59 protein-coding genes (2 of these 59 running past the window's edge) are annotated in these 54,260 nt (G+C 72.7%); 29 read left to right on the forward strand and 30 right to left on the reverse strand.

Features of this window, described 5'->3' with window-relative positions; all coding sequences use genetic code 11:
- The 7 genes from ACUY4T_RS06930 to ACUY4T_RS06960 form a co-directional block, all read right to left on the reverse strand.
- Positions 1-127, reverse strand: the beginning of a protein-coding gene (locus ACUY4T_RS06930) for an HAD-IIA family hydrolase (RefSeq protein ID WP_446018191.1). Its footprint begins 671 nt before the window's first position; the window shows 127 of its 798 coding nt (coding positions 1-127); it begins with the start codon at positions 125-127; its stop codon lies off the left edge, out of view.
- Between the two features lie 62 nt (positions 128-189).
- Positions 190-540: a UBP-type zinc finger domain-containing protein gene (locus ACUY4T_RS06935; protein ID WP_446018192.1), complete on the reverse strand. Its 351-nt coding sequence runs from the start codon at positions 538-540 to the stop codon at positions 190-192.
- Positions 537-2,183, reverse strand: coding sequence for an FAD-dependent oxidoreductase (locus ACUY4T_RS06940; RefSeq protein WP_446018193.1), 1,647 nt, complete (start codon positions 2,181-2,183; stop codon positions 537-539). The genes ACUY4T_RS06935 and ACUY4T_RS06940 overlap by 4 nt, the downstream gene beginning before the upstream one ends.
- 49 nt (positions 2,184-2,232) lie before the next feature.
- Positions 2,233-2,892, reverse strand: coding sequence for a metal-dependent transcriptional regulator (locus ACUY4T_RS06945; RefSeq protein WP_446018194.1), 660 nt, complete (start codon positions 2,890-2,892; stop codon positions 2,233-2,235).
- Between the two features lie 5 nt (positions 2,893-2,897).
- Positions 2,898-3,794: a metal ABC transporter permease gene (locus tag ACUY4T_RS06950; protein ID WP_446018195.1), complete on the reverse strand. Its 897-nt coding sequence runs from the start codon at positions 3,792-3,794 to the stop codon at positions 2,898-2,900.
- Position 3,795: 1 nt separating this feature from the next.
- Positions 3,796-4,575, reverse strand: a complete 780-nt coding sequence (locus tag ACUY4T_RS06955) for a metal ABC transporter ATP-binding protein (protein WP_446018196.1) — start codon at positions 4,573-4,575, stop codon at positions 3,796-3,798.
- Complete coding sequence (locus ACUY4T_RS06960; RefSeq protein ID WP_446018197.1) at positions 4,575-5,489, reverse strand: metal ABC transporter substrate-binding protein; 915 nt, start codon at positions 5,487-5,489, stop codon at positions 4,575-4,577. Before ACUY4T_RS06960 ends, ACUY4T_RS06955 begins: the two co-directional genes overlap by 1 nt.
- A gap of 77 nt (positions 5,490-5,566) precedes the next feature.
- Here ACUY4T_RS06960 and ACUY4T_RS06965 point away from each other — a divergent pair, with 77 nt between their 5' ends.
- Together ACUY4T_RS06965 and ACUY4T_RS06970 are read left to right on the forward strand one after the other, a co-directional pair.
- A complete protein-coding gene (locus tag ACUY4T_RS06965; RefSeq protein ID WP_446018198.1) occupies positions 5,567-6,247 on the forward strand; it encodes a TrmH family RNA methyltransferase in 681 nt (226 codons plus the stop codon).
- Positions 6,248-6,325: 78 nt separating this feature from the next.
- Entirely contained in the window at positions 6,326-6,988 is a 663-nt protein-coding gene (locus tag ACUY4T_RS06970; RefSeq protein WP_446018199.1) for a TetR/AcrR family transcriptional regulator, read from the forward strand.
- Positions 6,989-6,994: 6 nt separating this feature from the next.
- Here the strand turns inward: ACUY4T_RS06970 and ACUY4T_RS06975 are convergent, their stop codons facing one another.
- Positions 6,995-7,402 carry a DUF3253 domain-containing protein gene (locus ACUY4T_RS06975; RefSeq protein WP_446018200.1) on the reverse strand — a complete coding sequence of 136 codons (408 nt, stop codon included), beginning with the start codon at positions 7,400-7,402 and terminating at the stop codon, positions 6,995-6,997.
- Positions 7,403-7,629: 227 nt separating this feature from the next.
- Between ACUY4T_RS06975 and ACUY4T_RS06980 the strand changes: the two genes are divergently transcribed.
- The 7 genes from ACUY4T_RS06980 (at position 7,630) to ACUY4T_RS07010 (ending at position 12,770) form a co-directional block, all read left to right on the forward strand.
- The gene (locus ACUY4T_RS06980) at positions 7,630-8,733 is read left to right on the forward strand and encodes a substrate-binding domain-containing protein (RefSeq protein WP_446018201.1); all 1,104 of its coding nucleotides are present in this window, start codon (positions 7,630-7,632) and stop codon (positions 8,731-8,733) included.
- Between the two features lie 105 nt (positions 8,734-8,838).
- The gene (locus tag ACUY4T_RS06985; RefSeq protein WP_446018202.1) at positions 8,839-9,882 is read left to right on the forward strand and encodes an ABC transporter permease; all 1,044 of its coding nucleotides are present in this window, start codon (positions 8,839-8,841) and stop codon (positions 9,880-9,882) included.
- Positions 9,879-10,655, forward strand: coding sequence for an ATP-binding cassette domain-containing protein (locus ACUY4T_RS06990; RefSeq protein WP_446018203.1), 777 nt, complete (start codon positions 9,879-9,881; stop codon positions 10,653-10,655). Before ACUY4T_RS06985 ends, ACUY4T_RS06990 begins: the two co-directional genes overlap by 4 nt.
- A complete protein-coding gene (locus ACUY4T_RS06995; protein ID WP_446018204.1) occupies positions 10,652-11,200 on the forward strand; it encodes a nucleoside/nucleotide kinase family protein in 549 nt (182 codons plus the stop codon). Before ACUY4T_RS06990 ends, ACUY4T_RS06995 begins: the two co-directional genes overlap by 4 nt.
- Positions 11,201-11,218: 18 nt before the next feature.
- Complete coding sequence (locus ACUY4T_RS07000) at positions 11,219-11,389, forward strand: nucleoside/nucleotide kinase family protein (RefSeq protein ID WP_446018205.1); 171 nt, start codon at positions 11,219-11,221, stop codon at positions 11,387-11,389.
- A 13-nt stretch (positions 11,390-11,402) separates the two neighbouring features.
- Positions 11,403-12,392, forward strand: a complete 990-nt coding sequence (locus tag ACUY4T_RS07005) for a LacI family DNA-binding transcriptional regulator (RefSeq protein ID WP_446018414.1) — start codon at positions 11,403-11,405, stop codon at positions 12,390-12,392.
- A gap of 9 nt (positions 12,393-12,401) precedes the next feature.
- On the forward strand, positions 12,402-12,770 hold the full coding sequence (locus ACUY4T_RS07010; protein ID WP_446018206.1) for a nuclear transport factor 2 family protein: 369 nt from the start codon (positions 12,402-12,404) through the stop codon (positions 12,768-12,770).
- A 25-nt stretch (positions 12,771-12,795) separates the two neighbouring features.
- Here the strand turns inward: ACUY4T_RS07010 and ACUY4T_RS07015 are convergent, their stop codons facing one another.
- The 4 genes from ACUY4T_RS07015 to argG form a co-directional block, all read right to left on the reverse strand.
- The gene (locus ACUY4T_RS07015; protein ID WP_446018207.1) at positions 12,796-14,655 is read right to left on the reverse strand and encodes a YhgE/Pip family protein; all 1,860 of its coding nucleotides are present in this window, start codon (positions 14,653-14,655) and stop codon (positions 12,796-12,798) included.
- The gene (locus ACUY4T_RS07020) at positions 14,652-15,323 is read right to left on the reverse strand and encodes a hypothetical protein (RefSeq protein WP_446018208.1); all 672 of its coding nucleotides are present in this window, start codon (positions 15,321-15,323) and stop codon (positions 14,652-14,654) included. Before ACUY4T_RS07020 ends, ACUY4T_RS07015 begins: the two co-directional genes overlap by 4 nt.
- Complete coding sequence (locus ACUY4T_RS07025; protein WP_446018209.1) at positions 15,320-15,958, reverse strand: TetR/AcrR family transcriptional regulator; 639 nt, start codon at positions 15,956-15,958, stop codon at positions 15,320-15,322. The genes ACUY4T_RS07020 and ACUY4T_RS07025 overlap by 4 nt, the downstream gene beginning before the upstream one ends.
- A 160-nt stretch (positions 15,959-16,118) precedes the next feature.
- Positions 16,119-17,546 (reverse strand): argininosuccinate synthase, encoded by a 1,428-nt coding sequence (gene argG / locus ACUY4T_RS07030; protein ID WP_446018210.1) that lies wholly within the window; start codon positions 17,544-17,546, stop codon positions 16,119-16,121.
- Positions 17,547-17,772: 226 nt separating this feature from the next.
- Here argG and ACUY4T_RS07035 point away from each other — a divergent pair, with 226 nt between their 5' ends.
- From ACUY4T_RS07035 to ACUY4T_RS07055, 5 genes are all read left to right on the forward strand, one after another.
- Complete coding sequence (locus ACUY4T_RS07035) at positions 17,773-19,230, forward strand: S8 family peptidase (RefSeq protein ID WP_446018211.1); 1,458 nt, start codon at positions 17,773-17,775, stop codon at positions 19,228-19,230.
- Between the two features lie 187 nt (positions 19,231-19,417).
- On the forward strand, positions 19,418-20,188 hold the full coding sequence (locus tag ACUY4T_RS07040; RefSeq protein ID WP_446018212.1) for an NAD(P)H-hydrate epimerase: 771 nt from the start codon (positions 19,418-19,420) through the stop codon (positions 20,186-20,188).
- Positions 20,189-20,254: 66 nt separating this feature from the next.
- Positions 20,255-20,803, forward strand: a complete 549-nt coding sequence (locus tag ACUY4T_RS07045) for a DUF3151 family protein (RefSeq protein WP_446018213.1) — start codon at positions 20,255-20,257, stop codon at positions 20,801-20,803.
- Between the two features lies 1 nt (position 20,804).
- Complete coding sequence (locus ACUY4T_RS07050; RefSeq protein ID WP_446018214.1) at positions 20,805-22,091, forward strand: adenylosuccinate synthase; 1,287 nt, start codon at positions 20,805-20,807, stop codon at positions 22,089-22,091.
- Between the two features lie 86 nt (positions 22,092-22,177).
- Positions 22,178-22,834 (forward strand): GNAT family N-acetyltransferase, encoded by a 657-nt coding sequence (locus ACUY4T_RS07055; protein ID WP_446018215.1) that lies wholly within the window; start codon positions 22,178-22,180, stop codon positions 22,832-22,834.
- Between the two features lie 17 nt (positions 22,835-22,851).
- Here ACUY4T_RS07055 and ACUY4T_RS07060 read toward each other — a convergent pair whose 3' ends face one another.
- The 4 genes from ACUY4T_RS07060 to ACUY4T_RS07075 are packed head-to-tail and all read right to left on the reverse strand — an operon-like array spanning position 22,852 to position 26,664.
- Positions 22,852-24,321 carry a sodium/solute symporter gene (locus ACUY4T_RS07060; protein ID WP_446018216.1) on the reverse strand — a complete coding sequence of 490 codons (1,470 nt, stop codon included), beginning with the start codon at positions 24,319-24,321 and terminating at the stop codon, positions 22,852-22,854.
- Entirely contained in the window at positions 24,318-24,725 is a 408-nt protein-coding gene (locus tag ACUY4T_RS07065; RefSeq protein ID WP_446018217.1) for a hypothetical protein, read from the reverse strand. Before ACUY4T_RS07065 ends, ACUY4T_RS07060 begins: the two co-directional genes overlap by 4 nt.
- Positions 24,722-25,459, reverse strand: a complete 738-nt coding sequence (locus ACUY4T_RS07070) for a LytR/AlgR family response regulator transcription factor (protein WP_446018218.1) — start codon at positions 25,457-25,459, stop codon at positions 24,722-24,724. Before ACUY4T_RS07070 ends, ACUY4T_RS07065 begins: the two co-directional genes overlap by 4 nt.
- Entirely contained in the window at positions 25,456-26,664 is a 1,209-nt protein-coding gene (locus ACUY4T_RS07075; protein WP_446018219.1) for a sensor histidine kinase, read from the reverse strand. Before ACUY4T_RS07075 ends, ACUY4T_RS07070 begins: the two co-directional genes overlap by 4 nt.
- Positions 26,665-26,844: 180 nt before the next feature.
- On the opposite strand from ACUY4T_RS07075, the gene ACUY4T_RS07080 reads away from it, so the two are divergent.
- Together ACUY4T_RS07080 and ACUY4T_RS07085 are read left to right on the forward strand one after the other, a co-directional pair.
- The gene (locus tag ACUY4T_RS07080; protein ID WP_446018220.1) at positions 26,845-27,219 is read left to right on the forward strand and encodes a DUF485 domain-containing protein; all 375 of its coding nucleotides are present in this window, start codon (positions 26,845-26,847) and stop codon (positions 27,217-27,219) included.
- Entirely contained in the window at positions 27,216-28,832 is a 1,617-nt protein-coding gene (locus ACUY4T_RS07085; RefSeq protein ID WP_446018221.1) for a monocarboxylic acid transporter, read from the forward strand. Before ACUY4T_RS07080 ends, ACUY4T_RS07085 begins: the two co-directional genes overlap by 4 nt.
- Before the next feature lie 191 nt (positions 28,833-29,023).
- Here the strand turns inward: ACUY4T_RS07085 and ACUY4T_RS07090 are convergent, their stop codons facing one another.
- The gene (locus ACUY4T_RS07090; RefSeq protein ID WP_446018222.1) at positions 29,024-29,275 is read right to left on the reverse strand and encodes a hypothetical protein; all 252 of its coding nucleotides are present in this window, start codon (positions 29,273-29,275) and stop codon (positions 29,024-29,026) included.
- Between the two features lie 112 nt (positions 29,276-29,387).
- Between ACUY4T_RS07090 and ACUY4T_RS07095 the strand changes: the two genes are divergently transcribed.
- Genes ACUY4T_RS07095 through ACUY4T_RS07130 form a run of 8 tightly spaced genes read left to right on the forward strand, consistent with a single transcriptional unit; the run spans position 29,388 to position 35,475 of the window.
- Positions 29,388-29,597 carry a heavy-metal-associated domain-containing protein gene (locus ACUY4T_RS07095; protein WP_446018223.1) on the forward strand — a complete coding sequence of 70 codons (210 nt, stop codon included), beginning with the start codon at positions 29,388-29,390 and terminating at the stop codon, positions 29,595-29,597.
- Between the two features lie 14 nt (positions 29,598-29,611).
- Positions 29,612-30,580: a DUF8832 domain-containing protein gene (locus ACUY4T_RS07100; protein ID WP_446018224.1), complete on the forward strand. Its 969-nt coding sequence runs from the start codon at positions 29,612-29,614 to the stop codon at positions 30,578-30,580.
- A complete protein-coding gene (locus ACUY4T_RS07105; protein ID WP_446018225.1) occupies positions 30,580-32,868 on the forward strand; it encodes a heavy metal translocating P-type ATPase in 2,289 nt (762 codons plus the stop codon). Before ACUY4T_RS07100 ends, ACUY4T_RS07105 begins: the two co-directional genes overlap by 1 nt.
- A gap of 19 nt (positions 32,869-32,887) precedes the next feature.
- A complete protein-coding gene (locus ACUY4T_RS07110) occupies positions 32,888-33,268 on the forward strand; it encodes a chorismate mutase (RefSeq protein ID WP_446018226.1) in 381 nt (126 codons plus the stop codon).
- Positions 33,265-34,233, forward strand: coding sequence for an SDR family NAD(P)-dependent oxidoreductase (locus ACUY4T_RS07115; RefSeq protein WP_446018227.1), 969 nt, complete (start codon positions 33,265-33,267; stop codon positions 34,231-34,233). Before ACUY4T_RS07110 ends, ACUY4T_RS07115 begins: the two co-directional genes overlap by 4 nt.
- Positions 34,230-34,460, forward strand: a complete 231-nt coding sequence (locus tag ACUY4T_RS07120) for a hypothetical protein (RefSeq protein ID WP_446018228.1) — start codon at positions 34,230-34,232, stop codon at positions 34,458-34,460. Before ACUY4T_RS07115 ends, ACUY4T_RS07120 begins: the two co-directional genes overlap by 4 nt.
- Positions 34,457-34,876 (forward strand): pilus assembly protein CpaE, encoded by a 420-nt coding sequence (locus ACUY4T_RS07125; RefSeq protein WP_446018229.1) that lies wholly within the window; start codon positions 34,457-34,459, stop codon positions 34,874-34,876. Before ACUY4T_RS07120 ends, ACUY4T_RS07125 begins: the two co-directional genes overlap by 4 nt.
- 35 nt (positions 34,877-34,911) lie before the next feature.
- Complete coding sequence (locus ACUY4T_RS07130; RefSeq protein ID WP_446018230.1) at positions 34,912-35,475, forward strand: hypothetical protein; 564 nt, start codon at positions 34,912-34,914, stop codon at positions 35,473-35,475.
- A gap of 7 nt (positions 35,476-35,482) precedes the next feature.
- Here ACUY4T_RS07130 and ACUY4T_RS07135 read toward each other — a convergent pair whose 3' ends face one another.
- The 4 genes from ACUY4T_RS07135 to ACUY4T_RS07150 form a co-directional block, all read right to left on the reverse strand.
- Positions 35,483-36,031, reverse strand: coding sequence for an OsmC family protein (locus ACUY4T_RS07135; RefSeq protein WP_446018231.1), 549 nt, complete (start codon positions 36,029-36,031; stop codon positions 35,483-35,485).
- 149 nt (positions 36,032-36,180) lie between these two features.
- Positions 36,181-36,681, reverse strand: a complete 501-nt coding sequence (locus ACUY4T_RS07140; RefSeq protein WP_446018232.1) for an NUDIX hydrolase — start codon at positions 36,679-36,681, stop codon at positions 36,181-36,183.
- Positions 36,682-36,730: 49 nt separating this feature from the next.
- A complete protein-coding gene (gene purL / locus ACUY4T_RS07145) occupies positions 36,731-39,049 on the reverse strand; it encodes a phosphoribosylformylglycinamidine synthase subunit PurL (RefSeq protein WP_446018415.1) in 2,319 nt (772 codons plus the stop codon).
- 298 nt (positions 39,050-39,347) lie between these two features.
- Positions 39,348-40,163 carry a shikimate 5-dehydrogenase gene (locus ACUY4T_RS07150; RefSeq protein ID WP_446018233.1) on the reverse strand — a complete coding sequence of 272 codons (816 nt, stop codon included), beginning with the start codon at positions 40,161-40,163 and terminating at the stop codon, positions 39,348-39,350.
- A 213-nt stretch (positions 40,164-40,376) separates the two neighbouring features.
- Here ACUY4T_RS07150 and ACUY4T_RS07155 point away from each other — a divergent pair, with 213 nt between their 5' ends.
- Positions 40,377-43,520, forward strand: a complete 3,144-nt coding sequence (locus ACUY4T_RS07155; protein ID WP_446018234.1) for a carbohydrate binding domain-containing protein — start codon at positions 40,377-40,379, stop codon at positions 43,518-43,520.
- A gap of 82 nt (positions 43,521-43,602) precedes the next feature.
- Here the strand turns inward: ACUY4T_RS07155 and ACUY4T_RS07160 are convergent, their stop codons facing one another.
- The 5 genes from ACUY4T_RS07160 to ACUY4T_RS07180 form a co-directional block, all read right to left on the reverse strand.
- Positions 43,603-44,472 (reverse strand): hypothetical protein, encoded by an 870-nt coding sequence (locus ACUY4T_RS07160; protein ID WP_446018235.1) that lies wholly within the window; start codon positions 44,470-44,472, stop codon positions 43,603-43,605.
- Positions 44,462-45,040 carry an RNA polymerase sigma factor gene (locus ACUY4T_RS07165; protein ID WP_446018236.1) on the reverse strand — a complete coding sequence of 193 codons (579 nt, stop codon included), beginning with the start codon at positions 45,038-45,040 and terminating at the stop codon, positions 44,462-44,464. The genes ACUY4T_RS07160 and ACUY4T_RS07165 overlap by 11 nt, the downstream gene beginning before the upstream one ends.
- 247 nt (positions 45,041-45,287) lie before the next feature.
- Positions 45,288-46,154 (reverse strand): hypothetical protein, encoded by an 867-nt coding sequence (locus ACUY4T_RS07170; RefSeq protein ID WP_446018237.1) that lies wholly within the window; start codon positions 46,152-46,154, stop codon positions 45,288-45,290.
- Complete coding sequence (locus tag ACUY4T_RS07175; protein ID WP_446018238.1) at positions 46,144-46,722, reverse strand: RNA polymerase sigma factor; 579 nt, start codon at positions 46,720-46,722, stop codon at positions 46,144-46,146. The genes ACUY4T_RS07170 and ACUY4T_RS07175 overlap by 11 nt, the downstream gene beginning before the upstream one ends.
- 150 nt (positions 46,723-46,872) lie before the next feature.
- Positions 46,873-47,403, reverse strand: a complete 531-nt coding sequence (locus ACUY4T_RS07180; protein WP_446018239.1) for a DUF3817 domain-containing protein — start codon at positions 47,401-47,403, stop codon at positions 46,873-46,875.
- A gap of 84 nt (positions 47,404-47,487) precedes the next feature.
- Here ACUY4T_RS07180 and ACUY4T_RS07185 point away from each other — a divergent pair, with 84 nt between their 5' ends.
- Both ACUY4T_RS07185 and ACUY4T_RS07190 read left to right on the forward strand, forming a co-directional pair.
- Positions 47,488-48,027 carry an adenine phosphoribosyltransferase gene (locus ACUY4T_RS07185; RefSeq protein WP_446018240.1) on the forward strand — a complete coding sequence of 180 codons (540 nt, stop codon included), beginning with the start codon at positions 47,488-47,490 and terminating at the stop codon, positions 48,025-48,027.
- Between the two features lie 82 nt (positions 48,028-48,109).
- Complete coding sequence (locus ACUY4T_RS07190) at positions 48,110-48,844, forward strand: flavodoxin family protein (RefSeq protein ID WP_446018241.1); 735 nt, start codon at positions 48,110-48,112, stop codon at positions 48,842-48,844.
- A 49-nt stretch (positions 48,845-48,893) separates the two neighbouring features.
- Here ACUY4T_RS07190 and ACUY4T_RS07195 read toward each other — a convergent pair whose 3' ends face one another.
- Entirely contained in the window at positions 48,894-49,259 is a 366-nt protein-coding gene (locus tag ACUY4T_RS07195) for a hypothetical protein (protein WP_446018242.1), read from the reverse strand.
- A 107-nt stretch (positions 49,260-49,366) separates the two neighbouring features.
- Positions 49,367-50,743 (reverse strand): DUF2254 domain-containing protein, encoded by a 1,377-nt coding sequence (locus ACUY4T_RS07200; RefSeq protein ID WP_446018243.1) that lies wholly within the window; start codon positions 50,741-50,743, stop codon positions 49,367-49,369.
- A 51-nt stretch (positions 50,744-50,794) separates the two neighbouring features.
- On the opposite strand from ACUY4T_RS07200, the gene ACUY4T_RS07205 reads away from it, so the two are divergent.
- On the forward strand, positions 50,795-52,063 hold the full coding sequence (locus ACUY4T_RS07205; RefSeq protein WP_446018244.1) for a mechanosensitive ion channel family protein: 1,269 nt from the start codon (positions 50,795-50,797) through the stop codon (positions 52,061-52,063).
- Between the two features lie 57 nt (positions 52,064-52,120).
- Here the strand turns inward: ACUY4T_RS07205 and purQ are convergent, their stop codons facing one another.
- Entirely contained in the window at positions 52,121-52,819 is a 699-nt protein-coding gene (gene purQ, locus ACUY4T_RS07210) for a phosphoribosylformylglycinamidine synthase subunit PurQ (RefSeq protein ID WP_446018245.1), read from the reverse strand.
- 26 nt (positions 52,820-52,845) lie between these two features.
- Positions 52,846-53,181, reverse strand: coding sequence for a phosphoribosylformylglycinamidine synthase subunit PurS (gene purS / locus ACUY4T_RS07215; protein ID WP_446018246.1), 336 nt, complete (start codon positions 53,179-53,181; stop codon positions 52,846-52,848).
- A gap of 89 nt (positions 53,182-53,270) precedes the next feature.
- Here purS and ACUY4T_RS07220 point away from each other — a divergent pair, with 89 nt between their 5' ends.
- Positions 53,271-54,260 carry the 5' portion of a wax ester/triacylglycerol synthase domain-containing protein gene (locus ACUY4T_RS07220; RefSeq protein ID WP_446018247.1) on the forward strand. Its footprint extends 294 nt past the window's final position, so the window shows 990 of its 1,284 coding nt (coding positions 1-990); its start codon is at positions 53,271-53,273; the stop codon falls past the right edge of the window.

Below are 54,260 nucleotides of genomic sequence, written 5' to 3' on the forward strand. Positions count from 1 at the left end.
GGTACGGGGTCCCCGAGTCCTCCCACAGCTGCAGCAGCTCGGCCGCCCCCGGGAGGGCGTGGTTCTCGTGCACGAGCACGCCGTCCATGTCGGTCAGCCAGGCCTCGACCTCTTCACGCTTGCCCATGGGGCCACTCTAGGCCGCCCGGATCACGGCACGATGAACGGCGGATGCCGGGGGCGTCTCGATCACGCGCGGTGCAGGCGCTGCTTCCAGTCCGCCGGCACCCTGCCCGCGGGGCCGGGGGAGGGCTGGTCCTCCGGACGCGACGTCGGCGGCGACAGGGGCACGGGCCGGGCGGGGGTGCCGGCGAGGTAGTCCCAGAACCAGTCCTCGCCGGGCTCGAACGAGGTCGCCACCGCGTGCTCGGTCTCATGGGCGTGCCGGCTCGCGTGCTGCTCGGGCGAGGAGTCGCAGCATCCGACGTGCCCGCACTCGACGCAGCGACGCAGGTGCCACCACCATCCGCCGCCCTCGAGGCATTCCACGCAGCCGGCCCCCGACGGGGGAGGCGCGAGCCGCTGCCCCTCGCCGCTCATGCGTACACCTCCGTCGCCGAGAGCGCGAGGTGGACGGATGCCACGGCGCTGGACCCCTCGCCGACCGCGGCGGCCACCCGCTTCATCGATCCGCCGCGCACGTCGCCGGCCGCGAACACCCGCGGCACCGACGTCTCGAACGGCAGGGGCATGCGCCCCAGCGCGCGCCAGGCGTCGCCGAGTCCGACGACGTCGGCGCCGGTGCGCACGAAGCCGCCCGGGTCGCGTTCGAGGTCGTCGAGCCAGTCGGTGGCGGGTACCGCGCCGATGAAGCAGAACAGGCCCGCGCAGTCGACGGTCTCGTCGGTGGCGCCGCGCAGCGAGACACGGTCGAGGCGTTCGTCGCCGTGGAGCGCCGAGACCTCGGTGCCGGTCAGCACCTCGATGCGGGGATCCTCCCGGACGCGGTCGACGAGGTAGCTCGACATCCGGTCGGCGAGGTCGTCGGACCGGACCACGAGACGGACCCGGCAGCCATTGGCGGCGAGGGCGAGTGCAGCCTGGCCCGCCGAGTTGGCGCCGCCGACGACGACGACGTCGGACCCGGCGACCTGCCTGAGCTCGAGCGCGGATGCCGCGTGGTGGATGCCGTTGCCCTCGAACTCGTCCCAGCGGTCGAGCGGGAGGCCGCGGTAGGAGACCCCCGTGGTGACCACCACCGCCCGGGCGCGGACGATCGCGCCGTCGGCGAGGAGCAGGCGGTGCACGCCGTCCTCGGCGGCCAGTCGCACGACCGGGCACGGGGCGGCGATGCGCACGCCGAACTTGAACGCCTGCAGCGACGCCTGCGACGTGAGCGCGTCGCCGCTCACGCCGAAGGGGAACCCGAGGTAGTTCTCGATGCGGGACGTGGTCGCCGACTGCCCGCCGGGCGCCACGGCGTCGAGCAGCACGGTCCGCAGCCCCTCGGAGGCGCCGTAGATGGCGGCCGCGAGGCCCGCCGGTCCCGCGCCGACGACGGCCAGGTCGAACTCCGTGTCGTCCTCCGAGCTGTAGGCGAGCCCGAGCATCTCGGCGATGCCGCCCGGCGTCGCGTTGCGCACCGGCTCGCCCTGCACGAAGGCCACGGGGAGGTCGTCGCGCGTGAAGCCGTGCGACCACACGTCGTGGTCGAGGTCCGGGTCGTCGACGTCGACCCAGGTGTGGGCGAGCTCGAGGCGTTCCGCGTAGCGTCGCAGCGCGAGCGAGGCGGCGTCGCGCGACGAGCCCACGATCTTCAGGGTCCAGGCCGCCGGCCCGTGACGGAGGAGCTCGCGCCGCGCCCAGAGCGTGCGCAGCAGCAGGTCGCACAGTTCTTCGTCCTCGGCCATGAGGCGCTGGAGCGCATCGTGGTCGACGCGCAGCACCCGGCCCGCCGTGGTGACCCGCGCCGTGAGGAAGGCGCGCTGCCCGTTCAGGAGGCCGAGTTCGCCGACGAACGTGCGGGGGCCGAGCAGTGCCAGCCGGGTCTCGTCGGTCCACGACAGGGCCTCGCGCACCACCTCGACCTCGCCCTCCTCGACGAGGATGAGGTCGTACCAGCGCTCGCCGGTCCGGAAGAGGACGTCGCCGACCGCGGTCTCCTGCGGCGAGCCGTAGCGCCGCAGCCGGTCCCACTGGGCGTCGGTGAGCTCGGGCCTGATCTTCTGCTTGGTGCGACCCATCTGGCCATCCTCGCTCACCACCCGCCCGAACGGGAGGGGGCGGGGCGAATCAGGCGGAGATCCAGATGCCGGCGGCCGCCTCGCGCGCGAACGTACGGCTCGCCCCGGCGACGGCGACCGTGACGGTCGCCTCGTGCTCGGCATCCGTCACCCGCAGCTCGCTGCCCGGGCCGATGCCGGCGCCGTCGAGCTCGCGCAGGACCGCGGAATCGCGGTCGCTGATGCGGATGACCCGCCCGACGTGCCCCGTCGCGGCTTCGTCGAGCCGGACCGACGGCTCGGAGACGAGCGTGCCATCGGCGCGCGGGATGGCGTCGCCGTGCGGGTCGCGCTCGGGGCGGCCGAGCCGCTCGTCGATCGCCTCGAGGAGCCGGTCGGAGAGCGCGTGCTCGAGCACCTCGGCCTCGTCGTGCACCTCGTCCCACGCGTAGCCCATCTCGCGGACGAGCCAGGTCTCGATGAGGCGGTGGCGGCGCACGACCGCGAGGGCGCGGGCGCGGCCGTCGTCGGTGAGCCGGATGGCGCCGTACGGCACGTGCTGCACGAGCCCCTGCGCGGCCATCTTCTTCACCATCTCGGTGACCGAGGAGGGGGCGACGCCGAGCGCCGCCGCGAGCCCGGACGGGGTGATCGCCTCGGGCTGCCACTCGGTGTGGCCGTGGATCGTCTTGAGGTAGTCCTCGACGGCGGGGCTGCTGCTGGCGGGCATCGGTGTCACCCTACCCGGCCGTCGACGCGGTGCGCCGGTGCGGCGCCCGACCTGCGCCGGCCCGCGGCGACGCGGCGCGCCACGACGCCGTGGCGCGGCGCGAACAGGTACGCGAGCGAGAACGCGAGGCCCATGGTGAGCACGACCATCCCGCCCGAGGCGGCGTCGAGGTAGTAGCTCGCGTAGATCCCGACGACGGCGCAGGTCGCCGCGACGGCGGGCGCGATCACGAGCATCCGCGCGAACCGGTCGGTCAGGAGGTAGGCCGTGGCGCCGGGGATGATGACCATCGCGACGACCAGGACGACGCCCACGGCCTGCAGTGCGACCACCACGGTCAGGGCGAGCAGGCCGAGCAGCAGTGCGCCGAGCGCCTTCGCGTTGAGCCCGATCGCATGGGCGTGCGTGGGGTCGAACGCGTAGAGGGTGAGGTCGCGGCGCTTCAGCACGAGGATCGCGAGGGTGACCGCGCCGAGCGCGAGCACCTGGACGAGGTCGGCCGCGCTCACGCCCAGCAGGTTGCCGAAGAGGATGTGGCCGAGGTCGGTCTGGCTCGGCACGACCGAGATCAGCACCAGCCCGAGTGCGAAGAGGGTGGTGAACACCACGCCGATGGCGGCGTCCTCCTTCACGCGGCTCGTCGCGCGCACGAGGAAGATGAGGGCCACTGCGCCGATGCCGAACACGAGCGCGCCGACCGCGAAGGGGGTGCCGAGCAGGTAGGCGATCACGACCCCCGGCAGCACCGCGTGCGAGACGGCGTCGCCCATGAGCGACCAGCCGATGAGCACGAGCCAGCAGCTGAGCACGCCGCAGACGATCGCGGCGGTGACGGTCACGAGCAGGGCGCGCTGCATGAAGTCGTAGCCGAGCGGGTCGAGGAGGAAGTCGAGCACCGGCATATCAGTCCTCGCCCTCCTCGTCGGCGCGGGCGGCGAGGTCGAGGCCGAACGCACGGGCGAGCTGCTCGGGTCGCAGCGCGGCCTCCGGGGTGTCGTGCAGCAGCACCCGGCGGAGCAGCAGGATCGCCTCGTCGGCGAGCCGCGGGAGCGCTTCGAGGTCGTGCGAGGACACGAGCACCGTCGCCCCGCCCGCGGCGAGCTCGCGGAGGAGCGCGCTGATCGTGCGCTCGCTGGGTCGGTCGACGCCCGCGAACGGCTCGTCGAGCAGGAGGACGTCGGCGCGCTGGGCGAGGCATCGGGCGACGAACGCGCGCTTGCGCTGCCCGCCGGAGAGCGCGCCGATGCGCCGGTCGGCGAGGTGCGACAGCTCGACCCGTTCGAGGGCCTCGGCCACGGCCGCGCGGTCGGCGGGGCGAGGGCGCCGGGTGAAGCCCTGGTACCCGTAGCGGCCCATCATGACGACGTCGTGCACGCTGAGCGGGAACGCCCAGTCGACCTCCTCGCTCTGGGGCACGTACCCGACGAGCCCGCCCTTCCGCGCCTGCTTCGGCGTGAGTCCGGCGACTGCGACCGTGCCGTGGTCGGGGCGAACGGTGCCCATGATCGACTTGAAGAGCGTCGACTTGCCCGAGCCGTTCATGCCGATGAGCCCGCAGACCGTGCCACGGCGGAGCGTGAGGCTCACGTCGTCGAGCGCGAGCACGTCGCCGTAGTGCACGGTCAGTCCGCGCACGTCGATGGCCGGGGCCGCTGGGCGGGCGGATGCGACGGGGCCGGTCATCACCGGCCTCCCGCGAGCCCGTCGGTGATGACCTCGACGTCGTGCCGGAGCAGGTCGAGGTAGGTCGGGACCGGGCCGTCCGGCTCGGAGAGGGAGTCGACGTAGAGGACCCCGCCGAACGCGGCATCCGTGGCCTCGACGACCTGCTGCATCGACTCGTCGGAGACGGTCGACTCGCAGAAGACGGCGGGCACGCGCTGGTCGTCGACGAACTCGATGGTGCCGGCGATCGACCGGGGGGTCGCCTGCTGCTCGGCGTTGACGGCCCAGAGGTACTGCTCGGCGAGTCCCGCGTCGCGAGCGAGGTACGAGAACGCGCCTTCGCACGTGACGAGCGCGCGTTCGTTCTCGGGCAGGTCGGCGAGGTCGGCGACGAGCTCGTCGTGCACGGCCTGGAGCTCGGCGCGGTAGGCGGCGCCGTTGGCCGCGTAGTCCTCGGCGTGCTCGGGGTCGAGCTCGCCGAAGGCGACGACCATGTTGTCGACGTAGCGCTGCACGTTCAGGGCCGACATCCAGGCGTGCGGGTTCGGCAGGCCCTCGGCCTCGCCGTCGGCGATCTCCATCACCTCGACGCCGTCGCTCACCACGACGTGGGGAACGTCGAGGCCGTCGACGAACTGCTCGAACCAGGCTTCGAGGTTGAGCCCGTTGTCGAGGATCAGGTCGGCCTCCGCGGCGCGGCGCAGGTCGCCGGGCGTCGGCTCGTACCCGTGGATCTCGGCGCCGACCTTGGTGATCGATTCGACGCGGAGGTGCTCGCCGGCCACCTCGCCGGCGATGTCGGCGAGCACGGTGAACGTGGTGAGCACGACCGGTCGGTCGTCGTCGCGGTCGCCGGTGGACGGGCCGGCGCACCCGCTCAGCGCGAGTGCGGCGGAGACGAGCATCGTGGCGACGGCGGCACCTTTCGGCATACCGAAATCGTAGCGCGGTTTCGGGTCGCCGAAATGCATTCGGCGTCACGGGCGGAGTCGGCGACTAGCGTGGCACCGTGGTCGATGAGCGAACGGATGCCGCGGCGGACGCCGGAGCACGCGACGGCGACGCCCCGGCCGAGCCGCACCTGCCGTACGGCGTGGGTCCCTGGCCGGGCGGGCGCGAGGCGTGGCCCGACGATGCGCGGTACGACCCCGAGCTGCTGGAGCACGGCGACCGCCGCAACGTCGTCGACGGGTACCGCTACTGGCGGCTCGACGCCATCGTCGCCGACCTCGACACCCGGCGCCATCCGTTCCACGTCGCCATCGAGAACTGGCAGCACGACCTGAACATCGGCTCGATCGTCCGGACCGCCAACGCCTTCGCCGCGCAGGCCGTGCACATCGTCGGGCGTCGCAGGTGGAACCGGCGCGGCGCGATGGTCACCGATCGCTACCAGCACCTCGTGCACCATCCGGATGTCGCCGAGCTCGTCGCCTGGGCGCGCCGCGAGCGGCTGCCGATCGTCGCGGTCGACAACGTCGAGGGCTCGATCCCGGTCGACGCGGCCGACCTGCCCGCGCGGTGCGTGCTGCTGTTCGGCCAGGAGGGGCCCGGACTCAGCCCGGAGGCACTCGCCGCCGCCGACCTGGTCGTCGAGATCACGCAGTACGGGTCGACGCGCTCCATCAACGCCGCTGCCGCCGCGGCGATCGTCATGCACGAGTGGGCGCGGCGCCACGCCGGGCACTGAAGCCTGCACGGGCGGAGGCTGGAGGAGGGGCGACGACGCGGGCGTTGTCCGCTCGGACAAGACGGCTACGATGAGCGGGTGGCCACCCGTCTCGACCCCGCCGAGCGACGCGAGCAGATCCTCGCGGCGACGCTGCGGCTCGTCGCCCGCGACGGCTTCGCCCGCGTGACGCTGCGCGACGTCGCCGCGGAGGTCGGCGTCGTCCACGGCCTCATCCGCCACTACTTCGCGACGCGCGAGCAGCTGGTCGCCGCGGCCTTCGACACGGCCGTCCTCGCCGAGCTCCGCGAGGACGAGGGTATCGAGGGGCAGCTGGAGCCCGTCGCCGCGCTCGCCGACTGGCTGTCCACGACGCCCCGCGGCCACTACCTCGTCTGGATCGACGCCTGGAGCGAGGCGCCCCGCAACCCCGAGCTGCATGCGGCCCTCACCCGCCACCACCGGGACTCCGACCGGCACCTCGCCGCCGTGATCCAGCGGGTCGTCGAGGCCGGCGAGGCGACGAGCGACGACCCAGCCGCCGACGCCCGCATGCTCACCGCGCTCGTCGACGGCGTCGCGGTGCAGCACCACGCGATCGGCCTCATCGACGAGGCGGAGGCCGACCGGATCGTGTTCCGCGCCGCCGAGGAGCACCTGCGCATGCAGCCCGGCGCGCTCTCGCGCACCCGCCCCACGCCGACCCGCGGGCAGTGGGCCACGCCCCCGGCTTCGGGATCGACGCCGCCCGCGGCCGACTGACGCCCCTCAGCCGCGCGCGCGACGGATGCGGATCGGTCCCTTCGCGGTCGACGGGTCCACCACGCGGCCCGACTGGGTGATCTCGACCTCGCCGGATGCCACGAGCCGGCGCGCGGCGCGGCGCGCGGGTTCCATCAGCTCGCGCCATCCGTCGTCGCCGCCCACCAGGCGGGCCGCCTCTGAGGGGCAGATCGTCGCCGTCGCGGCGCGGCGGTCGAGCAGCGTGCGGATGCCCGCCTCGAGCTCGCGGTCGACCGGTCGGATGCCGCGCGCCCGGCACGCGTCGCTGCAGTAGCGGACCGCCGCCCAGTCCCGCGACCACTTCGCACGCCACTCGATACGCCGCCCGCACGACGCGCACGCCTTCTCGTCGACGGATGCCGCGGCATCCGTGGCATCGCGCCGACGGCCCATCACGGCAGGATGCCGCGCCCACCCGCGTATTCGCTGGGATCCGTGGACGCCGAGCCGTCGCTCCGCCCGGGCTACGGGCGCCGCGCCCGGCTCTCGCCGGCCGAGGAAACCTCAGCCCTCGGCCGGGCTATGCGCATACGATTTCGCGATGCGATTGCGCAATCGTATGCGCAATTGCACCATGGGGGCTGAGCGAGGACGCTCGACACCGCAGAGGAGATTCGACGATGAATCAGACCACGTCCGGCCGGCTCCGACGCCGGCTCATCACTTCCGTTTCCATCGCCGCCGCCGCCGTGCTGGCGCTCGCCGGATGCTCGGGCGGCTCCGGGTCCGGGTCCGGCGGCTCGGGCGGCGACGGCGAGACCATCGGCGTCTCGCTGATCGTCAAGACCACCAGCAACCCGTTCTTCATCGCCATGCAGGAGGGCGCCGAGGCGGCCGCCGCCGAGCAGGGCGTCGAGCTCACGCTCGCGGCCGGTCGCGAGGACGGCGATGAGGACTCGCAGATCCAGGCGATCGAGAACGCCATCTCGAGGGGCGACGCCGGCATCCTCATCACCCCGAGCGGACCGAGCGTCGAGGACGCGCTCGTCAAGGCGCGCGACGCCGGGCTCTACGTGATCGCCCTCGACACGCCGCCCGAGAACGAGGAGGCCGCCGACATCACGTTCGCGACCGACAACTTCCTCGCCGGCCAGGAGATCGGCCGCTGGACCGCCGCGAAGCTCGGCGGGGAGAAGGCGACGATCGCGCTCATCAACGCGTTCGACGACCGGGTCGTGTCGGTCGACTACAACCGCAACCAGGGCTTCCTCGACGGCATGGGCATCGAGCTCGGCGACCCCAAGGTCAACGGCGACGAGGAGAAGACCGGCAGCTACTCCGGCGGCGAGTACGAGATCGTCGGCAACGAGGCGTCGCAGGGCGCCGAGGACGGCGGCCGCACCGCCGCCGAGACGCTTCTCGCGAAGAACCCCGACATCAACGTCGTCTACACGATCAACGAGCCCGCCGCCTACGGCGCGTACGAGGCCTTCCGCGCCGCCGGCGCGACCGACGACCTCATCGTCGTCTCCGTGGACGGCGGGTGCGCCGGAGTCGGCTACGTCGCGGACGGCGTGATCGGGGCGACCAGCCAGCAGTACCCCGTGAAGATGGCCGAGGAGGGCGTCGACGCGATCGTCGAGCTCGTCGAGACCGGAGAGGCCCCGACCGTCTCCGAGGGCCTCGACTTCTTCGACACGGGCGTGGCGCTCGTCACCGACGAACCGCAGGACGGCGTCGAATCCATCACCACCGAAGAGGCCGGCGAGATCTGCTGGGGCTGAGAACCCCACCCTCGACGTGGGGCGATGCGGCTCGGCGACGAGCACCGCGTGGAGCCAGGCGCCCGGCGCCGGCCGCATCGCCCCACCTTCCATAGGAGACCTGACATGAACGAGACCCAGTCCGGACCGCCGACGACATCCTCACTCGACCTGGCCGAGGAGTTCCTCGACCGATCGACCCCGCTCAGCCGCATCCGAAACGTGCTCCACCGCTACCCGGCGATCAGCCCGGCGGTGGTGCTCGTCCTCGCGGCGATCGTCTTCGGCCTGCTGAACGATCGATTCCTGAATCCCGCGAACCTGTCGCTGATCACGCAGCAGGTCGCCGTCGTCGGCACCCTCGCCGTCGCCCAGACCCTGATCATCCTGACGGCCGGCATCGACCTCTCCGTCGGCGCGATCATGGTGCTGAGTTCGATGGTGATGGCGCAGACGTCGGCCCAGCTCGGCGTGCCCGCCGTGCTCGCCCTCCTCCTCGGACTCGGGGTCGGCCTCGGTGCGGGAGCCCTGAACGGCTTCCTGGTCACGCGACTGGGACTGCCGCCGTTCATCGTGACCCTGGGCACGCTGAGCATCTTCACGGCGCTCACCCTGCTGTACTCCGGCGGCGCGACGATCCGGGGCGGCGAGATGCCCGAGCTGCTGACCGCGATGGGCACCACCTTCTCGATCGGAGGCGTCAACTTCACGATCGGCGTGGTCATGATGCTCCTCCTCTACGTCGTCGTCGCGCTGATCCTCCACAAGACCGCGTGGGGGCGGCACGTGTACGCCGTGGGCGACGACCCCGAGTCCGCGCGACTCGCGGGCATCCGGGTCAACCGGCTGCTCATGAGCGTCTACATCGCGGCCGGAGGCATCCTGGCGCTCGGCGCGTGGATCCAGATCGGGCGCACGAACGCCGCCTCCCCGAATGCGGGGTTCGAGCTCAACCTCGACTCGATCACGGCGGTCGTCATCGGCGGGACCAGCCTCTTCGGCGGTCGCGGCACCGTCTGGGGCACCCTGCTCGGCGCCCTGATCGTGGGCATGTTCCGTAACGGCCTCGCCCTCGCCGGCCTCGACGTGCTCTGGCAGACCTTCGCGGTCGGCGTCCTGATCATCGTGGCCGTCTCCGTCGACCAGTGGATCCGAAAGGTACGATCGTGAACACCCCAACCGAAGAGCGCACGCCGATCCTCCGCGCCCGCCGCCTCGTGAAGACCTTCGGCCGGGTCGTCGGCCTCGACGGCGTGAGCCTCGAGCTGTACCCCGGCGAGGTCCTCGCCGTGATCGGCGACAACGGCGCCGGCAAGTCGACGCTGATCAAGTGCCTCACCGGCGCGTACGTCCCCGACGAGGGGCAACTGTTCCTCGACGGCAAGGAGGTGCACTTCAAGCGCCCCCAGGACGCGCGCGCGGCGGGCATCGAGACGGTCTACCAGAACCTGGCCGTCTCGCCCGCCCTCGACGTGGCATCGAACCTGTTCCTCGGACGCGAACTGCGCAAGAAGGGCGTGCTCGGATCGGTCTTCCGCGTCGTGGACGCGAAGGGCATGCGCGAGCAGGCGAAGCAGCACCTCTCGACGCTGGGCATCTCGACGTTGCAGGATGTCACCGTGGCGGTCGAGAACCTCTCCGGCGGCCAGCGCCAGGCGGTGGCGGTCGCACGGGCCGCGGCCTTCGGATCGAAGGTCGTGGTGCTGGACGAGCCGACCGCGGCACTCGGCGTGCGCGAGTCGGCCCAGGTGCTCGAGCTCGTGCACCGGCTGCGCGACCAGGGGATCCCGGTGATCCTCATCTCGCACAACATGCCGCACGTCTTCGAGGTGGCCGACCGCATCCACATCCAGCGCCTCGGCAAGCGCGCGGCGACCATCACGCCGGAGTCGCACTCGATGACCGACGCCGTCGCGATCATGACGGGCGCATCGACGTCATGAACGCGAGCACCACCCCCGACGCACCGGACCCTCCGGACGGCCCGAGCCGTCCGGAGGGTCCGGGCGGCTCGGCCGGTCGGCCGTCGGAGGCGGCCGATGCGGCGGTGATCGCGGACCTGGCCGCGCACCTCGACGCCCTCGCGGACGCCCGGGGGCGCGTGATGGTCGGCATCTGCGGCCCGCCCGGCGTCGGCAAGTCCACGCTGGCGAGGCGCGTGCAGGCGGCGGTCACGGGCGCCGTGGTCCTGCCGATGGACGGCTTCCACCTCGCCTCGGACGTGATCGCGGGCACCGACCTGGCCCGGCGGAGGGGAGCGCCCGACACCTTCGACGTCGACGGGTTCGTCGTCATGCTCGAGCGACTCCGCCGCCAGGCCGATCGGACCGTCTTCGCGCCCGACTACCGCCGGGGGCTCGAGGATCCGGTCGCGGCCGCCATCCCGATCGAGCCGTCGCACCGCGCCATCCTCGTCGAGGGCAACTACCTGCTGTCGGATCGCCCGGGATGGCGCTCGGTCGCCGACCTGCTCGACGAGGTCTGGTAGCTGACGATCCCGGACGACGTGCGCCTCCGCCGCCTCATCGCCCGGCACCGCGAGCACGGCATGTCCGCCGCGGAGGCCGAGCGCTTCGCGCACGAGAGCGACGAGGCGAACGCGCGCGAGATCGAGCGCGTGCGCGACCGTGCCGACCGAGTCGTGGAGCTGCCGTCATCGGACTTCATGGCAGGGTGAACACGTGGTGACGATGAGCGAGGTGGCGCGGCTCGCCGGCGTCTCGCAGAGCACGGTCTCGCACGTCCTCAACAAGACGCGGCGGATCGCGCCGGAGACGGAGCGCGCGGTGCTCGACGCCCTCGAGCAGACGGGGTACGTCAGCGACCGGGTCGCGCGATCGCTGCGCACCGGCCGGACCGGCACCATCGGGCTCGCGATCTCGGCGATCTCGAATCCCTACTTCGCGGAGGTCGTGCACGCGATCGAGCGCGAGGTGACCGAGTCGGGGTTCACCCTGCTCCTCAGCGACACCCACGACGAGACCGACCGGGAGCTGAAGGTGACGCGGGACCTGCTCGCGCATCGGCCCGACGGCGTGATCCTGGCCCCGAGCGCCCACCCCGAGCGCACGCTCCACCTGCTCCAGCGCCAGCGTGTGCCGGTCGTGCTCGTCGACCGGACGACGGAGGAGGTCGATGGCATCGACTCGGTCGCGGTCGAGAACGTCGAGTCCATGGCCGAGCTCGTCGGGCACGTCGCCGGGCTCGGGCACCGCCGGATCGCGTACGTCTCCCCGCTCGCGGGACTGACGACGAGCACGCGCCGGCTCGAGGGGTACCGCCTCGGCCTCGAACGGGCCGGCATCGAGCACGACCCGCGGCTCGAGGGCTCCTTCGACGGCGTTCCGCCGGAGGTCGCGCTCGGGGAGCTCCTCGCGGTCGAGCCCGCGCCGACGGCCCTGATCGCCGGGAACAACCAGACCCTCATCGAGACGATGGGCGCGTTGCAGCGCCTGGGCGTGACGGTGCCCGACGACCTCAGCCTGGGGTGCTTCGACGACTTCCCGTGGGCGGAGTTCTTCTCGCCCCGGCTCACCGCCGTGCGGCAGCCCGTCGACCTCATCGGCCGGACCGCGGCAGAGCTCCTCCTGTCGCGGCTGGCCGACGTGACGATGGCGCCGCGGTCGGTCACCCTGCGTCCGACCCTCGTCGTGCGTGATTCCGTGCGACGGCTCCGCTAGCGTGGCCGCATGACCGAGATCACCGACGATCTGCCCGCCCGCCTGCTGCACGAGGAGCACGCCGGATGGCGCGCCATCATCGCCGGGCACGGCGGCGCGCACTACGCCCGCGCGATGACCCGCGACGGGGTGATGATCGTCGAGGGCGCCGTGCTCGGCCGCGACGACGTGATGCGGGCCTTCGCCGGCACGCCGCCGTGGGAGTCGTACGAGATCCACGAGCCCGCGGTCGTGCGACTCGGCGACCACGCCGGCATCCTCGCCTACCGCGCCGTCACCCGGCGCGGCGACGAGGTCGCGAACCTGCGGATGTCGACGACCTACCTCTACGACGACGGCGCCTGGCACGTCGCCGCCCACCAGCAGACCCCGGCGTAGCCGGAGCCGACGCCCGCCGCCGGGCTCAGCCGATGAGGCTGGGCTGCAGGTCGCGAAGGGTCCGGAAGTGCGTCATCCGCGTGACCCCGATCGCCGCGGCGGTGAGCGCCATCGCGAGCCACGCCACGAGCACGAGGGCGTCGGCGCCGGTGCGGGCGATTCCGCCGCCGTACATCACCTGGCGCATGGCATCGACCGCGTAGCCCATCGGGAGCACCTGGTGCAGGGCGGCCAGCGGTGCGGGCAGCGTCTGCCACGGGAAGGTCCCGCCCGCGGTGACCAGCTGGAGCACCATCAGCACCAGGCCGACGAACTGGCCCACCGAACCGAGCCAGACGTTCAGCGCGAGGATGATCGCCGCGAACGTCGCCGACGCGAGCACCATCACGCCGACGGTGGCGAGCGGATGGCTCATCGGGAAGCCGAGCGTCACCGAGAGCACGGTGAACAGCGCGGTCATCTGCACCGCGCCGAGCAGGCCGGGCGTGAGCCATCCGGCCAGCGTGACCCGGAGGGGCGAGTGCAGCGCGGTCACCGCGCGACGCGACACCGGGCGGACCACGAGGAACAGGGCGTAGATGCCGATCCAGCCGGCGAGGGCCGCGAAGAAGGGGGCGAGGCCGGCGCCGTAGCTGCCGGCGTGCGCGAGCGACTCGGAGTCGAGCGCGATCGGATCGGCGATCGCGTCGGCCTGGGCCTCGCGCGTGGCGCGGTCCGAATCGGGGATCTCGGCGGCGCCGTCGGCGAGGCCGTCGCGGAGTTCGCCGGCGCCGGCCTCCAGTCGGCCGAGGCCCGCGCCGAGTTCGCCCGACCCGTCGCGAAGCAACGCGGCGCCGTCGGCCACGCGTGCCGCGCCGTCGGCGGCCGATGCCGCCCCGACGGCGAGGTCGGCGCTGCCGTCGGCGACCCGACGGCTGCCGTCGGCGAGCCGGTCGATCTGGCCGACCACCTCCTGCACCCGGGCGTTCTCGGCGTCGACCCGCGTGCCGAGCGGATCGAGGCGTGCGAGGGCGGCGTCGATGACGGCCGGTTCCACGCCGGCGGCGGCGAGCTCGTCGGCGATCGCCTGCCGCGCTTCGGGGAGGGCGGAGGCGGCATCGTCGGCCGCCGCGCCCACGCGGTCGGCGGAGGCGGCGAGGGCGGCGTTCCCGTCGGCGACCTGTGCGGCGCCGCCGGCGAGCTCGGCCGAGCCGTCGGCGAGGCGTACGGCGCCGTCCGCCAGGCGCGACGAGCCGTCGGCCAGGTCGCGGGCGCCGTCCTCGAGCCGGGCCGCTCCGTCGCCGGCCTCCCCGGCGCCGTCGGCGAGTCGTCCCGCCCCGTCGGCGGCCTCGACGATGCCCGCTCGGATCTCGCTGATCGACTCGAGGAGGAGGGCCGCGGCCTCGCGGTCGACCTCCTCGGCGACGGCGGCGCGGATCCGTTCGACGGCCTGCGCCCCGATGGTGCCCGCGAGGTAGCTGTTGGCGTCGTTGGTCGAGAGCGTGATGCGCGCCTGGCGCGGCGAGTCGGTGCCGACCGACTCGAGCGCGTCGGAGAAATCGGCGGGGAGCGTGATGGCGAAGTCGTAGGTCCCGTCGTCGAGGCCGTCCTCGGCGTCGGCGGCGGGGACGCGGTGCCAGTCGAACGCCCCGTCGGCGACGAGGCGGTCGGCGAGCTCGTCGCCGATGTTGCGCGCCTCGTGGTCGCCGTCGGACGGCGTGCCCTCGTCCTGCACCACCAGGGCGACCGGCACGTCGGGGAACCGGGCGTACGGGTCTTGGTTCGCCCAGAGGTAGAGACCTCCGTAGAGCACGGGCACGGCGAGCAGGGCGAGCAGCGCCAGCGCGGACATGCGGGTCGAGGTGAGTCGCCGGAGCTCGGCGGCGATCATGCTGGGGATCTTCATGCGAGTCCTCCTCCCGCCAGGGCGAGCGGGTGGTCGTGGTCCGCGGCGTCGTCGTCGCCCCGGAGACGGTCGAGCAGGTGGGCGGCGGCGATCGCCGCGGCGGATGCATCGCCCGCGATGACGAGCACGGCGAAGCCGCGCTCGGCGAGGCGCCGCGCCGCGTGCCACCACTCGTCGGGAACCCCGCCGTGCCGGTCGGGCGAGACGATCACGACCCCCTCGACCCCGTCGCGAAGGATCGCGAGCTCGGTCAGCAGCCGCAGGCGCGGCTCGGGGTCGAGCGTGCCGATGGGCGTCCGGGCGAGCGCGGCGAGGCCGAGGCCCTCGAGTCGGCGGCCGACGGCGCGGGGATGGGACGGGGCGCCGGCGAACATGAGCTCCTCGGCGACCACGCCCGCCACGGTCACGTCGGGTGCCGGTTCCGAGACGCCGGGCGCATCGACGAGGGCGACCCGCCGGCGGATGGCGGCGGCATCCGCTCGCCCGTCGATGCGCACCGAGCCGGTGTCGGGTCGCATCCGTCCGGACGCGAGCAGCCCGAGCACGGTGGGCCGCTGCGCGGTCTCGACGGTGGCGAGCGCGACTCGGCCGGTCTGGAACGACAGGTCGGTGGCGGGCAGGGCCCGGCCCCGGCGGCCCTTCGAGACGCCGTCGAGCTCGATCCTCATCGCGGCTCGGCGAGTTCGGGCTCGGATGCGACGAGCGCGCCCGCCTCGCTCCACGAGAGTCCCGCCGCGCCGAGCACGGCCAGGATGACGAGGCGCCGGCCCTCGCTGTCGGACAGGTCGCGCCGGGTGGCCTCGCCGAGCACGGCGATGGCGGCGTCCTCGATCAGCCGCGCGAGCACGTCGGGGCGGATGTCGCGCCGGACCGTCCCGTCCGCGGCGCCGCGCTCGACCAGGTCGCGCAGGCGCGCCCGCACCGGGGCGAGGGCCGCGGCGGCCCGGTCGACGTACGGCGCCCGGAGGGCGATGCCGGCGAGCAGGCGGACCTGCTCGACGGCGGCCCAGAGCCGGGCTCCGAGGAGGGCGATCGCGGTGGGCGGGTGGGGGTGATCGGTGCTGCCCGCGACCGCGACCAGGCGCTGGGCGCCGCGCTCGAGCAGGGCGGCGATCAGCTCGTCGCGGTTCGCGAAGTGGCCGTAGACGGCACGGCGGCTGAGGCCGGCCGCTGCGGCGATGGCCTCGAGCGTCGTGTCGGGCGAGTCGGCGAGGGCGAGCGCGGCGGCGGCGAGGAGGGATTCGCGGTTCTCGACCGCGTCCCTGCGCGGGCCGCGGCGTTCGGCGTCGGCGGTGTGGGGCATGGGGACATCGTACGCATAAGGTGCACACGCGTGTGCAAGATCGAGCGGGATGCACAGCCGGCGTCCAGCATCGCGACAGCGGCGCCAGCGCTCGCGCGCACGGACGACGTCGGCCCCCGCACCGTGCGGTGCAGGGGCCGATCGAGGTACCGGAGTCCGGTCAGTCGGTGCCGAGGTCGAACGCGGCGGCCTCGTTCGCGGCATCCGTCGCGGCATCGAGGTCGGTCTCGGCCTCGCCCGCGAGGATCTGCGCGGCCTGGCCGGAGGCGATCTCGCCGACGAGCTCGGCCGTCGCGCCGCCCACGATGCCGAGCTCGGCGTACTGCTCGAGGCGGGCGCGAGAGTCGGCGATGTCGAGGTTGCGCATGGTGAGCTGGCCGATGCGATCCTCGGGGCCGAACGCCTGGTCGCCGACGCGCTCCATGGAGAGCTTGTCGGGGTGGTAGCTGAGGGCCGGGCCCGCGGTGTTCAGGATGGTGTAGTCGTCGCCGCGGCGCAGGCGCAGCGTCACCTCCCCGGTCACGGCGGAGGCCACCCACTTCACGATCGACTCGCGAAGCATGAGCGACTGCGGGTCGAGCCAGCGGCCCTCGTACATGAGGCGGCCGAGGCGGCGCCCCTCGTTGTGGTAGCTCGCGACGGTGTCCTCGTTGTGGATCGCGTTCAGCAGGCGCTCGTAGGCGATGTGCAGCAGCGCCATCCCGGGCGCCTCGTAGATGCCGCGGGACTTCGCCTCGATGATCCGGTTCTCGATCTGGTCGCTCATGCCGAGGCCGTGGCGACCGCCGATGCGGTTCGCCTCGAGCACCAGCTCGACCGGGTCGTCGAACTCGACGCCGTTCAGCGCGACCGGGCGGCCCTCGACGAAGCGGACCGTGACGTCCTCGGCCTCGATCGCGACCGACTCGTCCCAGAAGCGCACGCCCATGATGGGCTCCACGAGCGTCATGCCGGCGTCGAGGTCCTCGAGCTTCTTCGCCTCGTGCGTGGCGCCCCAGATGTTGGCATCCGTGCTGTAGGCCTTCTCGACCGAGGCCCGGTAGGGCAGGTCGCGCGCCTGCATCCACTGGCTCATCTCGGTGCGGCCGCCGAGCTCGGTCACGAACGCGCTGTCGAGCCACGGCTTGTAGATGCGCAGGCGCGGGTTCGCGAGCAGGCCGTAGCGGTAGAACCGCTCGATGTCGTTGCCCTTGTAGGTGGAGCCGTCGCCCCAGATGTCGACGTCGTCCTCCATCATGGCGCGCACGAGCAGCGTGCCCGTCACCGCGCGGCCGAGGGGCGTCGTGTTGAAGTAGGTCTTGCCGCCGGAGCGGATGTGGAACGCGCCGCACTGCAGCGCGACCAGCCCCTCCTCGACGAGTGCGGTCTTCACGTCGACCAGCCGGCTGATCTCGGCGCCGTACTCGAGCGCGCGGCCCGGGACGGCCTCGACGTCGGGCTCGTCGGGCTGGCCGAGGTCGGCGGTGTAGGTGCAGGGGACGGCGCCCTTCTCACGCATCCACGCGACCGCCACGGAGGTGTCGAGACCTCCCGAGAAGGCGATGCCGACGCGCTCGCCGGCGGGCAGGGAGGTGAGGACCTTCGACATGGCCTCCAGCCTACGGGAGCCGTGGATCCCTCGCGTTCGCATGACGACTCGCCGACCCGCCGCGCGCCCGCCGCGGAAGGTCCCCCGAATGGGGGAGGACGTGGGTAGGCTCGCCCTCACCGGTCGCGTGGCGCCATCGTCGCCGCCGCGTCGCAACCACTGGACGAGCCGGGTCCGCCGGCCGACCCGATCGGCGGAACTCCACCCTCTCGAAAACGGAGACAGGATGAGGAACCACAAGGTGATCGGCGCGGCATCCGCCGTCGCCCTGGCCGTGGGACTGGTCGGGACGGCAGCCGCCGTGCCCGCCGTCGCGGCCGGCCCCGAGAGCACCTACCTCGTGCTCGCGCCCCAGGGCGCGAACACGAAGGCCGCGGCGGCACGCGTCGCGGCGGCCGGCGGCACCGTCGTCGCCAGCTACGACCAGATCGGCGTGCTCGTCGCGTCGTCGACGAACACCGCGTTCGAGACCGCGGTCCGGGGCGCCGGCGTGCAGTCGGTCGCCTCGACCGACGGACTCGGCACCGAGCTGATCGAGGACGAGACCGTCGCCGCGCTCGACGAGTCCGACCTCGACGCGGCGGGCGACCCGACCGGCGAGCCCTACTGGAACTCCCAGTGGGACATGGAGCAGATCGACGTGCCCGAAGCGCACGCCGTGACGACCGGTGACTCCTCCGTCGTGGTCGGCGTGCTCGACTCGGGCATCTCGTCGACTCACCCCGACCTCGCGTCGCAGATCGCGTTCGACCAGAGCGCGTCGTGCATCGGCGGGGTCGCCGACACGAGCGTGGCGGCCTGGAACCCGACGACCTCCGACCACGGCACGCACGTCGCCGGCACCATCGCGGCGGCGATCAACGGCGTCGGCATCGCCGGCGTCGCGCCGGGCGTGAAGGTCGCCTCGGTCAAGGTCGTGAACGACGACGGCTACATCTACCCCGAGGCCGCGATCTGCGGGTTCCTGTGGGCCGCCGACCACGGCATGCCGATCACGAACAACAGCTATTACATCGACCCGTGGGAGTTCAACTGCGTGAACGACGAGCGGCAGCGCCCGGTCTGGCTGGCCGTGCAGCGCGCGATCAGCTACTCGCAGTCGAAGGGCACGCTGACGGTCGCGTCGGCGGGCAACAGCAACGTCGACCTGCAGCACAAGTTCATCGACGACGGCAGCCCCAACGACGGCAGCTTCCCCGTCGAGGACCGCACCATCAACGGCGCATGCCGCGACCTCCCCGCTGAGGCGCCTGGCGTGGTGACCGTCTCGGCCGTCGGCCCCACCGAGCAGAAGAGCTACTACTCGTCGTACGGCCAGGGCGTCGTCGACGTCACCGCCCCCGGCGGCGACACGCGCTTCCGCACCGGCGGCGCGTCGTCGACCATCACCGACGCGATCCTGTCCACCACCTGGAGCGCGAAGAACGGCGACGGCTGGGGCTGGAAGCAGGGCACCTCGATGGCCGGCCCGCACGCGGCCGGCGTCGCGGCGCTCGCGCTCTCGGCGCACCCCGACCTGAAGGTCGGCCAGCTCGCTTCCTACCTCGAGCGCACCGCGACCGCGCTCGAGTGCCCGGACGGCGTCTACGAGCCGCGTCCCGGCTGGCCCGCGACGTGCACGGGCGGCGACCGCAACGGCTTCTACGGAGCCGGCAACGTCAACGCCTTCAACGTCGTCAAGTGACGCGCTGAACCATCGACCGTGAGGGGTCGGGCCTTCGGGCCCGGCCCCTCACGCATTTCCCTTCTCAGGAGGATTTCGGCGAGTCGCCGCATTCGTGGGCGTGTCTTCCTTAGAACGGGCGCGTTCCGGCCCTCGGCTCCTGAGAAAAGCAACGGGGCGAGCGGTTGCCGCGGCGTAGGGTCGAGACGTGAGCGCCGAGGTATCGGGACGGGACGCGCCGTCTCCGCAGGAGGGGTACACGTCCGAGCAGGTCCGCGCGGCCGAGCGCCCGCTGCTCGAGGCGGGGGAGCCGCTCATGCAGCGCGCGTCCGCCGCGCTCGGCGAGGAGATCGCCCGGATCCTCAACCTCCCCGAGGCGTCGCAGGCACCGGATGCCGCAGCCGGGCCGACCGTCGTGGTCCTCGCCGGGTCGGGCGACAACGGCGGCGATGCGCTGTTCGCGGCGGCCCGCCTCGCCGAGCGCGGCGCCGACGTGCGGATCGTCGCGACCGGCTCGAGCCTGCACGAGGAGGGCGCCGAAGCCGCCCGGGCGGCCGGCGCGACCGCCCTCGACCCCCACGCCGACCCGGAGGAGTTCGACCGGGTCGTGCGCCTCGCCGACGTCATCGTCGACGGCATCCTCGGTATCGGCGCCGCCGCGAACCCTGCGCTGCGCGGTCGGAGCCGCGACGTGGTCTCCCGCGTCCTCGGTCTGTTCGGGCCGAAGTGGGTCGAAGGCGACGACGGCGCCCCGCGGCATCCGCTCGTGGTCGCCGTCGACGTGCCGAGCGGCATCTCGCCCGATGACGGCAGCGTGCCCGACCCGACCGTGCTGCGCGCCGACGTCACCGTGACCATGGGCGCGGTGAAGGCGGGGCTGCTGCAGCCCCCGGGTGCCGCGTACGCCGGACGGATCGTGCTCGTCGACCTCGGGCTCGGTCCGGCGCTCGCCGCCGTCGAGCCGGTCGTCGCACGCTGACGTGCCGTCCCGCGGTCGCACCATCGCGCTCCCGTGCCGCGGAAACCCCATGCGTTACGGTTGAGTGTGACTCAGGAACAGACCCCACCGGAGGCCGAGGCGGTGCTCGCCGACGAACCCGAGGTCAGGCAGGCGCTGACCGGAGCCGACCGCGCGGATGTCGCGGGAGTCGTGACCGAGCACCCTGGCTCGCCGCTCGCCTGGGCCGAACTGGCGGACCTCGCCGACTCGGAGGGTCGCGCGCTCGACGCGTTCGCGTACGCCGTCGTCGCGGTCGACCTCGCCCGTGCGCAGCTGCAGGCGAGCGGATGGCGCGCCGGCGACCCCGTCCGCTGGTCGGAGGAGCCCAACCGCGCCTACCACCGCGCGCTCGACGCCGAGCGTCGCGCGGCCGCGCGACTCGGGCTCGCCGACCGCGCCGACCGCGCCGCGTCCGACCTCGAAGCCGCCGACGCCGAGGCGCCCGCGCGCATCGCGTCGGAGTTCACCCCCACCCAGGTCATCACCGTCGTCGGTGCCTCGGCCGCGCTGTTCGCGCCGGCCGTCGACACCGAGGCCCGCACCGGCGACCCCGTCGCCGAACCGACCGCCGCCGACGCGGCAGGAGAGGACTGACATGCCCGCAGTCGTACTGATCGGCGCGCAGTGGGGTGACGAGGGCAAGGGCAAGGCGACCGACCTGCTCGCCTCGCGCCTCGACTACGTCGTCAAGTTCAACGGCGGCAACAACGCCGGGCATACGGTCGTCGTCGGCGACGAGAAGTACGCGCTCCACCTGCTCCCGAGCGGCATCCTCACCCCGGGCGTCACCCCCGTCATCTCGAACGGCGTCGTCGTCGACATCGAGGTGCTCTTCGAGGAGATCGAGGGGCTGGAGACCCGCGGCGTCGACACGTCGAAGCTGCGCATCTCGGCGAACGCCCACGTCATCACCCAGTACCACCGCACGCTCGACAAGGTCACCGAGCGGTTCCTCGGCAAGCGTCAGATCGGCACGACCGGGCGCGGCATCGGCCCGAGCTACGCCGACAAGATCAACCGGGTCGGCATCCGCATGCAGGACCTCTTCGACGAGAACATCCTCCGCCAGAAGGTCGAGGGTGCGCTCGACCAGAAGAACCACCTGCTCGTCAAGGTCTACAACCGGCGCGCGATCGGGGTCGACGAGGTCGTGGACGACCTGCTCGGCTACACCGAGCGGCTGCGGCCGATGGTGACCGACACGTCGCTGCTCCTGCACCGCGCGCTCGAGGCGGGCGAGACCGTGCTGTTCGAGGGCGGCCAGGCGACCATGCTCGACGTCGACCACGGCACGTACCCGTTCGTCACGTCGTCGAACGCGACCTCGGGCGGCGCGGTCACGGGTTCGGGCGTCGCGCCGAACCGCATCGACCGCGTCATCGGCATCGTCAAGGCGTACACGACCCGCGTCGGCTCCGGACCGTTCCCGACCGAGCTGTTCGACGAGTCGGGCGAGTTCCTCGCCGACAAGGGCCACGAGTTCGGCACGACCACCGGCCGTCGCCGCCGCACCGGATGGTACGACGCGCCGATCGCCCGGTACACCGCCCGCATCAACGGCGTGACCGACTTCGTGCTCACGAAGCTCGACGTGCTCACGGGCCTCGACCGCATCCCGGTCGCCGTCGCGTACGACGTCGACGGCGTGATCATGGAGGAGGTGCCGGTCTCGCAGTCCGACTTCCACCACGCCAAGCCCGTGTACGAGGAGTTCCCGGGGTGGACCGAGGACATCTCGGGTGCCCGCGAGTTCTCCGACCTGCCCGCCAACGCGCAGAGCTACGTCCGCGAGCTCGAGGCGATGTCGGGGGCCCGGTTCTCGGCGATCGGCGTCGGCCCCGGCCGCGACGAGATCGTGCAGCTGCACGACCTGCTCGACTGAGCGCTCCGGCCCGCCCGTCCGGCGGCGACGCCGCGGGCAGGGCGGTCGCGTCCTCGCGGGACCGGACCGCATGGGAGACTCGCCGTATGCCCGCCGAGCGTCCCCCCTACGAGCCGCTCGCCGGCCGGTTCGTCGTCCTCGCCCCGATCGTCGAGGCCGACGTGCCCGAGCTCGAGGTCGCCATCCGTCGCCCGGAGGTCTTCGCGGGCGGGTTCTCGGGCGGCCCGTCGGGCCTGCCCGCCGACGCGGCCGCGTTCGCCGCGTTCGTGCGGCGCTCGTACACGCCCGCCGAGGACGGCCTGCCGTTCGTGGTGCGCCTGCGGGGCGGGCCGGATGACGGCGCGGTCGTCGGCGTGTCGAAGCTCGGGGCACTCGACCTCGCGAACGAGTCCGCCGAGATCGGGTGGACGGGGTTCGATCCGCGCGTGTGGGGCACGGCGGTGAACCCCGAGGCCAAGCTGCTGATGCTCGGGCTCGCGTTCGACCACGGCTTCGGCAGGGTCGTCCTCAAGGCCGATGCCGTGAACGCCCGTTCGCGCGCGGCGATCGCGAAGCTCGGGGCGACGTTCGAGGGCGTGCACCGTCGCGCCGTCCGCCGACCCGACGGCACGTGGCGCGATACGGCGCTGTACTCGATCCTCGTCGACGAGTGGCCCGGGGTGCGCGCCGGGCTCCTCGCGCGGCTCGCCGCGTGGGGCGACCGGCCGGTCGAGCGGTCGGCTCGGGGCGTCGCCGCCGGCTGACGGCATCCCGGCCGCGCTCACGCTCCGGGATGCTGCTCCGGGAGGTGGAGGCGGGCGAGGAACGCGTCCGCCCCCCGCGGCGCCCTCCGACGATCGGCGCGCGAGACGACGACGGTCACGAGCACGGCGACCGGGACGGTCCACGCCGCCGGCTGCTCGACGAGCGCACGGACCGCGGGGGAGGGCGCGGTGCCGGCCGCGCCCGCCAGGATCGCGGCCCCCGAGAGGACCGCGCCGGTGGCCATGCCCGCGATCGCGCCGCGCGCCGTCAGCCCGCGCCACCAGATGCCGAGCAGCAGCACCGGGCAGAGCGTGGCGGCGGTGAACGCGAAGACGAGCCCCACGCTGCCCGCGAGGCCGACGGGCTCCGTGAGGAACGCCACGAGCAGCGGCACCGCCGTCGAGGCGAACGCCGCGATCCGGAAACCGCGCACGCTGCCGCCGAGGAGGTCCTGCGAGATCACGCCGGCCACCGAGACCACGAGCCCCGACGACGTGGACAGGAACGCCGCGAACGCGCCGCCGATCACGAGCGCCGTGAGCAGGTCGCCCCATGGCCCGGGCACGAGCCGGTCGGGGAGCACGAGCACGAGGGCGTCGGCGTCGCCGGCGGTGGCGAGGTCGGGGGCGAAGGCGCGCCCGAACAGCCCGAACAGCGTGGGGAACGCGTAGAAGACCGACAGCAGCACGAGCACGATGACGGTCGTGCGCCGGGCGGCCGGGCCGTCGGGGTTCGTGTAGAACCGCACGAGCACGTGCGGCAGGCCGAGCGTGCCGAGCAGCAGCGCCACCATGAGCGACCCGGTGCGGTAGAGGTCGAGGCCGCCGGGACCGTCGGCGGCCGGGAACGCCTGCGCCGGAGGCAGCTCCGGCTCGACTGCGCCGGTGACCAGGAGGAGCGCGATCACGGGGATCGCGATCGCCGCGAGCTTCAGCCAGAACTGGAACGCCTGCACGAACGTGATGGCGCGCATGCCGCCGGCGGCGACCACGGCGGCGACCAGCACGGCGACCGCGAGCGAGCCGACCCAGCTCGGCAGCCCGGTGGTGATCCGCACCGTGAGCGCCGCACCCTGGAGCTGCGGCACGATGTACAGCCAGCCGATCACGACGACCAGCACGCTCGTGACGCGTCGCACCGCCGCCGACTCCAGTCGCGCCTCGGTGAAGTCGGGGATCGTGTACGCGCCGGAGCGGCGCAGTGGCGCTGCGACGAACAGCAGCAGCATCAGGTAGCCGGCCGTGTAGCCGATCGGGAACCACATGGCGCTGGTCCCCGTGAGCAGGATGAGGCCGGCGATGCCGAGGAACGACGCCGCCGACAGGTACTCGCCGCCGATCGCCGAGGCGTTCCACCACGGCGGCACGGTCCGGCTGGCGACGTAGAAGTCGCTCGTCGTGCGCGAGATGCGCAGCCCGTAGAACCCGATCAGCACCGAGACGAGCGCGACCGCGACGATCGCCGCGTAGCCGATCGCGGGATTCACGTCTCCTCCGCGAGCGAGCGGTACCGCGCCTCGTTGCGCGAGGCCGTGCGCACGTACAGGACGCCGATGGTGATCGCCAGCGGGTACACGCCGAAGCCGAGGAGCAGCCACGAGACCGGCACGCCGGCGACGAACGACTCGTCGAGCCCGGGCACCAGGGCGACGGCGGTCGCGAACACGGCGGTGGCGATCGCGAATCCCGCGGCGCAGATCAGTGCGAGACGAAGCTGCGATCGGATGAGGGAGCGCACGTACACCGCCCGCACGTCTCCCGGGTCGTCGCGAGCGGACGTCGCGCCGCGAGCGGTCGCCCGTCCCGCGCCCGGGGCGCGTCCGGCCGCGCCGGTCCGGGGCGCCGTGACGCGCACCCGGGGCGGCGGGACGTCGGATCCGTCACCGCTCACGGCCGGGCCCGCGGGGTCGCCTGGTCGAGCCGGTCCCGCAGTCCGGGCAGCAGGCGCCGGCTCACCGGCAGCTCCGCCTGGCCCACGGCGATCGTCGGGCGCTCGCCGCTGAGCCGTGCCCGGGTGACGTGCGGGAGGGCGACCAGGTAGGAGCGATGGACGCGGACGAAGCCCGCGTCGGCCCACTGCCGTTCGAGGTCGGACATGGGCACGCGCACGAGGTAGCTCGCCTCGTCGGTGTGCAGCCGGGCGTAGTCGCCCTGGGCCTGGACGTACCGAACGTCATCGCGGCGGATCATCCGGGTGGTCCCGCCGAGGGTGACGGCGATCGTCTCGGGACGCGCGGGTGCGGCATCCGTCGCCTGCGCCTGGCCCATGGCCTCGACCACGCGGGTCACGGAGCGCTGCAGGCGCTCGCTGCGCACGGGCTTGAGGAGGTAGTCGACGGCGGCGAGGTCGAACGCCTCGAGCGCCCCCTCCTCGTCGGCGGTCACGAAGACGAACGCCGGACGGTGCTCGAAGCGCTGGAGCGCTCGCGCCAGGTCGAAGCCGGAGAGTCCGGGCATGTGGATGTCGAGGAAGGCGGCGTCGACGCGCTCGCGCGTGAGGATGCGGATGGCCTCGGAACCGGAGGTCGCCCGGTGGATCACGCCGACCCGCGGATCCTGGCCGAGCAGGAAGGCGAGCTCGTCCACGGCGGGCTGCTCGTCGTCGGCGATGAGGACCGAGATCACGGCACCAGTCTCCCATCGGGTTCGGCGGATGCCGCGGCGCGACCGGGCTGCGACTTCGGCACCCGCATGCGCACGAGCGTGCCGGCGCCGACGTTCGTCTCGACGACCAGTCCGTGCTCGTCGCCGTAGACCTGCCGGAGCCGGGCGTCGACGTTCCGCAGTCCGACGTGCTCGCCGGGCGGGCCGCCCGCGAGCACGTCGGCGAGCCGCTCGGGGTCGATGCCCACGCCGTCGTCCTCGACGGAGATCTCGGCGAACGCGCCCGCATCCTGGGCCGTGATCGTGATCCGGCCGCCGCCCTCCTTGGCCTCGAGCCCGTGACGCACCGCGTTCTCGACGAGCGGCTGCATCGACAGGAACGGGATCACCGTCGAGAGCACCTCGGGCGCCACCTGCAGGGTCACGCGCAGGCGTTCCCCGAACCGCGCCCGCTCGAGTTTGAGGTACGAGTCGATCGAGCGCAGTTCCTCGGCGACGGTCGTGAAATCGCCCGCGCGCCGGAAGGAGTACCGGGTGAAGTCGGCGAACTCGAGCACCAGGTCGCGGGCCTTCGCCGGGTCGGTGTTGATGAACGACGCGATCGCGTTGAGCGAGTTGTAGATGAAGTGCGGGCTGATCTGGGCGCGGAGCGCGCGCACCTCGAGCTCGGCCAGCGCGGCCCGGGAGGCGTCGAGTTCGCCGAGCTCCACCTGCGCCGCGACCCACTCCGCGACCTCGCCCGTGGCGCGCACGAGGCCGGCGCGCACCCGGGGCGCGAAGGCGACCACGGCCCCCGCCACCTCACCGCCCGCGCGGATCGGCGCGGCCGCGGCATCCGTCTCGCCGGACGGGGACGCGAGCCGTCGCACGACGTCGGGCCGTCCCGCGTCGACGACCTCCGCCGCCAGCCGCGCGGCCGCCTGGAGCAGGGCCTCGTCGCCGTCGACCGCGACCGGCCCGCCGGTCATCACGAGCGCCACCGTGTCGGCCCCGAGCATGGCCCGCAGGTGCCTCGCGGCGCGCGCGGCCTCGGCCGCCGTCATGTCGCCGCGCAGGTGCTTCGCCGCGCTGGAGGCCCGGTGCAGCGTCTCGTACGTCGCGCGCTCGGCGTCGGTGCCCAGCTCCCTCGACTGCAGGGCGAGGCGGCGCAGGAGCACGACGACGCCGACGGCCAGGGCGCCCGCGACGACGCCGACGGCGGCGGCGAGCAGCATCGACTCGGGCATGCACGTCACACTAGCCGTCGTTCGTCGCCGTGCCCCGCCGTTCGTCGCACCGCTCGTGCCGCTCACCGACGACGAGCGGTCGACGCCCCCGCGGCGGCATCCGCTTGGTCAGCATTGACGAATCGCGACCGCAGCGACGCGGGCCACGGCCCCGCCGCACCCCCTCGAAGGAGAGACGCCATGGGCAACGAGGCCCTGAGCGCGGACGTCGACCTGAGCCACGTCGACTATCCCGCAGTGCAGCAATCGCCAGAATTCCAGGAGCTCCGCCGGACGCACCGGAGCTTCGTCTTCCCCGTGCTCGCCGCGTGCCTGGTCTGGTACCTCGCCTACGTGCTGCTGGCCGTCTACGCGGTCGACTTCATGTCGACCCGCGTCTTCGGGAGCATCAACGTGGCGATGCTCCTCGGCCTGGCACAGGTGGTCACCACGTTCGCCGTGACGATGTGGTACGTCCACTTCGCCAACAAGCACCTCGACCCGAAGGCGGAGCGCATCCGCGAGGAGATCGAGACCGGCGTCTTCCTCGACCGCAACGAGGGGGTGGCCCGATGATGCTCCGATTCGAAGCCGCCGCCTCGTCGCCCGGCGAGCCCTGGCTCAACATCGCGATCTTCGGCGCGTTCGTCGCGATCACCATGGTGATCGTCTTCCGCGCCAGCCGGAACAACAAGACCGCCGCCGACTACTACGCGGCCGGACGCTCGTTCACGGGCGGCCAGAACGGCTCCGCCATCGCGGGCGACTACCTGTCGGCGGCCTCGTTCCTCGGCATCGTCGGTGCCATCGCGATCAACGGCTACGACGGGTTCCTCTACTCGATCGGCTTCCTCGTCGCGTGGCTCGTCGCCCTGCTGCTCGTGGCCGAGCTGCTCCGCAACACGGGCAAGTTCACGATGGCCGATGTCCTGTCCTTCCGCCTCAAGCAGCGCCCCGTGCGCATCGCGGCGGCCACCACGACGCTCGTGGTGTGCTTCTTCTACCTGCTGGCCCAGATGGCCGGGGCGGGCGGGCTGGTGTCGCTGCTGCTCGGCGTCGGCGACCAGGTCGGCCAGGCCGTCGTGATCACGGTGGTCGGCGCGCTGATGATCCTGTACGTGCTCGTCGGCGGCATGAAGGGCACCACCTGGGTGCAGATCATCAAGGCCGTGCTGCTCATCGCCGGCGCCGGCGTGATGACGGTCTGGGTGCTCGCCCTCAACGGCTTCGACTTCTCGGGCCTGCTCGACCGCGCCGTCGAGGCCACGGGCAACCCGGCGATCCTCGACCCGGGCCTCAAGTACGGCGTCTCCGAGCTCAGCAAGATCGACTTCATCTCGCTCGGCCTGGCCCTCGTGCTCGGCACCGCCGCCCTGCCGCACGTCCTGATGCGCTTCTACACGGTCCCGACCGCGAAGGAGGCCCGCAAGTCGGTCGTCTGGGCCATCTGGCTCATCGGCATCTTCTACGTCTTCACGCTGGTGCTCGGCTACGGCGCGGCGGCCCTCGTCGGCCCCGAGGTCATCGCGGCGGCGCCGGGCGGTCCGAACTCTGCCGCACCGCTCCTGGCGTTCTCGCTCGGCGGTCCGCTGCTGCTCGGACTGATCTCGGCGGTCGCGTTCGCGACGATCCTCGCGGTCGTCGCCGGCCTCACGATCACCGCGGCGGCCTCGTTCGCGCACGACATCTACGCGTCGGTCGTGAAGAAGGGCAAGCCCGAGCCGGGCGCCGAGGTGAAGGTGGCGCGCCGTACGGTGGTCATCATCGGCGTGGTCGCGATCATCGGCGGCATCGGCGCGAACGGGCAGAACGTCGCGTTCCTCGTGGCGCTCGCCTTCGCGGTGGCCGCGTCGGCGAACCTGCCGACGATCGTCTACTCGCTGTTCTGGAAGGGCTTCACGACCCGCGGCGCCCTCTGGAGCATGTACGGCGGCCTCATCTCGGCGATCGTGCTGATCGCGTTCTCGCCCGTGGTGTCGGGCTCGGAGACGTCGATGCTCAAGACCGAGGCGATCGACTTCGCGATCTTCCCGCTGTCGAACCCGGGCATCATCTCGATCCCGCTGGCCTTCCTCCTCGGCTGGATCGTGAGCGTGCTCGACAAGCGTCGCGAGGACCCGATCAAGCAGTCCGAGATGGAGGTGCGGTCGCTCACCGGCCTCGGTGCCGAGAAGGCGGTGAGCCACTAGGCTCCGCCGGCCGCTCGCCGCAGGGGGAGCGAGCGGCCGGCGGGAACAGCTGCGACGGGGTGGGAACGCCTGCCCTGGCCTCGTCGCCGGCACGACGGGGGCGGATGCCACGGACTTCGGGTCCGGCATCCGCCCCCGTTGCGCTGCCCGCGGGGCCGTTCGCTGCGCGCAGCCGGGGACGGACGCGGGGCTCAGCGCGAGCGTCGGCGGCGGACCAGTCCCGCCCACAGCAGGGCGATCCCGAGGACGGCCACGATCGGGCCGATGACGGCCCACATCGTGACCCCGGACATCACCGATCCGGGCAGGATCCCGATGCCCTGCAGCGTCCAGACGGTTCCGGCGGCGGCGAGCACTGCGCCGACGATGATCATGAGCAGGTTCACGGGGCGGTCCTCTCGACGGGCGTGCCCGGGCATCGAGCCCGTGGTCGGCTCGATCATCTCCCATCCGTGGCGCCGACGCCCAGCGGGGAATACCCCCATGGGGTACTATGTTCAGTACAGGTACCCCATCCGGGTATCATCGAACCCGATCCGACCAGAGGAGAACGAGATGACGCAGCGCGAGTACCAGGTGACCGGAATGACCTGCGGCCACTGCGAGCTGTCGGTGCGCGAAGAGGTCGAGCAGATCGCCGGAGTGACGGACATCACCGTGTCCGCCGCAGCCGGCACCCTATCGATCACCGCACCGGCCGAACTCGACGACGCCGGCGTGATCGCCGCGGTCGAGGAGGCCGGCTACTCCGCCGTGCGCGTCTGACCGGACGGTCCGACATGAACGCGGCGACCAGGCTGGGGCTCTTCGCGGCGGGTGCGGCGGCGGTCTTCACCGCCGCGCTCGTCGCGGCCCCGCTCGTCATCCCGGCCGACGCCTCGGCCGCATGGACCTCGAACGAGGACGATCACATGGACACCACCGAACCCGGCCTCGGCGCTCACGCCGGCGCCGCGGCATCCGCCGACGACGTGCGCGGCCTCACGGTCTCGCACTCCGGCTACACCCTGACCGACCTGACCGCGCCGGCCGCGGCCGGCGCCGACGGCGAGATCGCCTTCCGGCTGACGGACGCCTCGGGCGAGCCCGTCACCGAGTACGAGATCTCGCACGACAAGGCGCTCCACCTCATCGTGGTGCGCACCGACGGCGCGAACTTCCGTCACGTGCACCCCGAGACCGACGGCGAGGGCGGCTGGGCCGTCCCGTTCGCCTTCGACGCCGCGGGCACCTACCGCGTCTTCGCCGACTTCGCCCCGAGCGAGCACGGCGAGACCGTCACGCTCACGAGCACGGTCGATGTCGCGGGCGACTTCGTCCCCGGCGCGCGCACCGCCGACGTCACCTCGAACACCGTCGACGGCATCACCGTCGAACTCGACGGCGGGCTCGTCGCGGGCGGCGAGAGGGACCTCACCTTCACGGTGACCCGCGACGGCGAGCCCGTCACGACGCTCGAGCCGTACCTCGGTGCCTACGGCCACCTCGTGGCGCTGCGCCAGGGCGACCTCGCCTACCTCCACGTGCACCCGATGGGCGAGCCCGGCGGCGTCACCGAGCCCGGCCCGGAGATCTCCTTCATGGCGACCGCGCCCACGGCCGGCCGCTACCTGCTCTACCTCGACCTGCAGCTCGACGGGGTCGTGCGCTCGGTGCCCTTCGTGCTGACTGCGACGGCCGGGTCGACGGATGCCGCAGCCGGCGCTTCGCACGACCACGAGGGCGCCGCGCACGGGGAGGGCCACTGATGACGGACGTCACCACCTCGCCCGAGCGCGTCGTCGAGCTCGAGATCGGCGGCATGACCTGCGCGTCGTGCGCCATGCGCATCGAGAAGAAGCTGAACAAGCTCGACGGCGTGAGCGCCACCGTGAACTACGCGACCGAGAAGGCGCGCGTCGCCGCCCCCGAGGGCGTCGACCAGGCCGAGCTCATCGCCGCGGTCGAGGCGGCCGGGTACCGCGCGACGGTGCCGGCACCGCCCGCCGGCCCGGGGGCATCGGGCGCCGGTGACGGCGGCACGCCCGCCGAGTCGCGCGCCGACGTCGAGCTGCGCTCCCTGCGCACCCGGCTCATCGCGTCGCTCGTGCTCTCGGTGCCGGTCATCCTCATCTCGATGATCCCGGCCCTGCAGTTCACGTACTGGCAGTGGGCGTCGCTGGCGCTCGCCGCGCCGGTGGTCACGTGGGCGGCCTGGCCCTTCCACCGCGCGGCGCTCGTCAACCTGCGGCACGGCGCCGCCACGATGGACACCCTCGTCTCGCTCGGCGTGACGTCGGCGTTCCTCTGGTCGCTCTACGCGCTGTTCCTCGGCACCGCGGGCGAGCCCGGCATGGTGCACGCCTTCGAGCTGACCGTCGCCCCGAGCGACGGTGCGGCCAACCTCTACCTCGAGGTCGCCGCGGGCGTCACGATGTTCATCCTGCTCGGCCGGTACCTCGAGAAGCGCTCCAAGCGCGCCGCCGGTGCGGCGCTCCGAGCCCTGCTCGAGCTCGGCGCGAAGGACGTCGCGGTGCTGCGGGGCGGCGTCGAGACCCGCGTCCCGGTCGAGGAGCTCGCAGTCGGCGACGAGTTCGTCGTCCGCCCGGGCGAGAAGATCGCCACCGACGGCGTCGTCGTCGACGGCCGGAGCGCCGTCGACGCCTCGCTCGTCACCGGCGAGTCGGTGCCCGTGGAGGTCGAGGCCGGCGACGCCGTCGTCGGCGCGACCGTCAATGCGGGCGGGCGGCTGGTCGTCCGCGCCACGCGAGTCGGCGCCGACACGCAGCTCGCGCAGATGGCGCGGCTCGTCGAGGACGCCCAGGCCGGCAAGGCCGAGGTGCAGCGCCTCGCCGACCGGGTCGCGAGCGTGTTCGTCCCGATCGTGATCCTCATCGCCGTCGGCACGCTCGGCGCCTGGATCGGCGGCGGGTTCCCGATCGCGGCGGCCTTCACGGCCGCGGTCGCGGTGCTCATCATCGCGTGCCCCTGCGCGCTCGGCCTCGCCACCCCGACGGCACTGCTCGTCGGCACCGGTCGCGGCGCCCAGCTCGGCGTGCTCATCAAGGGCCCGGAGGTCCTCGAGTCCACGCGTCGCGCCGACACGATCGTGCTCGACAAGACGGGCACGGTCACGAGCGGGCGGATGTCACTCGCGAGCGTGCACCCGGCCGACGGCGTCGACGAGGCCGAGCTGCTGCGCCTCGCGGGCGCGCTCGAGCACGCCTCGGAGCACCCGATCGCGAAGGCCATCGCCGACGGCGCAGCCGCGCGGGTGGGCGCCCTGCCCGCGCCGGAGTCCTTCGAGAACCGGCCCGGACTCGGCGTGCACGGCGTCGTCGACGGGCACCTCGTGCTCGCCGGCCGGCCCGCGTTGCTCGCCGAGTGGTCGATCGAGCCCGACGCCCGCGTCGCGGCATCCGTCGCCGAGGCGGAGGGCGGAGGCCGCACCGCCGTCGTCGTCGCGTGGGACGGCGTCGTGCGCGGCGCGCTCACGGTCGCCGACGCCATCAAGCCCACGAGCGCCGATGCGGTCGCGCGTCTGCGAGGGCTGGGTCTCGAGCCGATCCTGCTGACGGGCGACAACGAGACCGTGGCGCGCCAGGTCGCCGCCGAGGTCGGCATCGACCGCGTGATCGCCCAGGTGCTGCCGGCCGACAAGGTGGCCGTGGTCTCGCGCCTGCAGGGCGAGGGCCGCACGGTCGCGATGGTGGGCGACGGCGTCAACGACGCCGCGGCGCTCGCGCAGGCCGACCTCGGCATCGCCATGGGCACCGGCAGCGACGTCGCCATCGAGGCGGCCGACCTGACGCTCGTGCGCGGCGACCTGCTTGCCGCGGTCGACGCGATCCGGCTGTCACGACGCACGCTGCGCGTCATCAAGGGAAACCTGTTCTGGGCGTTCGCGTACAACGTCGCGGCGATCCCGCTCGCGGCGCTGGGCCTGCTGAACCCGATGCTCGCCGGGGCCGCGATGGCCTTCTCGAGCGTGTTCGTGGTCGGCAACAGCCTTCGGCTGCGCGCGTTCCGTTCGGCCGTCGGGAGCGACGGAGCCTGACACGCCGTAGGGTCGAATCATGAACGCCGAGACCCCCGACTCCGCCACCGCCCCCGCACCCCAGGTGCCGGGGGTCGGCGGCGCCGTCGACGAACGCGACGCCGCGATGAGCGAACTGCTCGGCATCCGCTCGAGCATCGACAACATCGACGCGGCCCTCATCCACCTGCTCGCCGAGCGCTTCAAGTTCACCCAGCAGGTCGGCCGGCTGAAGGCCAGGCACGGGCTGCCCCCCAGCGACCCCGACCGCGAGAAGCGGCAGATCGCGCGGCTCCGCGCGCTCGCCGAGGACGCCCACCTCGACCCCGCGTTCGCCGAGAAGTGGTTCAACTTCGTCGTCGCCGAGGTGATCCAGCACCACGAGGAGCTCGCCGGCAGCGGGGGGTCGGACGAGCTGTGAGCTGGTACCCGACGCCGGTGCCGTCGCAGGCGGGCCGCACCGTGCTCGTCACGGGCGCCAACGCGGGCCTCGGGTTCTTCACGTCGGCACGCCTCGCCCGCGCGGGCGCCCACGTCGTGCTGTCCGGTCGTCGGCCGGAGCGGCTCGCCGCTGCGGTCGCCGCGATCCGCGCGCGGGTGCCCGCGGCATCCGTCGAGGTCCTCGTCATCGACGTCTCGTCGCTCGACTCCGTCTCGGCCGCGGTCGACCACCTGCTCGACCGGGCGCCGCTCGACGTCGTCGTGCTGAACGCGGGCATGGTCCACACGCCCTCCACCCGCATGGAGAGCGTCGACGGGCACGAGCTCGTGCTCGCGACGAACGTCCTCGGGCACTTCGCGCTGCTCGCCGGGACGGTGCCGCACCTCGCGCCGGCCGCGCGGATCATCACCATCGGCTCGATCTCGACGCGCCTGTCGACGTTCCGGACCGACGACCTGCAGCTCCGCCGCTCGTACGACCCCTGGCGGGCCTACGCGCAGTCGAAGATCGCCTCGGCCTCCCTCGCGTTCGAACTCGACCGGCGCCTGCGGCGTGCGGCGACGGATGCCGCGGAGGAGGTCGGCGCCGCGTCGGTCACGCCGCGACTGCACAGCATCCTCGCCCACCCCGGCTACTCCATCTCGGGGCGGACCCCGCGCGTGCGGGGCGTCAACGAGCCGCCGCGCCTCGACCGGTTCGCCGATGCGCTGCAGGCGCCGATCGCGCAGGGCAAGCACCGCGGTGCCGACGTCATCGTGCACGCGGCCGCCGCCGACGACGTCGAGGGCGGGCAGTACTGGGGGCCGCGCTACGAGGTCAAGGGTCCGCCGGCGCTCGGCACGCCCACGCGCACGACGCGCGATCCGAGGATCGGCGCCCGCGTGTGGGACTTCGCCGAGGAGGCCACCGGCACCCGGCTCGCCGTCGGAGGTGCGGGACGGTGATCCGGAGCGCGCTCGGCCGGTGGTGGGCCACGCCGCGTACGCGTCTGGCGGTGGCGCGGGTGCTCGTCGTGGCCGGGATCGTGCTGGTGCTCGCGGCGTTCGCGACCACCCGCTGGGGCTTCGTGTTCGCCGGCATCCTGCTCATCGGGTTCGGCGCCGCCGCGGGGCCCGCCCGGATCCGCCGCGACCGGCGCGAGCGGCCTTCCGAGCCGGGGGCGCCGCGATGATCACGCGCGAACTCGCCCTCCGGCTGCGCGATGCGGGCCTCGTGTGGCACCCCGAGTCGGGCGACCGCTTCCAGCTCGACCTGCCGAGCAACGTCGAGGCCGACGTCGAGGCCGACACCTTCACGGTGAGCGAGATGACGATCGAGACCCGTCGCTACTCGACGGGCACGATCCTCGCGTTCAACGGCACCACCGAGTGGGCGCTCGACTCGGTCGCGCTCGCCGACGCCGTGTGGCTGCCCCGCGAGGACCAGTTGCGCGAGTTGCTCCGCGCGACGTTCCGGGTCCTGCGACGCCTGGCCGACGCCTTCGAGGTCGAGATCGAGCTCGACGGGCAGCCGCGCCGGTTCGAGCACCCCGACCCGGCCGAGGCCTATGGCATGGCGCTGCTCGCCCTCATCGAGCGCACGCGCTGAGCGTTCGGCGGCCGCCGGGCTCGTAGGCTCGAGGCATGGCTGCAACGGATGCCGCGGCGGAGGCGGCGGTGGCACGCGCGCGCGACGCCGTCGACCGGGCCGTGCGCGAGCTCGCCGCGGCATCCGCTCGCACCGAGACGCTCGCCGAGTACGTGCCGGAGCGCCGCGTCATGGGCCTGCCCCGTGCGGCGCGGATGGCGGTGGTCGGCCGCGTCTGGCGACTCGGGGTGCTGCTCCTCGACGCGGAGGGCCGGCTGTACGCGACGGGCCGCGTCGTGCGCGCCGAGCGCCCCGTGCGGAGGAGCGTGATCGCCCAGTCGGTCGCCGAGCAGCGCGCCTACCGTGCGGCTGCCGTCAAGGGCGGCATCGCCGAGGGGACCACGGTCGTCTTCGACGCCCGGCCGCTCGAGCTCGAGCCCGGTGCGCTGGCGGATGCCGCGGCATCCGGCACCACGCCGTTGGTCCTCGCGACGGCCGCCGACGGTTCCGCAGAGGTCGCCGTGCGCTGGGACCCGGCTCGGGCCGACGCGGTGATCCCGCTCGGGCGCTACCTCGCCGAACGCGCCGACTTGCTCGCCCATCCGCCGCAGGGGGCCTGACGCCGGCTCAGCCCAGCCGCACGCTGGTGGGGACCGGGTTGGCGAAGAGGTCGAGCACCGGGCAGCGGTCGTCGACCGTGCGGCGCAGCTCCTCGTACCGCTCGCGCGACTCGGGGCCGGTCAGGCGCACGTCCAGCCGCACGGCGTCGAAGCCGGGGCGGACCGTGTCGTCGATGCCGAACAGGCGACGGGCGTCGAGATCGCCCTCCGCGGTGATCTCGATGTCGTCCACCGCGATGCCGAGCGCGTTCGCGTAGAGGCGGTAGACCACGATCTGGCACGAGATGAGCGCGCCCAGGGCGTACTCCACGGGGCTCGCCGCCACGTCGTCGCCGGCCAGCGCCGCCGGCTCGTCGACGGTGAAGCGGTGGCGGCCGGCCGTGATCTCGCTCGCGACGGCGCCCGTGCCGCGACCGTTCACGCGGTAGGTCAGGCGCGCCGTCGACGCGTCGGCGGCGATGCGCTCGTTCCACGCGGCGCCGGCGGCGTCGAGGCGTGCGGCGCGGTCTGCGGCGTCGGTCCGGGTGGCTCGGGGGGTCTGGTCGATGATCGTCATGGCGGCGAGGCTAGCTCCGCCGCCGGCAGGTGCGTCGTCCGCGTCGTCACCGTCGGTCACGCGGCGACACGAGCGGTCACGGGGCGACACGAGCGGTCACGGGGCGACGCGCCGCGTCATCCGGCCGAGGCCTTCGGAGCGTGCTCGAGTCAGAAGCCGAAGGCCGTGATCGGCGGGAGCCCGCCGTCGCGCCATCCTTCGAGCGCGTACCGCTCGTGGTGCACCATCCGCTCGGGCAGGGCGTCGAGCGGGAACCACTCGAGCGCGCTCGCCATGTCGGCCTCCTGCCGCGACGGCGATCCGCGCCACGATCGCGTCGTGAAGAACACGTCGAGGCGCTGGTCGATCGGAAGCCCGGTAGGTGCCGTGCGGTGCATGGCGGTGATGACCTCGAGGTCGGGCTCGGCGACCTCGACCCCGATCTCCTCGCGCGTCTCGCGGACGGCGCCGGCGGTGATGGTCTCGCCCGCGTCGACGTGACCGGCGGCGGATGCCGCCCACCAGCCGTCGTAGTACCCCGTGCCGTCGCGCAGCTGCAGCAGCACGCGGTCTCCGTCGACGAGGAAGACATAGGCCGCCGGGATGAGCGCGAACGTGCCGTGCGCGGCGGCGTACTCGGCCGGGTAGGTCTGCCGATCCTCAGGACTCATGCGGCGACCCTGCCGGGCGCCGGAGCGCATCCCGCGGACGGGCGACGCATCACTGGCCGAGGACGGGGCCGAACGCGTCGGCGAGCGGTGCGCGGTTGACCGAGCGGAGCTCGTCGACCGGCACCGTGAAGGCGCCCTGCACCTCGAGCGAGCCCGACGCGGCATCCGTCACGCCGATGCGGCGCACGGGGACGCCGCGCCCCTCGCACAGGCCGCGGAAGCGCACGTCGTCCTCGCGCGGCACCGTGACGATCACGCGCGACGCCGACTCGGAGAAGAGCGCCGTGGCGAGGTCGATGCCCGCGTCCTCGACGACCTCGTTCAGCACCACGCGGGCGCCCACGCCGAAGCGCGACACGGCCTCGGCCAGGGCGATCGCGAGGCCGCCGTCGCTGAGGTCGTGCGCCGAGTCGACCAGGCCCTCGAGCGCCGCCGCGGCGAGCAGCTCGCCGAGCTGCTTCTCGCGGGCCAGGTCGACCACGGGCGGCACGCCGCCGAGGTGGTCGTGCACGACGCCCGCCCACGCGGAGCCGTCGAGCTCGGCGTAGGTCTCGCCGAGCAGGTAGATGTTGTGGCCGTCGTCCTGCCAGCCCGACGGGACGCGGCGCGCGACGTCGTCGATCACGCCGAGCACGGCGACCACCGGGGTCGGGTGGATCGGCACGTCGCCGGTCTGGTTGTAGAAGCTGACGTTGCCGCCCGTGACCGGGATGCCGAGCTCGAGGCATCCGTCGGCGAGGCCCGTGACCGCCTCGGCGAACTGCCACATGACCTCGGGGTTCTCGGGGGAGCCGAAGTTGAGGCAGTCGGAGATGCCCATCGGCGTCGCGCCGGTGACGGCGACGTTGCGGTAGGCCTCGGCGAGCGCCAGCTGCGCGCCGCGGCGCGGGTCGAGCTGGCAGTATCGGCCGTTGGCGTCGGTCGCGACGGCGACGCCGAGGCCCGACTCCTCGTCGACGCGGATCATGCCCGCGTCGTCGGGGGACGCGAGGGCGGTGTTGCCGAGCACGTAGCGGTCGTACTGGTTGGTGATCCACGCGGCATCCGCCTGGTTGGCCGAGCCCACGAGCTGCAGGAACTGCGCGCGCAGCTCGTCGCCGGCGTCGTCGGCGGGCCGGGGCAGGGCGGCCGCGGAGTCGGCGCGGAGCGCGTCGAGGTACGAGGGGTACGTCATCGGGCGCTCGTACACCGGGCCGTCGACGGCGACGGTGCGCGGGTCGACGTTCACGATCTCCTCGCCGCGCCACGTGATGCTGAGTCGGCCGGTGTCGGTGACCTCGCCGAGCACGCTCGTCTCGACGTCCCACTTGCCGACGACCTCCATGAAGCCGGCGAGCTTCTCCGGGCGCACGATCGCCATCATGCGCTCCTGGCTCTCGCTCATGAGGATCTCCTCGGGCGTGAGCGACGGGTCGCGCAGAAGCACGTCGTCGAGCACGATCGACATGCCGCCGTCGCCGTTGGCCGCGAGCTCGCTGGTGGCGCACGAGATGCCGGCCGCGCCGAGGTCCTGGATGCCCTCGACGAGGTCGCCCTGGAACAGCTCGAGGCAGCACTCGATGAGCACCTTCTCGGCGAACGGGTCGCCCACCTGCACCGCCGGGCGCTTGGTCGGGCCGCCCTCGGCGAACGTGTCGGACGCGAGGATCGACGTGCCGCCGATGCCGTCGCCGCCCGTGCGAGCGCCGAACAGCACGACCTTGTTGCCGACGCCCTTCGCGTTCGCGAGGTGCAGGTCCTCGTGGCGGAGCACGCCCACCGCGAGCGCGTTGACGAGCGGGTTCTTCTGGTACACCGGGTCGAACCAGGTCTCGCCGCCGATGTTCGGCAGGCCGAGGCAGTTGCCGTAGAAGCTGATGCCCGACACGACGCCGTGCACGACGCGCGCGGTGTCGGGGTCGTCGATCGCGCCGAATCGGAGCGCATCCATGACCGCGACCGGGCGCGCGCCCATCGAGATGATGTCGCGGACGATGCCGCCGACGCCGGTCGCCGCGCCCTGGAACGGCTCGATGAAGCTCGGGTGGTTGTGCGACTCGATCTTGAAGGTGACCGCCCAGCCCTCGCCGATGTCGAGCACGCCCGCGTTCTCGCCGATGCCCACCATCAGGTGCTGCTTCATCTCGGGCGTGACCTTCTTGCCGAACTGGCGCAGGTGCACCTTGCTCGACTTGTACGACGCGTGCTCGCTCCACATCACGGAGTACATGGCGAGCTCGGCGCTCGTGGGGCGCCGGCCGAGGATGTTGCGGATGCGCTCGTACTCGTCGGGCTTCACGCCGAGCGCTGCGTACGGCTGCTCCTTCTCGGGGGTCGCCTTCGCGACCTCGACGGTGTCGAGCTGCGCCGTGCGCGGCGCCTCGATGATCTCGGCCGCGGCCGGGTCGCCGGGCTCCGCGGTCGTGCTGGCGGCGTTGGGCGAGGTCTCAGTGGTCACGGGTGGCGAGCTCCAGGAGGTGGCGGCGAGCGGATGCCGCGGGGCGGATGCCGGACCCTGCGAGTCTACCGGCCGTGCTCACCTGAGCAGCGCGGGGGTCATCGCCGGCTCTTCTCAGGAGTTATCCGGCGGGTCGCGTCGGGAGGCGGCATGTCGTCCTGAGAAACGTGCGATTTCGGCGCCGCGCTCCTGAGAAACGCGATGGGTGACGGATGCCGCGAGGCGGGCGTCACTCGGCGCGGGAGAACGCGGCGGCGCGCTCGACCTGGTCGCGGGTCAGGGCGACGCCCGTGTACCGCTCGAACTGGCGCGCGGCCTGCAGCGCGACGACCTCGGCTCCGGTGATGACGGGCGTGCCCGCGGCGCGCGCGGCCGCGATGAGCGGCGTCTCGGCGGGGAACGCCACCACGTCGAAGACCGTCGAGGCGCGCTCGATGAACGGCTCGGCGAAGGCCAGCGCGGCGGCATCCGCTCCGTGCATGCCGAGCGGCGTGACGTTCACGACGACGTCGAAGGATGGCTCGGGCTCGTCGGGCGTCCAGGCGTAGCCGTACTTCGCGGCGAGCGCCGGCCCGGCCTCGGCGTTGCGGGCGAGCACCGTCAGGTCGTCGAACCCGGCGCCCCGGAACGCCGCGACCACCGCTTTCGCCATCCCGCCGGATCCGCGCACGATCACGCGCGCCGCCGGGTCGAGCCCGTGCTCGGCGATCAGCTGCGCGACCGCCTCGTAGTCGGTATTGGATGCCGTGAGCCGGCCGCCGTCGTTCACGATGGTGTTGACCGACTCGATGGCCGCGGCGGAGTCCTCCATCGCGTCCACGAGCGGGATCACGTCCTCCTTGAACGGCATCGACACCGAGCAGCCGCGGAAGCCCAGGGCCCGCATCCCCCGGATCGCACCCTCGAGGTCGTCGGTGGTGAACGCCTTGTAGAGGAAGTTCAGCCCGAGCTCGTCGTAGAGGAAGTTGTGGAACCGCGTGCCCAGGTTCGACGGGCGCCCGGAGAGCGAGATGCAGACCTGCATGTCCTTGTCGAGGATCGGCATGCGTCCATTCTCGCGGGCCCACGGCGCGGTCGTGTGTCGATCGCTCGATCGCGCGGGCCACGGTCGGGTAACGACTCGACATCACCCGTTGAGGATTCAGGTGACACGTGTCATCATGTCCCGGGAGCGGCCAACGAGGGCCGCCCGAACTGTGACGGAGCAGACATGCAGGCGAGAATGAGAGCGCTCTCACGAGGCGGCGGGGTCGCCATCGTGGCCGCAGCACTCCTGGTCCCGCTCGGCGCGACCGCGTCGGCCGCGGCCGAAGGCACCACCACGATCATCACCGACTTCGAAGCCGGTGCCCCCTCGGGCTTCTTCAGCTACGGCGCGGCCGGCTTCGGCATCGTCGACGTCGCCGAGGGCAGCGCCGACGCGAGGCCGCAGCAGCAGGGGTCGACCAAGGTCCTCTCGTACGGCTGGGACGTGACCGCGTCCGGGTCCTTCGGCGGCGTCGGCGAGACCTTCGCCGCGACGCGCGACATCAGCGCGTACGACGGCGTGAGCTTCTGGATGCGCGGGTCGGGCAACGGCACCGCCCTCCAGTTCGAGATCTTCGACAACGGGGCCAACGCCGACGCGTCAGAGCGCTTCGACACGGTGATCGTCGACGACACCGCCGGATGGCGCCAGGTGCTGCTCCCGTGGTCGTCGTTCAGCCGCGCCACCGACTACAACCCCGGCGGAGCCCCGAACGACGGTCTCGGCCTGACCGAGGTCTGGGGCTACGCGCTCCCTGCCGTCAACGGGGCCAACACGGTGCTCGTCGACGACATCGCCGTCTACTCCGGCGTCGAGGTCGCCCCGACGGTCTCCTTCGCCGCCTCGTCCGCGAGCCTCATCGAGGGCGACACGCGCTCGATCGAGGTGCGGCTCGACCGCGCGCTGCAGACGCCGGTGACCGTCTCCCTCCAGGCAGCGGATGCCACCGCCGTGGCCGGCGACGACTACGTCGACCCGAGCACCACCGTCGAGTTCGCCGCAGGCGAGACCACGAAGACGGTCGACCTCGAGACCGTCGCCGACGACGTCGAGGAGCCGACCGAGACGCTGACGCTCACCCTCGCCGATGCGAACGGCGCGGACCTCGGCTCGCCCAAGAGCATGACCGTCACGATCCTCGACGACGACGGCGAGGTCGTCGGCCCGCCGGACGGTCGCACCCTGATCGTCGACGACCACGAGACCCCGCTCGTGCAGGGCGACGACGGCGGCATCCCCGTCGGCTGGTTCGCCGCCCAGGACCCGAACAGCTCGGTGTCCTTCGAGCGCACCGACGCGCCGCCCGCCGCGGTGCCCGGGTCGGCTGAGGGCAACGACGTGCTGCAGGCCGACTTCAGCGTGACGAGCTTCGGCGTCGTCGTGCGCAACTTCACCAACGAGGCGGCCGACGCGTGGACCACGCAGGACTGGTCGACCTACGAGGGCATCGGCTTCTGGCAGTACGGCAACGGCTCCGGCACCGACCTCTTCCTCGACCTCCTCGACAACCGGAACCCCGGCTCGACGGTCGACGACGCCGAGCGCTTCGTGGTCTCGTACAAGGACGACTGGCGCGGCTGGAAGTTCCTCACGTTCGACTTCGCGGACTTCTCGCGCAAGAACATCGGCAACAACGCGCCGAACGACGGACTGACCCTCACCGAGATGCACGGCTACGCGTTCGGTTCGCTGCGCACCTCGGCGCCGCAGACGTTCCTCTACGACGACGTGCTGCTCTACGGCGAGGCCGAGCCGCCCGCCCTGTCGGTCGGCTTCGACCGTGCCGGGTACGAGGTGACCGAGGGTGACACGCTCACGGGCGTCATCCGCCTGAACCGCGTCGCCGAGGAGGACGTCACGGTCGACTACGAGTCGTTCGCGACCGAGGCGCGCACCGCGACCGAGGACCTCTCGGCCACCCCCGACCGCGACTTCACGCCGGTCAGCGGCACCGTCACGATCCCGGCGGGCGAGCGCGAGGCCACCATCGAGCTGCCGACGCTGCAGGACGGCAAGTACGAGGTCGACGAGACCTTCGTCGTGCGCCTGTCCGACCCGGTCGGCGCCGAGTTCGGCTTCGTGCGCACCGCCACGGTGAGCATCCAGGACGACGACGAGAAGGACGCGTCGCTGGTCGACGACTTCGAGTCGACGCCGTGGCTCTTCGACACGACCGGCAAGTCGGCGCTCACCACCCGTGAGATCGCGGCCGACTCGGGCGCGGGCTACGAGGGCCAGGACGCGTACGAGACCGTCGCCGACTTCGCCTACCGGGGCGAGTCGACGCTCGGCCGCGAGTTCGCGGGCGGCCAGGACTGGTCCGACGCCGAGGGGCTGAGCTTCTGGGTGAAGGGCTCCGAGAAGGCCACGCCGATCACCGTCGAGATCCAGGACGACCCGGCGCCCGACGCCGGCCCCGACACCTGGGAGCTCGCGTGGAGCGACGAGTTCGACGGCCCCGCCGGTGCTCCGGCGAACCCGGAGAACTGGACCTACGAGACCGGTGGCTGGGGCTGGGGCAACGACGAGCTGCAGTACTACACCGACAGCACCGACAACGCGGCGCTCGACGGCGACGGCAACCTCGTCATCACGGCCCGCGAGATCGACCCCGCCACGACCGACCTGGAGTGCTGGTACGGGCCCTGCGAGTACACTTCGGCGCGCCTGATCACCGAGCAGAAGCAGGAGTTCGAGTACGGTCGCATCGAGTCGCGGGTGCAGGTGCCCGAGGGCAGCGGCATCTGGCCGGCCGTGTGGTCGCTCGGCACCGACTTCCGCGAGGTCGGCTGGCCGCAGACCGGAGAGATCGACGTCATGGAGTTCGTCGGCCGCCTGCCGAACGAGATCTTCGGCACCATCCACGGCCCCGGCTACTCGGGCGGGCAGTCGTACGGCGGCATCTACGACTTCGGTGCACCGGTGCCCGGCGACTGGCACGAGTTCGCGGTCGAGTGGACGCCCGAGGAGATCGTCTGGTCGGTCGACGGCATCGTCTACCACCAGGCCGACCCGGCGGATGTCGCGCCGAACGAGTGGGTCTTCGACCACCCGTTCTCGCTGCTGACCAACGTCGCGATCGGCGGCAACTTCGGCGGCGCCCTCGGCGACGACCTGGAGTTCCCGCAGTCGCTCACGGTCGACTACGTGCGCGTCTACCAGGCGCCCGACACGGCGGAGCGCTTCACGGCGAGCACCGTCGTGCGCGGCACCGGCTGGCAGCAGGTGACCATCCCGTTCGACGCGTTCGAACGGGCCGACGAGCAGCCCGCGGGTGCGCCCGACGACGGCCTCACGCTGACGGACGTGCAGGGCTACTCCCTGACGTTCGCCGGCAAGGGCAAGGTCTCGATCGACCGGGTCACGGTCGAGTGAGCCTCGTCGCCTAGCCCGACGTACGAGGGCGGGGCGGATGCCGCGGCATCCGCCCCGCCCTTCGTCGTTCCGGTGATCAGCGTCAGACGCCTCCGACGCCGAAGTTGTACGGTGCGAAGATCGTGCTCGACGCGCCATACCCCTCCACATCGGTCACGCCCACGGAGTAGGCGTTGTCCAGGTCGGAGCCGGACGGGCGGTCGCCAAGGGGGTCGCCGGTCTCCACGGGGAAGAAGTACCGGTCCCCGAGGGTCGGAGCCTGGTCGAGCTGTGCGGCAAGTGCCTCGACGTCGTCGCCTGGCCCGAAGCCATCCACGGTCCGCACAGTGACGCCGTCTCCGATGATGGCCGCGGTCGCCTGGATGCGCAGATTCATGTAGATGTTCGGCTCCGGAACGTCGTCCGTGAGCCACTGTTCTTCGTGGTCCGCCACGACGAATCCGTCCCATCGGTACCGCGTGAACGGCGGCGTCTCCATGGTCCCGTCGCTCCAGCTCTGTTCCGGCGCGACGCCGAACACGGTCTCGAGGGTTCCGACGAATTCGGTCGCCTCGGCGTCGTACGAGACGCTCGTCACGAGCGCGCCATCCGCGTCGTGCAGGTCGAGTCGTTCGGGCCGGACGACGATCTCCGTGACCGTGGTCAGCGGATCGACCGGTGGGGCGGTCTCGATCTCGAACGGGCGCGGCGTCGGCGAGGGCGCTGCCGCGGCGGTCGGCGTGGGCTTCGGCTGTGCGATGGGGTCGTCGTCGTCGCTGATGATTCCTGCGGCGATGGCGGCGCCGGCGCCGAGTCCGAGGGTGAGCAGGATGGCGGTGCTGGTGATGATCGCGCGGTTGCGGGCGCGGCGGCGGGCCGGGGCGGGGTCGTGGGCCGCCTCGTCGAGGACGCGTTGCTTCATGGTGACGAGCATGCGGGTGAGGTCGTCACCGGTGGGGGGTTCAGTTCTCATCGACGGTCACCGCCTTCCTCAGTCGTGCGCGGTTTCGGGACACGCGTTGCTTGACGGCGCCGACGCTGAGTCCGAGTTCGTCGGCGACCTCCTGGTAGGGCCGGCCCTCGATCAGGCAGAGTTCGCAGATGCGCCGGTCGACCGGAGCGAGCCGTTGGATCTCGTCCATGACCCAGCGCAGTTCCTCGCGGGCCTGGTCGGCGGGTTCGGTGCCGCCGCCGAGCCCGGCACGGTGCGCCCGGTCGGACTCGGAGAGATTGCCGGCCCGGTTCTTCGCCTGCTTGCGGTTGGCGTTGAACGCCAGGTACCGGCAGGTGACCAGCAGCCACGGCAGCATCGACGTCTCGGCGATCGTGACCGTGGTCGCCTTCCGCCACGCGGTGAGGAACGTGTCCTGCACGACCTCCTCGACGTCCATCCGGGTCGGGGCCAGCGCCCACGCGTACCTGGTCACCGCGGCGGCGTGGCGGTCGAAGATCAGCGCGAGCGCCTGTTGATCGCCGTCGGCCAGCCGCGTGAGCAGCTCCGCGTCGGTGGTTCCGATGTGCTCCACGTGCACCTCCCTCACCCAGACAGTGTCCCGGGAACCGGGAAGGTGACACCCAGCCGGAGAAAACCTTCCGGGAGGACCTGATCAGTCCCGACCGCGGCGGACCGCGCCGCAACTCGCAGACGACGACGTCCGCGTGGTCGGGCACCGTGTCGGTCGGCCTGGTCACGGTCGAGCGACCGGGCGCTCCTAGCCCGACGAACGAGGGCGGGGCGGATGCCACGGCATCCGCCCCGCCCTTCGTCGTGTCGGCGACGGCGACGGCTCAGTTGGTCCCGTCCTCGGGGGCGAAGTTGAACGGTGCCCATACGATCGCGCCCAGCGGAGTGTCACCCGCCTCGTTGGCCACCACCGCCATGGCATCCACGTATCCCGCTCGGTCCGGGCCCAGCGCCGGCCCGTACTCGAGGGCCACGAGATCCTGCCCGGACTGCCCCGTCATGTCGTACGGGATGCCATGCGCCGCAGCATAGGCGGCCAGATCGTCCCCAACCGAGAAGCCGCTCGCGGTGGTGACGGATACGCCGTCTCCGATGCTTGGGAGCAGCGAGGTCACGACGAGTCTGGTGCCGGCGCGGTGCATCCAGGGCTCGTGGTGTTCGGCGACCTCGATGCCTGTCCACGTGTAGACCCGTGCGAGCAGGTCGCCATCCGGCGCGTAGTCCGTCACTTCGGGCTCTTCGTCGAGCACAGCCGCGAGCACAGCCGCGGTGGTCGCCCCGTCGCCCTCGTACGACAGCGTGCGGACCAGTGTGCCGTCGCCGTCGGTGAGTTCGAGCCCTTCGGGCCGGAGCGTGATCGTCGTGACCGTACTCAGCGGGTCGACGGGTGGAGCGGTCTCGATCCCGAAGGGCGTCGGCGTGGGGGCCGGAGCGGCCGCGGGAGCGACGGCCGACTCGGGTTCGGATCGCGCGGCGGTCGGCTCCTCGTCCTCGCCGATCATGCCGGCGGCGATCGCCGCCCCGGCGCCGAGTCCGAGGGTGAGCAGGATCGCGGTGCTCGTGATGATGGCCCGGTTGCGGGCCGCCCGGCGGGCAGGCGCGGGGTCGTGGGCGGCCTCGTCGAGGACGCGTTGCTTCATGGTGACGAGCATGCGGGTGAGCTCGTCGCCGGTGGGGGGTTCAGTTCTCATCGACGGTCACCGCCTTCCTCAGTCGTGCACGATTCCTGGACACGCGCTGCTTCACGGCGCCGACGCTGAGCCCGAGCGCGTCGGCGACCTCCTGGTAGGGCCGGCCCTCGACGAGGCACTGCTCGCAGATCTGCCGGTCGACGGGGTCGAGTCGTTCGATCTCGTCCATGACCCAGCGCAGTTCCTCGCGGGCCTGGTCGGCGCGTTCGGTGCCGCCGCCGAGCCCGGCACGGTGGCCGCGGTCGCCGTCGGGCAGGGCGTCGGCCCGGTTGCGGGCCTGCTTGCGGTTGGCGTTGAACGCCAGATACCGGCAGGTGACCAGCAGCCACGGCAGCATCGACGTCTCCGCGATGGTGATCGTGGTCGCTTTCCGCCACGCGGTGAGGAAGGTGTCCTGGACGACCTCTTCCACGTCCATCCAGGTCGGGGCGAGCGCCCACGCGTACCTGGTCACCGCGGCGGCGTGGCGGTCGAAGATCAGGCCGAGCGCCTGTTGATCGCCGTCAGCGAGCCGCCCGAGCAGTTCCGCGTCGGTGGTTCCGATGTGCTCCACGTGCACCTCCCTCATCTAGGCAATGTCCCGGGAACCGAGAAGGTGACGCGCACCCGGAAGCCGTTTCTCAGGAGTTATCCGGCGGGTCGCGTCGGAACGCGGCGTGTCATCCTGAGAAACGTGCCGAAAGGGGCCGGGGCTCCTGAGAAAAGAGGTGGGAGAGGGTCAGTCGCGGCCGCCGGGCGGACCGATCATGAGGAGGATCGTGAAGACCGCGGCGATGCCGAGCACCGACACGATCGTGAGCAGGAGCGGGCGCGCGAGGAACCAGCGCAGCATCCGGTTGACGGGGTTGCCGTCGGCGGGGTGATCGGTGGCCTCGCGGCGCCAGCCGCCCTCGAGCCGACCGTCGCGCAGCATCCGCAGCTCGAACGGGATGGTGGCGTACGGCACCACCGCGAAGAGCACGCCCAGCGCGACGAGCCCGATCGGCCAGCGCTGGTTGACCCCGACGAGCAGTGCGACGAACGCGTACGCGAGGAAGACGAAGCCGTGCATCGATCCGCCGACGAGCACGGCCCAGTCGAGCCCGAGCCCCGCGCGCATGATGAGGCCGATGATCAGGATCGTCCACGTGATCGCCTCGGCGAACGCGAGGAGCCGGAAGAGCCGCTTCGGCGTCAGTCCGGGGGCGACCGAGGTGACGGTCTTGGTCGTGGCGGGCGGCGGCAGGATGGGGGACTCGGGGGAGCTCACCCGACCATCCTGCCAAGTCGGCCTGCTCATCGCATCGATCGTTCGGCTGACGATGTCCTCGCCCTCCGCCGGCACGGGTAGGGTGTGCCGGTGGACGATGACCAGGTGCGCGCGCTCGTCGAGTCGAAGCTCGCGACGATCCCCGACTTCCCCGAGCCCGGCGTGCTCTTCCGCGACCTCATGCCCGTCTTCGCCGACGGCCCCGCGTTCCACGCGCTGTCCGAGGCGCTGACGGCGCCGTTCGCGGACCGCTTCGACGACCTCGCGGGCGTCGAGGCGCGCGGCTTCCTGCTCGCGGGCGCCGCGTCGGCCCTGTGCGGCGCGGGGGTCTTGCCGGTCCGCAAGGCGGGCAAGCTGCCGCGCGCCGTCATCCGCGAGGAGTACGACCTCGAGTACGGCACGGCCGCGCTCGAGGTGCACCACGGCGAGCTGCCGCCCGGCTCGCGGGTGCTCATCGTCGACGACGTGCTCGCGACCGGCGGCACCGTCGGCGCCGCTGCGCGCCTCGTGGAGCGCGCGGGATGGACGGTGGCGGGCATCTCCGTCGCGATCGAGCTCGAGGCGCTCGGCGGCCGTGCCGCGCTCGGCGACCGCTACGAGATCCACAGCGTCCTGCAGTACTGACGCCGGGTGAGCGGATGTCGCGCAGGTGTGCGTTCGCTGACAAGGCCGTGGCATCCGCTCGTCAGCGGAGTAGCGTCGCCCCATGGCAGCCGAACCGGATTTCAGCGACCTGAGCGCGGTCTTCATCAACTGCACGCTCAAGCGGTCACCCGAGACGAGCAACACGCAGGGCCTGATGGATTCGAGCATCAAGCTGATGCGCGACCACGGCGTCGCGGTCGAGTCGATCCGCTTCGTCGACCACGACGTGGCGACGGGCGTCTACCCCGACATGCGGGAGCACGGCTGGCAGTACGACGCCTGGCCGGAGGAGATCTGGCCCAAGATCGAGGCCGCAGACATCATCGTCGTCGGCGGGCCGATCTGGCTGGGCGACAACTCGTCGGTGACCAAGCGGCTCATCGAGCGGCTCTACGCGATGAGCGGCGAGAAGAACGCCAAGGGGCAGTACGTCTACTACGGCAAGGTCGGCGGCGCGATCATCACCGGCAACGAGGACGGCATCAAGCACTGCGCGATGGACATCCTGTACAGCCTGCAGCACATCGGCTGCACGATCCCGCCCGCGGCCGACGCCGGGTGGATCGGCGAGGCCGGGCCCGGGCCGAGCTACCTCGACGAGGGGTCGGGCGGCCCCGAGAACGACTTCACGAACCGCAACACGACCTTCATGAGCTACAACCTGATGCACCTGGCGAAGCTGCTGAAGGATGCCGGCGGCATCCCGGCCGTCGGCAACGTCCGGTCCGAGTGGGACTCGGGCCAGCACTACGGGTACGTGCCGACGCCCGACCACCCGAACCCCGAGTACCGCTGACGCGCGAGGGCGACGGCGAGGCGGACGCGGACGGCGTTCGCCCGCCGCTTCAGTCCTCGTCGGAGTGAGCGTCGCCGTGGTCGCCGCCCGGCCGGTCTGCGTGTGGGCCGGGCAGTCCGCGCATCGGGCCGCCGGGTCGGCCGTCCCGGTCGGGGCCGCCGTCGCGAGGTCCGTCGTCGTCCGCTCCGGACGCCGCGGCGACCGTGTCGACTCCGAGGAGGGACGCCGCCTGGCCGGCGACGAATCCGCTGCCGAAGGCCAGCACCATGAGCACGAGCGCCGCGGCGACCGGCACCCAGAGCTGCCGGTACCACGGCCGGCGGGCCGTCGTGCGGTCGGGTGAGGCGGATGGCGCGGGCGCCGTCGGTGCCGTCTGGTCCGCCGGCGCCGGTCGGGGGTCCTGCTGTTCGGTCATGGTGCCGCTGTCCTCCCTGTGCGGTCGGCGGGCCGCTTCCCGCCGACCCCACCCTGCGGCGGAAGGCTCTGCGCGGCCTATGACCGCGCCCGGAACGGGCCGGGAACTCAGTCGCCGACGCGCGCGGCGGCCCGATCGAGCGCGGCCCGCGACTGCGCCTCGAGGTCGGCGAATCGCGCTCGTTCGACCTCGTCGTAGTCCTGGCGGGTGACGGAGGCGGAGAGCCGTTCGAGTTGGCCGCGCAGCACCGAGAGGCGCTCGCCGGAGGTCGTGCGCGCCGCGACGTCCTCGACCACGCCGTACAGCCGCTCCGCGACGTCGGGATCGCCCGCCCCGTAGCGGCGGATCTGCTGGAGCGCCGTCTCGACGAGCGCAGCGAAATCGGTGCGCTGCAGGACGAGCCGGTCGCGGCCGGCCTCGTCCACGACGGTCGCGGGCTCGGGAGGGAGCTCGGCGAGGTCGGCGAGCAGCGCGGCGAGGTGTCCGAGCGCGTGCACCGCGGTCGTCGGGTCGTTCACGCCGGGCGAGAGCGCCTTCGTCGCGATGTCGGCCATCTGGCGAACGCCGTAGCCGATGTCCTGTCGCGGCGTGCGTTCGTAGTCGATCGAGATGGCGCTGCGCACCGCATGGTCGACGGCATCGAGGTCCGCGCGGGTCTGGACCGTGCTGGACGCCTCCGACGGCCACCACGAGGCGACGGCGGTCCCGGCCACCACGCTCGCCCCGACCGCCTTGAGTTCCTTGATGACGAGGTCGCGGTCCTTCGCCAGGCCGAGGAGCCGGTCGCGCGAGATCGCGGTCACGAAGCCCGACCGCGCGGCCAGGACTTCCCGCTCGCTTCGGTCGGCCGGCGGGATCGCCGGCTCGTCGCGGCCCTCGTACGGATGCTCCGCGATGAGCGCGACCGTGCGCGACGCCTCCGCGTTGACGTCGCGGAGCATCGTCTCGACGCGCAGGATCCTCGCCAGGTGACCGAGGAAGAGCGTGAGCACGAGCACGCTGACGAGCGTGAGCACGACGGCGACGGTCACCGAGATGCGCGGCACCTCGACCTCCACCGCGCTGCCGTCGTCCGAGACGGTCCTGAGCACGACGAGCGAGTACGCGAAGGTCCCGAGGAAGGACGCGAGCGCCCAGTGCACCATCGGATCCGCGGCGAACAGGCGCAGCAGCCTCGGCGATGCCTGGCTGCTGGCGAGCTGCAGCGCCACCACCGTCAGGGAGAAGGTGAGCGACGTCGCCGTGATCAGCGACCCGCTGATCGTGGTGAGCACCGCCCGCGCCGCGTCGACTCCGCCGGAGAAGACCCACGCCTCCACCGTCGGCGAGAGACGGCCGTCGACCGCTCGGTCCAGTTCCGGCAGCAGCACCCCGAGGATGACGCCCACGACGAGCGCGCCGGCGGGGATCGGCCAGAGCCGCGACGCGGCCGCTTCGCTGAATGAGGAGAGGCGCCGACGCGCCCCGTTGGATCGTTCGGTCATCGGGCCTCCCGTCCGGCAGCCTACGCTGGTGGGCGACCGGAGGGAGTCCGCATGCCCGACATCTCCACATGGGAGCCTGCCGTCGTGTTCGCCATCGCGCTCGTCGCCGTGGCGATCGGCGTCTTCGTCATCTCGGCCATCGCGTCCGTCATCGTCCGGGCCGTGGCGCGTCGCCGCGGCTGGGCCGCGATCCTCATCCGCCGCCTGCGATGGCCGTTCCGCACGGTGCTGCTCGTCGTCGGCGTATGGATCGCCATCGCGGCCGCCTTCCCCGAGGGCGAGTGGCGTCCGGGCGTCGAGCACGCCATGTTGATCGCCCTGATCGCGGCGGGCGCCTGGCTCGTGGCTCAGTTGCTGCTGTTCCTCGCCGATGTCGGCGAGCGACGGTACGACGTCGGCGTCGCCGACAACCGGGTCGCCCGCCGGGTGCACACCCAGCTGCAGGTGGTCCGGCGCCTCGCGGTGGTGGTCGTCGTCCTCGTGGCGATCGGCGCGGCGCTGCTCACCTTCGATGGCGTCCGGGCCGTCGGCGCGAGCCTGCTGGCGTCGGCCGGCATCGCGTCCATCGTCGCCGGTCTCGCGGCCCAGTCGGTACTCGCGAACGTCTTCGCCGGCGTCCAGCTGGCGTTCTCCGAGGCGATCCGCGTCGACGACGTGGTGGTGGTCGAGGGCGAGTGGGGCCGGATCCGCGAGATCACCCTCACCTACGTCGTGGTGATGACCTGGGACGAGCGATCCGTCGTGCTGCCCTGCACCTACTTCACCACGAAGCCGTTCCAGAACTGGACGAAGTACGGCAGCGCCCTGATCGGCTCCGTCGAGCTCGACGTCGACTGGCGCGTCTCCACCGACGCGATGCGCGAGGAGCTCGACCGCGTGCTCGAGGGCAACGACCTGTTCGACGGCCGCACGAAGGTGCTGCAGGTGACCGAGGCGACCGGCGGACTGGTGCGGGTGCGGGTGCTCGTCAGCGCGCACGACTCGGCGGCGCTCTGGGACCTGCGATGCCTGGTCCGCGAGGAGCTGGTCGAGTGGATCCGCGAGCAGGACCGCGCGGCGCTGCCGGCGCAGCGGGTGCTGGTCGGCGGACGGCCCGACGAACCCCTGGTCGAGGCCCGAGCGGATGCCGCGACGCCCTCGCGTTCGACGGACGAGCAGCCGACGCGCGAGCGCGCCGGGCTGTTCTCGGGCAGCGAGGAAGCCGAGCAGCGCGCGTCCGAGTTCACTGCGGCGATCCCGGTCGTCGACGTCGATGCCGGGGCGGACGCCGTGTCGCACGGCGACGCCGACCGAGGCGACGACGCGGGCGAGCGACGCTGACCCGCGCCGTCGGCCGCGGGCGGGCCGGCCGGCGCGTCACCGCGCGTCGGCCGGAGCCTACGCCTCGACCAGGGCGCGGCGGATGACGCTCGTGAAGAACCCGAGCCCATCGACGCCGGACCGCATGGCGGCGGGCGTGTCGGGTCCGAAGCCCGGCTCGACCGCGTGCTCGGGGTGCGGCATGAGGCCCACCACGTTGCCGCGCTCGTTCGTGATGCCCGCGATGTCGCGGAGCGACCCGTTGGGGTTGACGTCGACGTAGCGGAACGCGACGCGCCCCTCGCCCTCGAGCCGGTCGAGCGTCTCCTCCGATGCGATGAAGCCGCCCTCGCCGTTCTTCAGCGGGATGGTGATCTCCTGGCCGGCCTCGAAGTCGCCCGTCCAGGCGGTCGAGGCGTTCTCGACGCGCAGCACCTGGTCGCGGCAGACGAACGCGCCGTGGTCGTTGCGGATGAGCCCGCCCTCGAGCAGGTGCGATTCGGTCAGCATCTGGAAGCCGTTGCAGATGCCGAGCACGGGCATGCCCTTGTTCGCCGCGTCGACGACCTCGGTCATGATCGGGCTGAGCGAGGCGATCGCACCGCAGCGCAGGTAGTCGCCGTAGCTGAACCCGCCGGGCAGGATGAGCGCGTCGACGCCCTCGAGGTCGTGGGACCCGTGCCAGAGCGCGACGGGCTCGCCGCCCGCGAGCCGCACGGCGCGCTGCGCGTCGCGGTCGTCGAGCGAGCCGGGGAAGGTGATGACGCCGATGCGCATGCGGGTGCCTCCGGTCGGGTCGGGGGTCAGTGGGTCTCGCCGGCGGGGGCGTCGTAGCCGATGCCGTCGGATGCCTCGGGGGAGTCGGCCCGCTCCTCTGCGAGCTCGGCGTTCGACTGCTCGTAGTGGATGCCGACGACGTCCTCGATGACGGAGTTCGACAGCACGTTCTCGGCGAGCGCGATGATCTCGGCCTTGACGGCGTCGTCGACCGGGCCGTCGACGGTGAGCTCGAACCGCTTGCCCACGCGAACCCCGGAGATCGACCCGTGCCCGGTGCGGGCGAGGGCGCCGGCGACGGCCTTCCCTTGGGGGTCGAGCAGTTCGGCCTTGGGCATCACGTCGACGACGATGGTGGGCACGGCGGTGCTCCGTTCGGTGGGGACGATGTGGATGCCTCGATTCTATGCGCCGTGCGGCGGCGGCTCGTCCCCGGTCGTAGACTGCGGCCGTGGGCGCCCAGCGGATGCCGCGTGAGCGGCTCTCACCGGCCGATGCGTCGAACGTCGAGATCGACGCGACCGACCAGGTGAACGCCTTCGCGATGGTCGGCGTGCTCGGTCCGGGCGGCGTCGTCGGGGCCGGCGGCGCACTCGACGCGGCGGCGCTCCGCGCCGGTTTCGCGGATCGGCTGCACCGTGCCCCGCGACTCGCGCAGCGCGTCGTCGTCGAGCGCGGCGCGCCGACCTGGGAGTCCGTGGACGTGGACCTCGAGCGTCACGTGCGCGTGGTCGCGCCCGTCGACGGCCGCCGCGGCCTGGCGGCGCTGTGCGCCCGGCTCATGGTCACGCCGTTGGCCCCGGACCGGCCGCTCTGGGAGCTCCTCCTCGTGCCCGGGGCCGCGCCGCGCGGGGTCGGTGTCGTGCTGCGCCTGCACCACGCGATCGCCGACGGCATCGGTGCGGTGCGGCTCGTCGAACGACTGCTCGCCGAGGGGCCGGAGGCGCCCTCCGGACCCGGAGACGCCGTCGGACCCGCCGCGGCTCGTCCGGCGGGTGCCGGCTCGCCGGTCGCTCGCGCGCGGGGGATGGCGTCCGGCATCGCCCGCACGACCACGATGCTCCGCCGGGCCGTTCCGGACATCCCCCTGCTCGGACCCATCGGTCCGAACCGCGGGGTCGCGTTCCTCGACGCCGAGCTGGGTCCGGTCGCGGCCGGGGCGCGGGGCGTCGGCGCGACGGTCAACGACGCCCTGCTCGCCGCGGTCGCCCGAGGCGCCGAGGCGGCGCTGGCGGCGCGCGGTTCCCCGGTGCCGGCGGTCCTCCCGGTGAGCGTGCCGGTCGCGTTGCCCGGGCGGGGGCGCTCCGGCAACGCCGTGGGGGTCATGCTCGTGCCGCTGCCGACCGGTGAACCGGACGCGGCGACGAGGATGCGGCGCATCGCCGAGCTGACGCGCGACGGCAAGGCCGACGCCCGCGAGCGCGGCACGTTCGAGCTCACC

The organism is Agromyces arachidis (genome assembly GCF_052805135.1).

Bases quoted from the DNA above. Each gene is read 5' to 3' on its own strand.
- ACUY4T_RS07050 (WP_446018214.1), top strand. From the start codon at position 20,805: ATGCCCGCAGTCGTACTGATCGGCGCGCAGTGGGGTGACGAGGGCAAG.
- ACUY4T_RS07190 (WP_446018241.1), top strand. From the start codon at position 48,110: ATGGCAGCCGAACCGGATTTCAGCGACCTGAGCGCGGTCTTCATCAAC.
- purQ (WP_446018245.1), bottom strand. From the start codon at position 52,819: ATGCGCATCGGCGTCATCACCTTCCCCGGCTCGCTCGACGACCGCGAC.
- ACUY4T_RS06955 (WP_446018196.1), bottom strand. From the start codon at position 4,575: ATGACCGGCCCCGTCGCATCCGCCCGCCCAGCGGCCCCGGCCATCGAC.
- ACUY4T_RS07005 (WP_446018414.1), top strand. From the start codon at position 11,403: ATGAGCGAGGTGGCGCGGCTCGCCGGCGTCTCGCAGAGCACGGTCTCG.
- ACUY4T_RS07010 (WP_446018206.1), top strand. From the start codon at position 12,402: ATGACCGAGATCACCGACGATCTGCCCGCCCGCCTGCTGCACGAGGAG.
- ACUY4T_RS07090 (WP_446018222.1), bottom strand. From the start codon at position 29,275: ATGATCGAGCCGACCACGGGCTCGATGCCCGGGCACGCCCGTCGAGAG.
- ACUY4T_RS07205 (WP_446018244.1), top strand. From the start codon at position 50,795: ATGCCCGACATCTCCACATGGGAGCCTGCCGTCGTGTTCGCCATCGCG.
- ACUY4T_RS07035 (WP_446018211.1), top strand. From the start codon at position 17,773: ATGAGGAACCACAAGGTGATCGGCGCGGCATCCGCCGTCGCCCTGGCC.
- ACUY4T_RS07130 (WP_446018230.1), top strand. From the start codon at position 34,912: ATGGCTGCAACGGATGCCGCGGCGGAGGCGGCGGTGGCACGCGCGCGC.
- ACUY4T_RS06960 (WP_446018197.1), bottom strand. From the start codon at position 5,489: ATGCCGAAAGGTGCCGCCGTCGCCACGATGCTCGTCTCCGCCGCACTC.
- ACUY4T_RS06945 (WP_446018194.1), bottom strand. From the start codon at position 2,892: ATGCCCGCCAGCAGCAGCCCCGCCGTCGAGGACTACCTCAAGACGATC.
- ACUY4T_RS06985 (WP_446018202.1), top strand. From the start codon at position 8,839: ATGAACGAGACCCAGTCCGGACCGCCGACGACATCCTCACTCGACCTG.
- ACUY4T_RS07170 (WP_446018237.1), bottom strand. From the start codon at position 46,154: ATGAGAACTGAACCCCCCACCGGCGACGAGCTCACCCGCATGCTCGTC.
- ACUY4T_RS07110 (WP_446018226.1), top strand. From the start codon at position 32,888: ATGAACGCCGAGACCCCCGACTCCGCCACCGCCCCCGCACCCCAGGTG.
- ACUY4T_RS07105 (WP_446018225.1), top strand. From the start codon at position 30,580: ATGACGGACGTCACCACCTCGCCCGAGCGCGTCGTCGAGCTCGAGATC.
- ACUY4T_RS07075 (WP_446018219.1), bottom strand. From the start codon at position 26,664: ATGCCCGAGTCGATGCTGCTCGCCGCCGCCGTCGGCGTCGTCGCGGGC.
- ACUY4T_RS06995 (WP_446018204.1), top strand. From the start codon at position 10,652: ATGAACGCGAGCACCACCCCCGACGCACCGGACCCTCCGGACGGCCCG.
- ACUY4T_RS07085 (WP_446018221.1), top strand. From the start codon at position 27,216: ATGATGCTCCGATTCGAAGCCGCCGCCTCGTCGCCCGGCGAGCCCTGG.
- ACUY4T_RS07195 (WP_446018242.1), bottom strand. From the start codon at position 49,259: ATGACCGAACAGCAGGACCCCCGACCGGCGCCGGCGGACCAGACGGCA.
- ACUY4T_RS07020 (WP_446018208.1), bottom strand. From the start codon at position 15,323: ATGAGGATCGAGCTCGACGGCGTCTCGAAGGGCCGCCGGGGCCGGGCC.
- ACUY4T_RS06940 (WP_446018193.1), bottom strand. From the start codon at position 2,183: ATGGGTCGCACCAAGCAGAAGATCAGGCCCGAGCTCACCGACGCCCAG.
- ACUY4T_RS07135 (WP_446018231.1), bottom strand. From the start codon at position 36,031: ATGACGATCATCGACCAGACCCCCCGAGCCACCCGGACCGACGCCGCA.
- ACUY4T_RS07175 (WP_446018238.1), bottom strand. From the start codon at position 46,722: ATGAGGGAGGTGCACGTGGAGCACATCGGAACCACCGACGCGGAACTG.
- ACUY4T_RS07125 (WP_446018229.1), top strand. From the start codon at position 34,457: ATGATCACGCGCGAACTCGCCCTCCGGCTGCGCGATGCGGGCCTCGTG.
- ACUY4T_RS06975 (WP_446018200.1), bottom strand. From the start codon at position 7,402: ATGGGCCGTCGGCGCGATGCCACGGATGCCGCGGCATCCGTCGACGAG.
- ACUY4T_RS07080 (WP_446018220.1), top strand. From the start codon at position 26,845: ATGGGCAACGAGGCCCTGAGCGCGGACGTCGACCTGAGCCACGTCGAC.
- ACUY4T_RS06980 (WP_446018201.1), top strand. From the start codon at position 7,630: ATGAATCAGACCACGTCCGGCCGGCTCCGACGCCGGCTCATCACTTCC.
- ACUY4T_RS07095 (WP_446018223.1), top strand. From the start codon at position 29,388: ATGACGCAGCGCGAGTACCAGGTGACCGGAATGACCTGCGGCCACTGC.
- ACUY4T_RS07055 (WP_446018215.1), top strand. From the start codon at position 22,178: ATGCCCGCCGAGCGTCCCCCCTACGAGCCGCTCGCCGGCCGGTTCGTC.
- ACUY4T_RS07140 (WP_446018232.1), bottom strand. From the start codon at position 36,681: ATGAGTCCTGAGGATCGGCAGACCTACCCGGCCGAGTACGCCGCCGCG.
- ACUY4T_RS07025 (WP_446018209.1), bottom strand. From the start codon at position 15,958: ATGCCCCACACCGCCGACGCCGAACGCCGCGGCCCGCGCAGGGACGCG.
- ACUY4T_RS06950 (WP_446018195.1), bottom strand. From the start codon at position 3,794: ATGCCGGTGCTCGACTTCCTCCTCGACCCGCTCGGCTACGACTTCATG.
- ACUY4T_RS07200 (WP_446018243.1), bottom strand. From the start codon at position 50,743: ATGACCGAACGATCCAACGGGGCGCGTCGGCGCCTCTCCTCATTCAGC.
- ACUY4T_RS07015 (WP_446018207.1), bottom strand. From the start codon at position 14,655: ATGAAGATCCCCAGCATGATCGCCGCCGAGCTCCGGCGACTCACCTCG.
- argG (WP_446018210.1), bottom strand. From the start codon at position 17,546: ATGTCGAAGGTCCTCACCTCCCTGCCCGCCGGCGAGCGCGTCGGCATC.
- ACUY4T_RS07150 (WP_446018233.1), bottom strand. From the start codon at position 40,163: ATGCCGATCCTCGACAAGGACATGCAGGTCTGCATCTCGCTCTCCGGG.
- ACUY4T_RS07100 (WP_446018224.1), top strand. From the start codon at position 29,612: ATGAACGCGGCGACCAGGCTGGGGCTCTTCGCGGCGGGTGCGGCGGCG.
- ACUY4T_RS06935 (WP_446018192.1), bottom strand. From the start codon at position 540: ATGAGCGGCGAGGGGCAGCGGCTCGCGCCTCCCCCGTCGGGGGCCGGC.
- ACUY4T_RS07160 (WP_446018235.1), bottom strand. From the start codon at position 44,472: ATGAGAACTGAACCCCCCACCGGTGACGACCTCACCCGCATGCTCGTC.